This is a genomic window from Hymenobacter norwichensis DSM 15439 (assembly GCF_000420705.1).
Taxonomy (GTDB): Bacteria; Bacteroidota; Bacteroidia; order Cytophagales; family Hymenobacteraceae; genus Hymenobacter; species Hymenobacter norwichensis.
In genome coordinates this window covers 24,109-81,779 of sequence record NZ_ATVL01000014.1, presented here as the reverse complement: position 1 = coordinate 81,779, position 57,671 = coordinate 24,109, and the positions used below count along the sequence as shown (strand labels likewise).

Genomic DNA, 57,671 nt, shown 5'->3' with positions numbered 1-57,671 from the left:
TGGAACCAGCGCATGTTTTTGCTGCACGGCGACGCCAAGTACGTGGACGTGCTGGAGCGCACCTTGTACAACGGCTTGCTAGCGGGGGTGTCGCTGAGCGGCGACCATTTTTTCTACCCCAACCCGCTGGCTTCCATGGGCCAGCACCAGCGGGGGTCGTGGTTTGCCTGCGCCTGTTGCATTTCCAACATGACGCGTTTCATGGCGTCGGTGCCAGGCTACGTGTACGCTCAGAACGCCGACAACCTGTACGTGAACCTGTTCATGACCAGCACCAGCGACGTGCAGCTGCCGTCCGGCAAGGTCAGTATCGAGCAGAAAACCAACTACCCCTGGGACGGCCAGCTCGACCTCGCCGTGAACCCCGTGAAACGGCAGGAATTTACGCTCCGAATCCGCATTCCGGGGTGGGCCCAGCAGCAAGCCAGCCCCGGCGGGCTCTACCAGTTCGTGGATGCCACGCCGCAGCCCATTCCACTGAGCATCAATGGCAAGCCGGTGCAGTATACCCTCGACCACGGCTACGCGGTGCTGAAACGGCGCTGGCAGAAAGGCGACCAGGTGACGCTAACCCTGCCCATGGCCACCGAGAAAGTAGTGGCCACCACCCAAGTGAAAGACGACCTGGGCAAGTTTGCCTTCCAGCGCGGCCCGCTCGTGTACTGCCTCGAAGGCCCCGACAATGCCAACGGCCTCGTGCAAAACATCACCGTCGACCAGAAAGCGCCGGTGGATGTGGTGTACCAAGATGGCCTACTCAACGGCATCGACGTGCTAACGACCAATGGCGTAAGCACCCGCCGGCAGCTTAACTCCAACCAGCTCCTGACCACGCCGCAGGCTGTGAAAGCCATTCCATACTACGCCTGGGCCAACCGGGGCCCCAGCGACATGATGGTGTGGGTGCCCTACGAAGCCTCGGCCTCAAAGCCCCAGCCCGCCCCCACGGTGGCCTCGCGCAGCACTCCTAGCTCGTCGCTGAAAAGCGCCAAGACCCTCAAGGCCCTCGCCGACCAGTACGACCCCCTCGACTCGAAAGACGCCAACTACCCTTATCTGCACTGGTGGCCTAAAAAGAACACCACCGAGTTTGTGCAGTACGACTTCGCCGAGCCGGCCACCGTATCGGAATCCAAGGTGTACTGGTTTGATGATGGCCCCTGGGGCGGCTGCCGCATTCCGGCCAGCTACAAGGTGTATTACCAGAAAGATGGCCAGTGGCTGCCCGTGAAAAACACCACGCCCTACACCATCGCCAAAGACCAGTACAACACCGTGACGTTTGAGCCGGTCCGCACCACCGCCCTCAAGCTGGAAGTACAGCTCCCCGTCGACAACGCCACCGGCATTCACGAATGGATGGTGAAGTAGCAAACCCAGTGGTTCGCCTGCTACTAGCTGGTTGGTTACTGCTGTTTGCCTCCCAAGCCTAGTTGCCCGGTCCTTTTCTTTCATCCCGCCCCTACTTTCTTCGGCATGACTCTCTTCTCCACACGCACTTGGTTACTATCGGTCCTGTTAGGTGCTGCAGTTAGCCCCATGGCTCAGGCTCAAACCTACCTGCCCACCCCCAAGGATGCGCGCATGAAAGTGCAGCCGCAGGTGCCGGTGAAGGCATATGCCTTCAACTTGGCTCAGGTGAAGCTGCTCGACAGCCCTTTCAAAGTAGCCGAGCAAGTAGATGCCAAGTACCTGCTCAAAATTGAGCCCGATCGGTTGCTGGCCGATTTCCGGGAGCACAGTGGCTTGCAGTCCAAGGGCAAACGCTACGGTGGCTGGGAATCAACGGGGCTGGCGGGGCACACGCTGGGGCACTACTTGTCGGCGTGCGCGCTGGCGTATGCCTCAACGGGCAATGCCGAGTTCAAGCAGCGGGTCGATTACATGGTGGCGCAACTGGAAGAATGCCAGAAGGCCCGCAGAACCGGCTACGTGGGTGCCATTCCGAAGGAAGACCAGTTGTGGGCGGAAGTAGCCAGCGGCAACATTCGTTCGCGCGGCTTCGATTTGAACGGGGCCTGGTCGCCGTGGTACACGGTGCACAAAATCATGGCCGGTTTGCTCGACGCCTACTTGTACACGGGCAACAAAACGGCCCTCACTGTCAACCAAGGCATTGCTGACTGGACGGGTAACACCATCAAGGGCCTCGATGACGCTATGATGCAGGACATGATGGTGTGCGAGTACGGCGGCATGGCTGAAACCCTGGCCAACACCTACGCCCTGAGCGGCGACAAGAAGTACCTCGACCTATCGTACCGTTTTTACGACAAGAAGATTCTCGACCCGCTGGCTGCTCGCACCGATATTTTACCCGGCAAGCACTCCAACACCCAGATTCCGAAGGCCATTGCCAGCGCCCGTCGCTACGAGCTGACCGGCGACAAAAAGGACGCCGCCATTGCCCAGTTTTTCTGGCAAACCGTGACTGAAAACCACTCCTACGCCACCGGCGGTAACAGCAACTACGAGTACCTGGGCGAGCCGCGCAAGCTCAACGACAAGCTCAGCGAAAACACCACCGAGACCTGCAACACCTACAACATGCTGAAGCTCACGCAGCATCTGTTTGCCCAGCAGCCCTCGGCCAAGTTGATGGACTACTACGAGAAAGGGCTCTACAACCACATCCTCGCCTCACAGCACCATGAAACCGGCATGACCACCTACTTCGTGCCGCTACGCATGGGGGGCCGCAAAACCTACAGCGACGAGTTCAACACCTTCACTTGCTGCGTGGGCTCGGGAATGGAAAACCACGTGAAGTACGCCGAGAACATCTACTTCCAGGGCGCGGATGGCAGCTTGTACGTCAACCTCTTCATCCCCTCGGAGCTAGCGTGGCAGGAAAAAGGCCTGACGCTGCGCCAGGAAAGCCAGCTGCCCGCCACCGACCAAGTAACGTTCACGGTGACGGCCGCCAAGCCCCGCGCCTTCAAGCTGCGCCTGCGCCAGCCCAAGTGGACCAAGAACCCGCAAGTGCGCGTGAACGGCAAACTAGAGCCGGTGACACCCGACGCGGAAGGCTACCTCGTGCTCGACCGCAAGTGGAAAAACAAGGACCGGGTGGAACTGACGTTGCCCGCCGACTTCTACACCGAAGCCCTGCCCGACAACCCCGACCGCCGCGCGGTGTTCTACGGTCCCACGTTGCTAGCTGGCGTACTCGGCAGCACCGAACCCGAGCCCGTCACCGGCGTACCCGTGCTGGTGACAACAAACAACAACGCCAACGACTGGGTGAAACCGGTGGATGCCAAGCAGCTGCGCTTCCAAACCACCGGCCTCGGCGTGCCGAACGACGTGCCGCTGATTCCCTTCAACCAAACCGGCAACGAGTACTACACCGTGTACTGGGACGTATTTACGCCCGAAAAGTGGGCCAGCCAGCAACGCGTGTACGAGGCGGCTCGCAAAAAGCAGCAGGAGCTGGAAGCCCAAACCGTGGATGTATTGCGCCTGGGTGAAATGCAGCCCGAGCGCGACCACAGCTTCACCATCACCGAGAAGGCTGAAACCGGCGAGGAGCACGGCCGCAAGTGGCGCATGGTGAACGAGGGCGGCAACATGACCTTCACCCTGAAAGTGGCCCCCACCAAAGCCAACACCCTGCTGCTCACCTACTGGGGTATGGACAACCGGGGCCGCGTATTCGATGTGTTAGTCGATGGCGAGAAGGTGGCCACCGAAGACCTCAACAAGTACAAGGAAAGCCGCTTCTACGACATTTCGTATCCCATTCCGCCCGCGCTAACCAAGGGCAAGCAGCAAGTGAAAGTGACCTTCCAAGCCAAGCCCAACAACAGCGCCGGCCCAGTCTACGGCATCCGCAACGTGCAACAGTAAGTACTCTACTGTCATTTGATAGTGCATTGATTTTCTACCTCAACAGCTACTTCAGCATAACACCTGAACTGTCCAGCTTAATTGAACAGTTCTACGTTGATGTATCTTAACGAATAGACTAGAAATTCACGGATTTCAGTCCTCCTTGCTTTCCCTATTAACTCTACGACAAGCGCTGTGAAGACCAAGGCTAAGAAGTAGGGCCAGAAAGAAATGGGCGGTCATCTTTTGGGCCCTAACTTTCTAGTTCACTACAAAAAGGCGCATTTATTAACGCCCCTGAAACGTGCATTATATTGTTACAGAAAGTTTTCATCAACTACTGATACTCATACAAATCACCGTTTCGTGCATATTGTAAAGTCGATGATGCGCGCCAATCTTCTGCAAGCGTGCATCAATGGAAAATTCCCTTTGGGGAAGCTCCCGCCAACTAACCAACTTCTTGGATATGCTGCATATTAAAGCATTCAACTAACTCAATAGGTCAGCTAAGTTGAATGATCCATCCCACTTCAAGACGCATAAAGAAGATGCCGATGATGGGAGCAGTGTATTTACTCCAGCCTGTACTTTTTCATGGCAATCACGACATGGCGAATGGTCATAGAAAAGCACTTTACCACTGGGCATAGAGGATGATATCGATTACACTTTCCCGAACTAAGCACTCAGGGGTTTACTCTTTTTTGTTGGGAAAGTATAAGGCATCCATAGCTACTAACAAGCGCAGCAGGTGGCAATAGGACACGCGGACCAACAGAATCATGTCGCGAAGCTGAAAAGAAGCATTTTTAGGTAATCTAATTTTTGCTGACGCTTCTGCTCAATTATAAGTAAATTACTAGTAATTAGGTAGTTATTAACTACGGAAGATCCATAGTACACCACGTGACGTCGCACCTCATTGACGGGTTTGTATTCCCATTCCTTAAAGGCTCGTAGCCACTGGTAGGCCTCCAAGTGGAGTAACTCGGCCGGAATCTGATCGATTACGAGAGAGAAGTATACAGCGTGGGTCCTGAGACTTTTGGGCAGGTAGATCAGCTTATGGCCTTGCCTCTCGACGGCATACTGGAAAAACCCCTGACTACGGCCAAGCGCCAAGAGGTGCTCGACAAGCATTTTTCAAGATAGCGCACGGGAGAGCCATAGAATCAAAAGTTTAGTGGTGGGCACGGCCTGCCACGTTCTCCAGATACTTCTGCCCATTGCCGGTGTTAAGCAGCAATACTTGCTCGTCGGCGCGCAACCATCCGGTGGCCAATAGGTGGCGGGCGGCCATCCAAACAGCGGCTCCTTCCGGCGCCACGAACAAGCCCTCACGCCGACCCAGTTCGCGCATCCCCGTTAGCATCTCTTCTTCCTGGATGCTGACAACGGTGCCGTTCGACTCATGCAGCACTTGCAGCATTAGGGCCTCCCCGAGCGGATGCGGTACGGCCAAACCATTCGCAAGCGTAGGCCGCCCCTGGTAGCCCTGACACGATGCTTGGCGTCCTTCATACGTTTCAACTAGCGGGCAGCAGTTTGCGGCTTGCACGGCAACCATGCGGGGTAAGGGCACCTCGGGAGCCAGCCAGCCAATCTTTTTCATTTCCTGAAAGGCCTTCCAAATGCCAATCAGACCAGTGCCTCCACCAGCGGGATAGAGCAGTACCTCGGGCAGACGCCACTCGAGCTGCTCGGCAATTTCATAGCCCATCGTTTTCTTGCCTTCCAGCCTGTAGGGTTCCTTTAAGGTAGAGATGTCGAGTAAAGCACCCTGGGCGTTGAGCTGTCGTACCCATGCGCCACAATCACTGATCAGGCCATCGACCAGCTCGACGTCGGCACCGTACCAATAGCATTCTTCCCGGAAAGCTGCAGGCGTGTGGCGGGGCATGACGACTGTGGCCGAAAGGCCCGCCCGGGCACAATAGGCAGCTAGCGCTACGCCCGCGTTGCCCGCTGTTGGAATGATACAGCCCTTTACACCTAGCTCTAGGGCCTTGGATACAGCCATGCTGAGCCCGCGCGCCTTAAATGAACCCGTAGGATTCTGCCCTTCGTCTTTCAGTAGCAGTGAAGCGAAACCATACTGCGCCGCCAGATGCGGTAGGGTCAGCAATGGGGTAAGGCCCTCCCCCAGGCTGGCCCGATGTGCTTGGTTTAGCAGCGGCAACAGCGCTGCGTAGCGCCACATCGAATGCTCCTGCTGGTTGATAATCTCCTTGCTTACCGGCTCCGTCAGGTCATAATCCGCCACGAGTGGCGCCTGACAGCAGCGGGAGGTATGCTGTAGCACAAAAGCCGAATCGGGAGTGCCACAGTGCGAGCAGTGCAAACTCTGCAAAAATGAGACAGGTAACGTACTAATGGGTTTCATGTCCCAAAGGTGGCCGTTCTCTCAGTATTCAGATGCCGATAAGGCATGGCATTTTGGAACAGCCTATGCCAGTTTGGAATAGTAACGCCGCGTAAACTGCAAAAAGTCGCGGTAAGGGGCATTGTTTTCTGTGCCCTTGCGCTGCACGAAGTTGAATTCTCGTTTCAGAGATAAGCCGTTGATTGAAATCTCTACCAGTTCACCGGAGGCCAATTCTTTTAGTACGGCTTGCCGGGGCAGGAACGCAAGGCAGGTATCGACGCGCACGAAATTTTTGAGTGCCTCTGTGCCCCCCAACCGTACCCGCACTGGCAACTCGGACAGCTTGATATGCTGCTGAGCCAGTGCGGCTTCCAATACTGCCAGCGTACCCGAGCCAACTTCGCGCAAGGCAAGCGGCGTGCGGAGTAAGTCACGCACCGCTAGCATGTGCCCGGCTAGCGGATTGCCGGCTGCACATACAGCCACCACATCGTCGGTGAGAAGCGGCGTGTAGGTCACGTGGCTGACTTTATGGATGCCTTCAATAATGCCTAATTCAATTTCGTGGTCGAGTAAGGCCCGCAGGATGTTATCGGAGTTGCGGTTTTTAAGGCTAAGTTGCCGGTGAGGATGCTGCCGCAGATAGGCTGATATAACCGGTGGCAGCACGTAAAGCGAAATGGTAGTGCTGGCCCCAATAAGTAAATGCAGCGGCGGAGAGAAATCGGGGCTTAAGTCCGCTATTTCCTGCGACAACTCCTGCTGCAATTGCTTGGCTGCGAGCAGCTTTTGATAGAGTTTGTGCCCGGCCGGCGTGAGCTGCACGCTGCTGCCAAGCCGTTCAAACAAGCCGGTTCGGTAATGTGCTTCCAGCGCCTTCACTTGCTTGCTTACAGCAGACTGGCTAAGCGAAAGAGCCTGTCCCGCTTTTGTAAAGCTTAATAGCCGGGCAACTTCGAGAAACACCTCATGCGACTGGGAAAGCATGCTCCTGCTGTGTAATATGTGGCGCAAAACCAAGCTGATGATGCGTAGCTGTAAAGATAGGTGGCTATCTATTTGAATTTAGAGACCTTCACGGAGTAAGAACAGGCTTATGGGCGCGGTGGCAACAAGATATTCTTGGCAGCTACCAAAAGCGGCTCGTGGCTACTTTGTTGCCTTACGATGGCTGAGTGTGTTTACTCTATTCAGCTGTCATCAGCCACACCGAGACTGGGCTAATCTTACAAGTCGGCGCATTTGTAAGGAAAAGGCAGCCATTATACCTACTAATAAGCTACTTCGAGGAATGAAGAAGCCCAATTATTAGCCCCGCTCCTACGCTACAAGTGATTAATGCAACCTTTTGCTTGCCTGGCCAATCTACCTTCTATATCAGCTTTCATTTGTTCTTACGTATGCGTCTTACCTATACCCTTGCTCTCCTCTGCAGCTTACTGGCAGCCAAGGCCGGCCACGCCCAACAGGTGCGCGTCGGCGTCAAAGCCGGTCTGAACGCTAGCACTTATGCCGGAGCCAATCTACCCGATACCAAGTACCGGCTCGGCCCTGCCGCTGGGGTCCTGCTGCAAATACCCGTTGGCTCACATGTGGATCTGCAACCCGAACTACTTTACGAGCAGCGAGGAGCGCACATAACCTACATCCGTGAGCTGGGGAACGGAAACCCTCCCGTCATAACCTATACGCGCACCACCCGCAGCCGCTTGCATTACGCCAGCTTGCCCATACTCGTGCGTATACATCAAGGAAAATGGTTTGCGCTGGCTGGCCCGCAGCTCAGCTATCTACTGGCCGAAAAGCGCACCAACCAAGAGGACATCACCGTCGCTTACCCCACAATTGATTTCTTTCCTGTGGAAGCCACTCCGATGCCACGCAGCATAAAAGATTATCGCCAGGTAGAGCTCGGTTACGTGCTTGGAATAGGATACGAAATCACGCCTCGCTGGCGGGTAGAAGGTCGGTACACGGCAGGCGCGACCAAAGTGCGGCAGCCATCCGTGGAGTTGCACGACGCTGACTATGGACCTGAGCGGTTGGAAAAAGCTCGCAACAGCAGCTTGCAACTTCAAGTGAGTTATCTGCTGTCTTCGTTGTAGCAGGGCCCATCAGTTGCTTTGCGTATCTGCACTACCAATCTGTCGTTCCCTATATATGTATCAGGTGCTATCAGCCAACTGGTCTGCCACCCACAAACAGCGGCCAGCGCCGAAGTCCTGACCGCCGCCATCCTACGGATGTCCGAGCCAGAAGCTAATCACTGCTTGAATTGCTCCCCTGACGCGGCCTTACATAGTTCTAGCCAAAGTGCGAAGACGAAAAGGCCAGTACGTTTCGTCTTCGCACTTTGGCTAGCGAGTACGGGTGCTTGATTCACCCATGTCCTGAAACCCTGGCTGTTCAGACAAAGCTAACTGATTGACTTCCTGTGCGGTACGGTAAAGAGACCGTTCAGCTCTTGGCACAGTGTATTTCGGCTTGCTCAACCCCCTAAAACTAAAGCGCCCCGACCAACCGGCCGGGGCGCTTTAGTTCGGCTACAAGTTCGTTTTACTTGCTGACGAGCAGGCGCTGATTGGTGAGCGTGCCGTTGGTGATGAGCTGGCAGTTGTAGACGCCGTTGGCCAGCGGCTGCCCGTTCAGCGTCACGCGGTAGAGGCGGCCGGCGTCCACCTGTCCATCATAAAGCGTAGCCACCAACACGCCCAACGGGTTGTAGACTCTCACCTGCGCCAAGCCGGCCTGCGTGGGGCGGAACGACACGGTGGCCTGGTCGGTCACCGGGTTCGGATAGGCCTGTAGCTGGCTCTCGTTGCTCAGGCTAGCGCCGGCCGCGTTGCTGCGGCTGGCCACACTGCTCGAGCAGGTGGCATCGGCCAGGATGATGACGTTCACGGTCTGGGTGGCCACGTTGCCCGCGTTGTCGCGTACGGTCACGGTCACCGGGTTGGTCCCCACATTGGCGCAGGTGAAGGTGCTGGGGCTGATCGTTACTGCGGCCAGGCCACAGTTGTCGAAGCTGCCGTAGTCGATGTCGACGGGGTAGATGGTACGCGTGCCATTCTCCAACCGGGTCTGGAAGCCCGCCACGCGCAGGGTAGGGGCCGTGTTATCAACGATAAAGACGGTCACGGTTTCGCTCGCGGAATTGCCAGCGTTATCGGTGACGGTGAGCGTGACTTGGTTGGGGCCGATGTTAGCGCAGGTGAATGTGCGCGGGCTGATGGTCATGGAGGCAATGCCACTGCAATTGTCGAAGCTGCTCCAGTCCACGTCGGCCGCTTCAATCGTGCGCGTGCCGTTGCTCTCGATGGCCGTAATGAAGCCGGCCGCTCGTAGGGTTGGGGCCTGCTGATCCTGCACCGTCACCGTGAAGGTGCCCGTCGCCGTGCTGCAGCTGTTGGTAGCCGTCACCGTCACGGTGGTGGTACCCACAGGAAAGGCGTAGGGGAAGATGATGGGCGTACCATTGACGGTATAGCTCAGCGTAGGTGCGGGCGTACCGGTGGCCGAGGCCGCGAAGGTGCGCGTGGCGCTACACTGGCCGGCGTCGGCGGCCAGGGTTTGGTTGGCGGGTACGGTGAGCACCGGCGCCGTACAGGTCGTCGTCGTAGTAAAGGTGATGGCGCTGCCGTAGAACGTGCCTAAGCTGTTGACAACTAACGCCCGCACAGTGTAGGTAGTGCCGGGCAGCAGGGTCGACACAACGCTGGTAAAGGAGGCCGGAAGCGCGGCGGGAGCAGTGATGTTTCGGCCGTCGTTGCCCAAAAAGTTACTGGTACTAGGCGTACCGGTGCCTTGCACATAGACGTAGCCATAGCTGGTCGTGCCCGACAACAACCCACCGTCGCTGGTGAGCGTGGCCCCCAACGTGGCGCTGGTAGTCGTGATGTTGGCGGGCGCAAGCGTCACCACAGTCGGAGTGGTCAGCACCGCAAAAGCTAGCCCATTGCTTGTGCCACTGGGCGTGGTCACGGTCACGGGGCCGCTGGTGGCACCGGCTGGTACGGTAGCCGTGATGGTGGTGGCATTGACCACGGCAAAGGTGGTAGCGGCCGTGCCGTTGAAGCGCACGGCCGTGGCACCCGTCAGGTTGGCACCCGTCAGCGTAATGCTGGTGCCCACCGCGCCGCCTAGGGCGCTGAGGCTGGTGAGAGTCGGGCCCAGCGGCGGCGAGACGATTACCGTGAGCGTAAAGGTGGACTGAGCCGCTAGGGGCGTGCCGTTGTCGAGGGCCGTGAAGGTGATGGTGCGCGTGCCCACGTTGCAGGCCGCTCCGGTCACCGACAGATTCACGGTGGGGTTGGCCGTGTTGTTGCCGGTCACGGGAGCCGTTGTGTTGCAGAGGCCGCCTAGGTTCGACGTCACGTTCACCGTCTGGTTGGTTTCGGGACCCGAAAACTGCAAGCTGGCCGTAACGGTCTGGCCAAACGGCACCGTCAGGGTATTATTGGCCGGCAGGCCCGCCACGGCCGGGGGCACGTTGCCGCTGCCGCGCACCTGGTAGCCCAGGCACTGCTGGTCGAGGAAGTCGATGCCGCCGGGCGTGCCCACGGTAGGGACGTTGGGGGCCTGCGCCCCCGCCAAGTTGAAGCGGCCGGTCTGGATAAAGTCGACGTTGTTGCCCCGGTTGGCCCCGACCGTAGCCGGTGTCCCGCCTAGGCCGCTGGCGCCGCCCGAGGCATTGCCCGTGGTCCACTGCATATCGTCGTAGGCAAACGAGACGTCGTTGCCCGTAAACGTAGGCGCCGTATTGGCCCGAATCACCACCTGAAACGTATTCTTTTTGTCGATGGGGCCGCCGCCGTTGGGAGTGAAATAGGCAACTCGGTTCCAGGTCACGACCAGCCGGTCGGCATATAGCGCGTACGAGACCCGCCCGCTGGACGTGTTGCGGGTATCCACGTCGGCCCAGAAGGGGGCCACCATCGGCACGCCAATGGGAAACCCAGAGGCGTTGTACTCCCCGTAGGCCGCATCAAAAGTGATGTTGCCGTTGGTGTTGATGTAGGCTTGGTTGTAGAGCGTGCCAAAGAGCGAGAAGTTGAAGCCCAGGGCCACGGGGCCGAACGAGCCATCGTCGTTGCGCGGTAGCAACACGGCGTTGCCGGTGGCCGAGGAGTCCACGGCCTCAAAGCAAGCCGGTCGGGCGTGGGGGGTGGCTGGCGTCACGACCTGTCGCTGGCCTTGGCCGCTAGCGAGTTGCGGCCGCACGGCCTGTGCCTTGCGGGCGGCATAGCCAGGGTCGGTATCTTCAGGGTTAATCACGGTTTGCGCCGACGCCGAAGAGGCCAGCACGAAACTCAGGTAGAGAATGGTGCAGAGCCACGTGAATACGGGCTTGCTAATAGGGGTGCGGCAGGCTAGCCAGCGCCGCAGAGCAGAGTATGAGTGTTTCATGAGCAGGAAGAGGAAAAATAGAAGCGGTAGAATAGAGGCATGAAGCTACTTGGTTAAATCTTATATATAATATTATTTAAATATTATATATTATCCAACTTAAATACTGTGCTTTATGCGGGGCAGCTGATAAAAACGGCTGCACCGACATATGAGCACTGGGCTTCGCCTGCGGCAGTAGTAGCCGTCTCCCTGCTGAGTGGCCAGTTGGCGCGCAGAAGCCGCTTGTTAGGTCCTGCCCACCACTTGCTCCTAGTACTGTCGGCGTTGAAGGAAGACATGGGGCACTGTCTTACTACAGAGTGGTCGGTCAGTGCCGGCGCTCGTTTCACTCAGCGTCAACTGCTTCAGGCATTACTTATCGGCATAACAGCCAATAGCAACCCACGCTGCATGCTGGCTTACCTCTAAGCGCCATTAGGGCAATCTATGCTTCCTTGTTTATAAACGGCCTGCCGGAATGTGTTTCGTAAATGTTCAACCGGGAGCTCAGGCCAAGAACCCCTATTATGCTCAAGAGAGGTCACTGAGAGTAGGGCTAGCTAGGTGTCTTCGTGTAGCACGGCGGTCAAGCTAAATTGCTCCAGCGTCAGGGGCACCAACTCGTGCGAGAGGCTGGCGGATGGCCTCGCACAATTATCCCGTATCTGCGCGGTACCGTACCTACCTGGTTTCTTGATCCGTCGACGCCTTGCGTTGGCTCCAAGGTGGCGCTAGCGTACGGGCGGTTGGCGCTTCACCAAACACCTGCCGGAAGGTGGCTTAGTACGCAGGACTGCTGTTGAGGCGAGCTATTACTTTAGGAATAGGTAAATCCATTCCAGCGGGTTGGCCACCGGAATCAGCGCCTGCTCTTCCAGCGTTGCAGCCCCGCCATCCCAGAAGAAAGTGGTTTGCACGCGCACATTCATGGCCGAGGGCGTAGCGGGACGCCGGCACTTAGCACAGCCGTATCAGCAAAGGCAAACTGTTCCCGGTGGCAGTTGGCGCAGCTGATGCGCTGGTCGCCGGATAGGATCGAAGAATAGCTGCTGGCCTAGCGTAATGGCGGTGGCGGGTGGTGGGTCAGGGAAAGCAGCACTACCTAGCATCAAGGCTGTTCCCAGCAGTAGCAGCGCGTAGAACTGCTTCACGGTTTCACTACTTTGACCCGGCTCAGCGTGAGGCCATCGGACCGTTGGCGGCGGGCGCGACTCCGGTTCTTTTGGCTTTCACGACGATCCATTTAGCTTTCCTACTGCCAACAGAGCAAGCGCCGCTTCTGCTTTTAGTCGGGCGGCGCTTGCCTGTCTAGGACTGCCAGCGTTTTTACTGCATTCTTACTAAAGACACCCCCTCTACTTAGCAAGAAGCGTTGGCTGCGCTGGCCACTCGGAAGCCGATTTCCACTCTGCCGTTTTCCATAAGCAATTGCTTGAGCGCAACCGTGGTCTACTGCAAGTCAGCTCATCTTATGCGGTGTGTTTGGAGGTTGCCAGCACTTTCGACATCCAATTCCAATTGCGGGAAGCCCGCCGTGTATTTGATAGTAGCAGCGAGGATGTATAAGTCATCGGGCAGTTTCACGTGAGGCATCAAATGGGTACTTGCTGTGCCGCCAATTCTATCAACAGGTCCTATCTGCCAGCTTCGTCTCCAGTGCTAACGTGTTGCCCGCTATAATAGAATAGGGCTCTACAATAGCCACAACTCTTTTCTTTTGCTACTTCTTTAGCACCAGATAGCCAAACGCCGGCAACACCACCTGACTGCCAATGGTAATGGTACCGCCCTGTAAGGCATTGGTCCAGGTGGTGCCAGCCAGGGCGGCAGGCACGGTGTAGGTGGTAGCGGAGTTGCGGACGTTCACCAGCACAAAAGCTTGGTCGGTGCCGGCGGTTTTGGTGAAGGCGCACACGTTGGTTGTGCTGTAAGCCGTGGGCGTGCCAGCGCGTAGAGCGGGGCTGGCGGCGCGGGCCGCGAGCAGCTGTTTGTAGGCGAGGGTGATGGCCCGGTTGCCGTTCCAGTTCACTTTCACCGTGGTAAAGGGGAAAGTGATGGGCGTGGTCATGCCCACTTCCTGGCCGTTGTAAATCATGGGAATACCCCGGTAGCAAGACGCAATAACGAAGGCCGACATGGCGCCCGCATTGCCCCCGAACAAGCCTACGGGCGTGCCGTCGGAGCCATTTACGTCGTGGTTGGTGATGTAGCGCACCACTTGTTGGGTGCCCGTGGCGCCCACATACTCACTGGTGTTGAGGTTGTCGAACACGGTGGCGGGCTGGTTGTTGCGGTACACGTTGTAGATGCCGCCGTAGAAGTTGAAGCCGAAATTGTAGTCGAAGCCCGAGGCGAAATTGGTGCTGCGGGTGCCCTCGGCCATGAGCAGCAGCTTATGGGTCTTGATGTTGCGCAGGGTATCGTTGGCTTGCTTCCAGAAGTCGTTGGGCTGAAAGTCGGCGTAGTCGAACCGGAAGCCGTCCACGTTGGCCGTGTACACCCACGACTTCAGGGCCGAAATCATTTCCAGCCGCATGGGCGCGCTGTTGAAGTTGAGTTGGGCCACGTCGTTGTAGGTGGTGCCGTTATTGGAGGGCGACATGATATTCCCGGCTGCGTTTTTCTGGTACCAATCGGAGTGAGCAGTAATCCAGGGGTGGTCGAAGCTGGTGTGGTTGGCCACCCAGTCGAGCAGCACAGTCAGGCCGCGGGCGTGGGCAGCATCCACTAAGGTTCGCAAATCGGTGAGAGTACCAAATTCCGGGTTCACCGCCCGGTAATCCTTCACGGCATACGGCGAATTCACCGATTTGCTGTCGGTGCCAATGGGGTAAATGGGCATCAGATACAGCACGTTCACGCCAATGGCCTTAATGGAATCAAGCCGGGCCGTGACGCCCGCAAAGTTGCCGGCTTGGCTGAAGGCGCGCATGTTCACCTGGTACATCACGGCATTCTCGCGGTTGGGCACCCCTGCGAAGGGCGCGCCGTACTGCGGCGGGGTGACCGTGGTGGGGTTGGGCGGCGTGGGCGTGGGCGGCTGGGGTACGTCGGGCTTGCAGCTACCTACCAGACTAACGGTGAGCAGGAGAACAGTGCTTATTTGGAACAGGTTGCTACGAACAGACATGGTGGGAAGGAATAATGGGCGTGAAATTCAGCGTTGGAATTAAGCGCTACTACTTGATGGGTTTGAAGCTCACCGCTGCCCCGCCGCCGGGCGCCAGCTGCAAACTCAGCGACGACCGGCTGGTAACTACCTGCCGGGAAATGCGATAAGCCGCGGGGTTTTTCTGCCAGTCGGCGCCTTTGTCATCGGCGTAGATGATGGCTTCGTAGCGCTGGCCGGGCGTCAGGAAATCCAGCTTCACGGGCTGTTTCCGGGCTTGCTCGTCGGTGATGCTGCCCAGGTACCACTCATCCTTGCCCTTGGCTTTGCGCACGGTGGTGAGGTAGTCGCCGGGCTCGGCGGCCAAGATGCGGGTGTCGTCCCAGTCCACGGGCACGTCTTCAATGAACTGAAAGGCGTCGAGGTGCTCGTTGTAATTTTCGGGCAGGTCGGCGGCCATTTGCAGCGGCGAGTACAGCGTCACGTACAAGGCCAATTGCTTAGCCAGGGTGCTGTGCATCTGGCGTTTGGGTTCCGCCGCGGCGTAGCCTTGCAGCTTGAAGATGCCAGGCGTGTAGTCCATCGGGCCGCCCATGTAGCGGGTGAAAGGCAGGATGGTTTCGTGCTCGGGGGCACTGCCGTCGGCAAAGGCGTTGAACTCGTTGCCCCGCGCCGACTCGCAGGCCAGCCAGTTAGGGTAGGTGCGGTGCAAGCCGGTGGGGCGCACGGCCTCGTGCATGTCCACCATGATGTGGTGGTCGGCGGTATTTTGGGCGGTGCGCACGTAGTGGTTCACCATCCACTGGCCGTCGTGGTGCTCCCCGCGCGGGATGATGCGGCCCACGTAGCCGGTTTTCACGGCGGTGTAGCCGTGCTCGTTCATGAAGCGGTAGGCGGCATCCTGGCGGCGCTCGTAGTTGGTGGCCGAGCCCGAGGTTTCGTGGTGCATAATGATGTTGACGCCCTTGCCGGCGGCGTAGCGCTGCAACTCCTGCACGTCGAAATCGGGGTAGGGCGTCACGAAGTCGAACACGTCTTCCTTCCAGTTGCCCACCCAGTCTTCCCAGCCCACGTTCCAGCCTTCCACCAACACGCCGGGGATGTGGTGCGCGGCGGCAAAGTCGATGTAGCGCTTCACGTTGGCGGTGGTGGCGCCGTGGCGGCCGTTGGGCTTGAGCTTGCGCCAATCGGTGCCGGCCAGCTTGATGTTGCTGCTGTCGGAGTAGTTCCAGGACGCGCGGCCTACTTGCATTTCCCACCACACGCCTACAAATTTCTGGGGCTTAATCCAGCTGGTATCGGGGAGCTTGCTGGGCTCGTTCAGGTTCAGAATCAGCTTGCTGGCTAGCACGTCGGGCGCTTTGTCACTCACCACAATGGTGCGCCAAGGCGTGTGCTCGGGCGCTTGCAGGTAGGCTTTGGCGCCCGAGCCGGTGCCGTCGGGCACGAGCTGACTGCTTAAACTGAAACGTTTGGTGTCCACGTTCAGCATCATGGCCGGGTAGTTCACCAGCGCCGCCTCGTGGATGTTGACATACAAGCCGTTATCCGACTTGAGCATGAGCGGCGTTTGGATGCGGTTGGCGGGGGCCTTCAGCTCGATGGCCTTAATGGGCGTGGTGTTCACCTCGCTCACCCGGCTGGTGGTGTAAGCGTACTCGTTGGAGTCGTAGTCGCCAGGAATCCAGAACGCCTTGTGGTTGGCGGGCAGGTTGAACTCGGTGTGCTCGTCTTGCACCGTGAAGTATTGCAGGCCGGTCTGGCGCGGAAACTCGTAGCGGAAACCTACCCCATCGGCAAACACCCGAAATACCACGTCGAGCTGGCGGCCGTTGGCGGCGGGTTGGCGCAGGTGCACCGTGAGCTGCTGGTAGTGATTACGGATGTTTTTCACCTCGCCCCACACCGGCTGCCAGGTTTCATCCACGTCCTTGGTTTCGCTGCCGGTGAGTACTAGTGGGCCCTCGAAGCCCTTGCCATCAGCAAAGCTCAGCCCCAGGCGAGAAGGCTTAATAACCGTCTTCGGCCCGAAGGAAACGGCGTACGTGGGGTGGCCATCAGCGCCCACCGCAAACGTCAAACTAACTTTATTGAGGCGCGCCGTTAGGGGAGCAGTGGCTTGGGCTTCAACCTGGTAGGCAGATAGCAGCAGGAGCCCCGCCAGCAAAAGTTTTCTCATGAAGGTGTGTATCAAACGTAGCCTTGGCTCTGGAAGCAGCGCCGCAGGCTATTACTTTAAAATCAGGTAGTGGTAGGGCTGTCACGTGTGAGCTTTTGGCGGGGTGGCGGCCTGTACTGCACACCGTATTCGGTACCTGGTAGCTTGTGAGGGTACTTGCTCTTTGCCGTCGGTTTGAGTGAAAGCGCGGCGTGGCAGAAACAAGAGGTTTAGGACTTAATGCCTGGCATCACTCAACAAGCTGGCACCTACATACCGCTTGGGGTCCCCACCCTGAGTGCCAGACACTAAGTCCCGAACCAAATAGGTGTTCTCGCCGGTTGTGCGGCGCTTTAATAGCCCGTGTTTTGCACTAGCGTGGGGTTGGCTACGATGTCGGTGGAAGGCAGCGGATAGAGGTTGAACTTGGCATCTACGCTTTGGCCATTACGGATCCGGCCTTTCCAGGGCCACAGGTAGCTGGCGCTAGTGAACTGCCCAAAACGCACCAAATCAGTGCGGCGCGAGGCTTCCCAGTAAAGCTCCCGAGCCCGCTCGTCGAGGAGGAAGTTGGGTGCGGACAGCTGGGCGGCGGTAATGCGGCCCGCGGTGCTACCGCCGGTATTGCCGTAAGCCCGGTCGCGCAGGGCATTCACATAAGCCAAGGCTTGCGCTTGGTCGCCGCCCGTGCCGCCGCGCAATACGGCCTCAGCGTACATCAAATACACGTCGCCCAGCCGAAACAGCGGAAAGTCGGTGTCTGCGAAGATTTGCTGCGGATCTACACCATTGGCCCCGGTAGAGGTCTTGTTTTTCCATTTGGTCACGCCGTAACCATCCGAAAAAATCGTTAGGTCGTTGATTTCCAGGTTTTGGCCCGGCGTGAAGAACATGGCCCGGCGGTCGGCGCCATTGGCCGGAGCGGGGAATAACAGGGGCAGATTCTTGCGGGTGCGGTTGCCGGCCCAGCCGCTGTTGATGCCAAAGTCACTGGTTTGCATCTGGCCGCCTACGGCAGCGTGTATTAGGTAGGTGGTGCCCCCGTACACCTGCGAAACCAGCCCGTCGGAGGTAATCGGGAAGATGATTTCTGAGGCTGCCGTTACGTTGTTGTCGGCCAGAAACAGCAGCCGATACTCCGGGGCTAAGCGGTAGCCGCCACCGAGTATTTTGTTGCAGTACGTGAGGCAGTCGGTGTAGCGCTCCGTGCCGGTGTACACCTGGGCATTCAGGTAGAGCTTGGCCAGCAGCGTCCAGCAGGCACCCTGGTCGGCGCGGCCGTAGGGTCCCTGGCGGGCCGCAGTCAGCTCTGGCTCAATGGCTTTCAGCTCCGACTCGAGGTAGGCAAACAGGTCGGCGCGGTTGATTTGCTTGGGCAGGTTCTTACTTGGCGCGTCGGCTTCGGTCACGAAGGGCACGTTGCCGTACAGGTCGATGGCATGGAAGTAGGCCAGGGCGCGCAGAAAGCGAGCCTCGGCGCGGTACAGGCGGGCTTTGTCGGCATCGGCGCCCGAAATGCCGCGGCCACTGAGCTTGTCGTCGGAGGTTTCCCGGATGAACTCGTTGCACGCGGCTACCTCGTAGAAAATGCGGGTGTAGCTGTTGTTGATCAGGTCGTTGCTTGACGTCCAGCTGATGGTGTTCAGCTCTTGGAGCGGGCCGCTGTTCCAAGCCACGGCGGCTTCGTCGGTGGGCAACTCCTGCAAGTACCAGTAAGCTCGCAGGTACGAAGTTTCGCCTTCGTCCTTGCCCTGCCCGGCAAATACATCGGGGCTACCCGAGTTGCCCGACAGGTTGAAACCGGCGTACAGTTTGGCCAGCACCTGAATGTGGTTGGCCGGGTCGCGGTACACCGACTCGGTGTTGAGGTCGTAAAACGGCTCCCGGTCGAGGTCCTTGGTGCAGGCCGTGAGGCCCCCGGTGAGCAAGGAAGCGGCAAAAGCAAAGGCGAGGCCGCTGCGGCGCAGGTATGGGTGGAATTTCATGGAAAAGAAGCGTAGCAGCGGTTAAAAATTCAGGTTGGCGCCCAACGTAACGGTGCGGGGCAGCGGGTAGAAGTTGGTGTCGATGCCGGTGGCGCGCTCCGGGTCGAGGCCGGAGTAGCCGGTGAGCAGCAGCAGGTTCTGGCCGGCCAGCGTCACGTTCAGGTTGGTGCCTTCCTTGAGCAGGTTGCCGAAGCTGTAGCCCAACGTCACGTTCTGGAGGCGTACAAACGAGGCATCTTCCAGGTAGATGTCGCTGAATGTTTGCCCGGTTTTGAAGCCAGTATTATAAATGGCTGGCACCACGTTGGCCGAGTAGTTGAGGCCGGTATTCAGCCCGTAGTAGTTGCTCTGGCCGCCGGCAATACCGTTGTACACGTACCCCCCGATGTTGGAGCGGAGCGTGAAGGCCAGGCTGGCTTTGCCATAGCTCAGGTTGGAGCTGAACCCTAGAATGGCCTTGGGCGCCGGCGACTTGCCGTACACCTTGTCCCGCTCGTTGATAACGCCGTCGTTGTTTTGGTCCACGTACTGCGTCACGGTAGGGCTGGCTGTGGGGCCTTCCAGCGGTTTGCCGTTCTCGTACTTCTGCTCGTATAAGAAGAAGGTGTTGGGCGCGTGGCCCACGGCATTCACTTGCACAAACTGGAAGTTGCCGATGCCGCCCGTAGGCGTGCCCAGGTAGGTGGGGTCCACCACCTGCGAGAGTTTGGTGATTTCGCCGCGGTTCTTGGTGGCATTGAAGTTCACCGACCAGTTCAGCTTCTCGCCTTGCAGCACGTTGTAATTCAAGGCCAGCTCCACGCCACGGTTTTCCAAGCTGCCGATGTTAGTGAGCAGCGTGTTGGAAAGGTTGGTGCCCGCCGGAATTGGAATAACGGCCAGCAAATCAGAGGTTTTGCGTAGGTACACGTCCAAGGAGCCAGTCAGGCGGTTCTCGAAGAAGCCGAAATCCAGGCCTGCATCATACGTGGTGGTTTGCTCCCATTGCAGGTTCTGGTCGTAGGCGGCGGGCCGCAGGGTATACACGGTATCCTGGCCGAAAATCTGCCGCACCGACGGCGCCCCGATGCTGTACTTGGCCAGGTAGGGGTAGTCGCCGGCCACGTTGGTGATGTCCTGCTGGCCCGTAATGCCGTAGCTCACCCGTAGCTTCAAATCCGATACGGTTTTCGACTCCGCTAGAAACGCCTCCTGGTTGACTCGCCACGCTACCGAAGCCGCCGGGAAGTAGCCCCAGCGGTTTTCCGGGCTGAAGTGCGAGGAGCCATCAGCCCGCAGCGTACCCGTAAACAGGTACCGGTCCTTGTAGTTGTAGTTCACCCGCCCGTAGTAGGAAAGCAGCGTGTACTGCGTCTTGAACGGGTTTTGAGCGGGGTCGAGCGGTGACACCCGGTCGCCGTTGGCTTTGTAGCCGAAGCGGAATGGCGTGTAGGTGTAGAAGTCCTGGTACGAGTAACCGGCCAGGGCTTCTATCCGGTGGTCGCCGAGCACCTTGCTGTAGTTGAGGTAGGTTTCCAGCAGCTTATTGTCCTTGGCCTGCCGGTACGAGTTGTTCAGGCCCTGCGTGGAAAAGGCAACCGACGACGCGGCCGGAACAAAGACGGTGCCGCCGCTGCGCGCCACGTCGTAGCCCACGTTCAGGTTGGCGTGCAAATCGGGCAGGAAGTGCAGCTTGTAGTCCAGTTGCACGTTGCCGATGCTGCGCAGCACGGTGCTTCGGTCACGCTTGTCGTTGAGCAACGCCAACGGGTTGCGCCCGGTCAGCGGATTCGGAATGGCCCCGTCGCGCCACTCGAAGTAGCCATTAAAACCGTCGGGGCCGGTGCTGTAGATGGGCTGCGTGGGGTTGAAGCGGATGGCACCGCCAATGGCGCCCTGGTCGGCGAAGCGGTAGTCGGCCCAGGTACCTTTCACGTTCACATCCACCCGTAAGTGGTTGTCGAATAGCCGGGGCGAGAGGCCGATGGAAGCCGAGTTGCGCTTCAGGTTGCCGGTCTTGAGAGTGCCGTCCTGGTTGAGGTAGCCCACCGACAGGCGGTACGGCACGTGCTTGGCGCTGCCGGTCAGGCTGATGTTATTGTCGGTGGTCCAGGCAGTTTGGTAGATGGCGTCCTGCCAGTCGGTGTTGGAGGTGCCCAGATACGCAGTATTGGTGGGCGCAATGGTGCCGGCCGCCACGGCTTGGTTGAGCAGATTGCGGTAAGCGTCGCCGCTGAGCACGTCCACTTTGCCGTAGTTGGTGGCCCGCGATACTTGGGAACTGACGTTCACGCGCATCTTCTCGCCGTCCACGCCCTTCTTGGTGGTGATGAGAATTACGCCGTTGGCCGCCCGCGAACCATAAATGGCCGTGGCGGAGGCGTCTTTCAGCACCGTAAACGTTTCAATATCCGCCGGATTCACCAACGACAGCGGATTGCCAGCCCCGTTAATGCCTTGGTTGTCAACGGGTACACCATCAATTACGATGAGCGGGTCGTTGCTGGCGTTCAGCGAGGAGCCGCCCCGAATGCGAATTACGCTGGCCTCGCCGGGCGCCCCGCCGCTGGTAGTTATCTGCACCCCGGCCACCTTGCCCTGCACCAATTGCTCGGGCGAGGTAACCTGTCCTTTCACAAAGTCCTTGGTAGTTACGGTGGTTACCGAACCAGTTAGGTCTTGGCGGCGGGTGGTGCCGTAGCCGACTACCACGGCTTCATTGAGCAGCGTAGTGTTGTCGTTGAGCGTGGTAACGGCCACCGAAGTGGCTTGTCCGTCTTGTGCCGTAACCGTCACGCGGCTTGAAACCAGGCCTACCGACGAAAACACCAGCGTGTGTGGCCCCGCCGGCACATTGGCAATGGTATAAGCGCCGTTGGCATCGGTGGAAGCGCCGAGCGTGGTACCTTCCACAATAACGGTAACGCCGGGAATACCCTCGCCCTTGGCATCCACTACTCGCCCGGTCAGGGTACCACCCGCCAGCATTTCGGTGCGGCTGGCCCACAGATTAGGAGTCGTAGCATGGTTGGGGCCAGTAGCAGCTAAGAGCAGATGCAGACCGTTGCTGGGAGCAGCCAAAGCGGTGCTCATCGCCAGGCCGCCCAGCACCGAAGTCAGCACGGATTTTCGCAAAAGCTGGGGCGTAATAGAGAGAGGTAGCGTGTGCAGCATGAGGGAATTTTAGGTGAGTAACAGTGCATCTTGTAAGCCCAACCCACGTTCCCGATTAGCCAAGTAGCGGAGCACTTTGCAGTGCCTTGTAGGACCACCTTGCTAATGGCGGACCAGTCCTGACAATCGTTTGCAGCAGGGTTGGAAAGCAAAACTAGAGGCACTGCTATTCACCCAGAATTTGTCAAACCACAGTATGAAAAATATAAACCGTGTTAGGATCTATAATATTGATTTATAGATCCTTGTAAAACAAAAGTCCACCTGAAATATGGATTCGATATGGCCTTTATTGGAAGTTATATCGTGAAAATAGAGCCATTTATGCGGCCCATTTCTTCTTAAATCGAGTGTTGGCTGGCGGCCCATTACACCTGCCTGGCGGCCAACATGGGGTGGGCAAACCAGCCTTTTGTTTTGCCGCATGGCAAGCCCTGGCAGTGCTCGTGCGGCACGGCTAATAATGAAACTGAATTGAGTGGCCCCCTGGTTGCTACCCCCGAAGGGGTGCGTCAAGCACTGCCAACAGCACCTACAATAGCGCTGCCACTCACACCGCCTGAATGGCTTGGATGCGGGCCTCGAATTCGTCGTTGGGCAGGAAAGACCGGTTCTTCACCCGAGTCTTGTAGGTGTAAATCGTGTTGATGGAGTAGCCCAGCATTCGGCTGATTTGCTCACTGTCGTTGATGCCCAGCCGGATCAACGCGAAGATGCGTAGCTCGGTAGTAAGCAGGGAATCTTCCCCGAGTTTGATGCGCTCCTCTTCCCGAAATAAAGCGTTGAACTGCGCAATGAAATTGGGAAACAGCCGCAGAAAAATTGAGTCGAACCCTTTTAGCAGTTCGTTGCGCTCATTCTTGATGTTTACGCTGTCGATCAACTTCTGCACGCTGGCGTATTGCTTGCTGCTCAGCAGGTTATCGAGCCGCTTTTTGAGAGCCTCTATTTTGTCGATGTACTGCGAGTTGTTGTGGAAGTAAAACCCGATGTACTCCTCCTTGATCTTGTTGGCTTCGTTGAGGTCGTCGTTCAATTGCCGGAGTACGTCGTTGCGGGCCTGCAACTCCTGGTTGGCAGCAAAAATCAGCCGGTCGGCTTTGCGCACCTTCCGGAGCTGCTTAACGCTAATAACTGCAAAGCAGATGACCACGCCCGCCAGTAAGGTCATGATAATAGCGTACGTTTTCAGCGACTTACGCTGGTTCTCAATGATATTGATTTTCTGGCCTTCAATGACGGAAGAAACGTGGCTAATCTCGATTTGCCGCTGCCGGGCCTTGTAGAAGTTGGCTTCCTCCCGCGCTTCCTTGATAAAGGTGTAGGCATTTTTTAAGTCGCCCTGGCGGTAGCAATAGTCGGAGAGCTTGAAGATGGCCGTGGTTTCTTTGGTAGCCGTTTTCACGTCGGCAATGGCCGATACTAGCAGCAACTCGAATGCCTTTTCCGGCTGGTCAGCCAGTTCATACAAATATGCCGTAGTGCTGGCACTCACCGCCAATTGGTGCAGCGTGAGGTGCGGCAGCCGCTGCACTTGCTGATACAGCGCCGCTCCAGCAGCCTGGTTGCCCGTTTTCTGCGCCCGGAACCCTTGCACCGATAGGTAGTCGTAGGAGCCAGGCTGGCAGAACTGCAAGGTGGTATCGGCGTAGGCCAGCGCCTTGGCGTAGTAGGCCGGCCGATAGGTCTGGTCTTGGTTGAAGTCGCCTAAGTCACTGTAGGCACGGGCCATCAGAAAGTAAAAGCTTTGCTTGTCTTCCTTGCTGAGCTGGCTCGGGTTGATGCTGTCGAGCGTTTCAAAAGTTTCCTTGAACAAGCCCGAAGACAGCAGCACGAAGGATAGCTTGAGTTTGGCCACTTCCTTTTTCTCGGGCTGCTGCAATTGGTCGGCCAAACGAATTAGCTTCTGGCAATACACGAAAGCTGAATCATACTTGAAAGCCTTGTACTCCTCGTAAATGCGCAGCCCCAACGCGAATTTAGTGTCGTCGTTTACTTGGCGCGAGGCAAATTCGGTGGCGAGTAGGCGGATGCGGTTCCAGCGTTGTTCGTCGTAGGTCTTCTTTTGAGTGAGTGCCTGGTTGAGCTCCGTGAGCAAGCTGTCGGACTTATTCGTGCTGGCTATAGCTGGTGGCAAAGCCCCCAGCAGAAGCCCACAGAGAATCGAGAAGAATACTAGTAACCTCACTAAGTGGGAAGAATGAGAATGGAGCAGACCTGTTACCAAAAGTAGCAAATAGCTGAGTGCCCAACCCATCAGCAAATAATTCAGGCAGTGAATAAAAAAGAGAGAACTTTGCCGCCAAACGGATTAGCAGTAGTACTTTCCTGCGTTGGTTAAGCCGGCTAGGCTTTAACCAATCCGCTACGCTTGTTGCCCCAACCCAGCCCGACAGTTGGCGTAGGAGCAGAAAATGCATGGGCTACCAGCTACTATCCTTCGTTCTCTTTATTAAACTCGATGAATCCGGAATTTTCGCGTCTAGAACGGGCCATCCTATTAGCCAAAGGTCTGAGTGAAGAGCAATTAGCACAGCTAACCGAAATAGGCGTCGGTAGCCGGGCGGACTTTAGCCTCATCGGCAATGTGGTAACGCTGTTAGAACTGATGCCTGACCTCGACCCGGCGGTAGCCGTTCGGGTGCTGGAATGGGCGGTGCCTACCTCCGTTGCGGCCGCCGACACTAACGCAAACCCAGCCGTCCATGTCGCCCCTCCGCCTACTATCGTGGTGGAGTCGGCGGACGTGGTGCACTGCGCCAATTGCCACGCCAAACAACCCAAAGACTACACCCCCGGCGATTTGTGCATCAACTGCGGGCGGCAAGCCGAGCCCATCGAGCAATGCTTCTGGTGCGGGTCTAGTGGTCCGGGCAAGCGCTGCCGCAACTGTGGAGCCCAGTTCGTGCCCACCTCCCTCTTGCCCCTAGCTATGCTACTGCGCCGTGACGGCCTCTCGAAAGACGACATTCCGCGCCGCATTGCTGAAGCCAGCGACGAGGAGAAAGAGCAACTCTGGGGCCGTGTGCGCCGCGCCCGGATGTAGGTAAATGGCACGCGTTTAAAGGGCAGCTTATGCGCAGTACTCGCCCAGCTGAGTTACTCACTCAGATGCAAAGCCTCGACTTTGCGGCCATGCGCATAGCCTTCTGTTTTTCCTTATTCTGTAGCTTTTCCACTCTTCACCTATGCGTGTAAGCTGTGAAGTCTGCCAGCAGGTGCAGCCGCCCTACTGGCAGCCCGGCGATTTGTGTGTTACCTGCGGTAGCGCTGTTCGGCGCGAGCACCGTTGCTACTGGTGCACCCACCTAACGCCAGCAGGCAACTTCTGCCGTCACTGTGGTGCCACGCAAGTGCCCGATGAGCAGTACGGCGCCGGCCGCTGGCTCAAGCACTTGGGCTCCGACCAGTTCACTATCCCCGAGCGACTGCAAGCTTTCGACTCCGCTCAAATTGAACACTTCACTCGCCTTTATCAGCGCCACGCCGCCGTAGCCGACCGCCACATCGACGACTTGGCCCTAGCTGAAAGCTTTACCCGGCACCGGGGCTGGGCCCGCTCGCTGGAATCCAGCCTGCTGCCCCTGCTGCCCCTGCCTGACGCCGAACTGGCTGCTCTCACCCTCCCGCCCCGGCGGGGAGGTAGCGACGCCGAGCAGCTAACCGAAATCCGTGAGGTCTCGCCTTACCAGCTCACTCGGATCCTGGCCGCCTTAGCCCGCTTACGACTCTGGCAAACCCAAGGGGAACTCACCCGTGCCGACGTGGCGCCTGACCTAGAGCTGCTGCTCAGCAGCGTGCCACCCGAGGGCGAGTTGGGTATTGAGTTTGCTTTGACACTTAGTCACTGGCGCCTGAGCACACCGCCCGGGGGCTTGAGTTTGCAACAGCTTACTGCCGCCGGGCTAGCCGTGGCCGCGCAGGGGGCGTTTGCCCTGGAAGCAGTGGTCAACCAGGGTCTGTTTGAGGTGCTGAGAGGGAGGCCCCAGCCAATACCTCTGGCTGCGCTGGCTTCGGAAGACCCTGATTTGGCGTTTGCCGCGGCACTGGCAGCCCCAGCACCTGAGCCGCTACTAGCGGCCTTGCGCGTGCCGGCCCGGCAGTACGCGGCGGCCCTGCTTCTTACGCGCATGCAGCTAGAATTCAATGCCTTGCCTATATTGGAAGCCCTCAACGAAGACGAAATCGGCCAAATTCTGCCCTACATTCGTTGGCAGGAGCGGCCGCGCCCCGATTTACGGCCTTTCCTCTATCGGCTTGCTACCGGCAAACCAGTGCAGCCACTCATCACCTACGCCCGTGAGCTGCTATTGCTTGATTTGCAGCCTGGCGATGCGTTGCCGTTACTACGCGCTAATCCCTGGCCCGATTTTATCAACAAGCTGCTTGTCAGCCCCTTGCTCGACCCCAATGACCGACTGGCCGTGTGCCAAGAATTAGTGGCGCGGGGCGACTTTAGCACTTCGCGCATTTCGGGCCTCACCGCTCTTATCCAAGCCGATGTACTGCCCATCGACTTCGTTCCGACTACCTTTGCCACCCAAACGGCTACCTCGCGGCAGGGCTTACAGGCGCTGGCAACCTGGCAACTGAACCGACACACTGTGCAGACGCTGGGTCCACTAGTAAGTTTCCTGCGTCAGTTGCAATGGCAGCCTAACCACCCCGATGCCTACTGGGCCCATTCACTGCTCGCTACTTGGTACGCCGGTAGTTCCGACGGCCACCGGCCTGAACTGAACTTTCCTACGGCCGTTGCCACCTTATATTTCACCTCCTACCAAGCATTTATCGAGGAGATGGTGTTTATTTTGGAGCATCCGGAGGCACTACGACACCTGACCAGCAGCTATACCTTCCATTCTCCCTTGCGAGCCGTGCGTCAGATTACGGACCCCGTCTTGGTAAATGAGCCGCTGGCTCAACTGCCGCCTACCCTGCGTTTGCGCCTGCAAGCTGGCTTGGTTTCTTTAGTTAATGATCAAGGCGACTTCTCCGCCGTACAGGGTGCTCTGCACCTGCTCAATTTGATGCGGCGCCACGCCCCCTGGCACGCAACCATCCTGCACGACTTCACCCAATTAAGCGGCAGTTATTACAGTGACGAGGTGCAGCGCTTACTAGCCCAGGAATGAGCTTTATAGTAAAGTAAAGAATAGTAAAAAGCCATTTCTACCTCGCAGAAAAGGCTTTCTCAAGGAGAAAGAAAGCGACCGAGTCGAAGGTTTTTCCTGTTCGTTTAACAACACGATGGTGATTACAACGCGGCAAAGTCTATTAAACAGGGCCATACAACGGTACCGGCGCGGATAGGGAAAGTAGTAGTGTTATCCGTAACCAATCAGGATGCTAGCCGCGTGACGAGCATGACCTGCGTTGTTGCCAACGACACGCCCAATAATAATTCTGTCAACTCTGCTTGGGTAGCTACCGCACCAGTGTGGATGCTTGCCCTGCACAGTAACCTATTTGTCTACTGTGCAGATTGCAAGCACCAAGCTCTCGCGTAGATTTAAAGAACAATCTGCTCCTGCTTACTTCGCCCAATGCCACAGTTGTACTTTGAAAACGCCGTGGGACGTATCTACGCGCACCCCGACGCCTACGCCCTGATCCACTTCTACCCCGGTCCCCGCAGCTTACTCGACTTCCAAGAATTTCTCTCGCACACCGGGCTGCTGCTCCAGCGCCGCCGCTGGCACAAAACGCTCAGTGATCAGCGCCAGCTCACCCCTTACACCAAAGACGAGCAGGCCCTACTACTCGACTACTGGCAGGCCCGCCACTTCACCCACGGGCGCACCATCAGCGCCATATTATTCGCGCCCATTGATACCACACATTGCGCCTTCATCCAGGTGTGGGAAGAATCCCGGGGCTCGGTTCTGTACCGCCTCTTCGACGACGAACCCACGGCCGCCGCTTGGCTGCTAGTTCAGTCCTAGCCGGATTTCTGGGTTGGCTATGTCACATTTAATGGCGGTTTGTATATCCCACAGGTACGGTAACGTGGAGAAGGACTCGGCGGCGTCCTGCATTCTACTCAAATGATGATACAATCCAGTAATAGTACTAGTCGCAAAAGCAGGAGCATTGTCCTTTCTCTTGGTGGCGGTACCACCGACCTTTGATGGCATAAACGCCATCAATTGCCCTCCGCTCACCACCACACTGACTTGCCCCATGGAACTGACCGCCCTCGCCCTATTTCTAACTGCTACCCCTCAAGCTCTCCAGGTACTGCCTGCTTTCCCTGCCAGCAACGGCAGCCTTGTGTTCCAGCCTGAAGAGCAGCCCACCCTGCACCAGGAACAACCCGTACGCATCGGCACACAAGGTTCGCAGCCTTACCGGTTACCCCTTGCAGCTTAATCCTCATTCGACCTTTCTTCCACGGAGCCCCTGCTATGAGGGGCTTTTTTTATGCATAATAGGTGCCTATGCGGGGTTAATGGCCGTCCATCTGCTTACTCCTCTTGCAACGTAGCTGGCTGGGCCACCAACCAATCAATAGCATCAGCTTCCTGCTCCGCTTCGAAATAGTGGTAATGGATGCCAAACTGTTGGCGCACATATTGCCCAAACGAGGACACGGCTAGCTTCACGAACAAGTCGTAAGAAGCAAGCACAGCTCCATAGCCATAGTTAGTCTGGTGCATACAGCGGGGAAACCAGTCACTCACCAGCCACTTGCAGTCTTCCTCACTGTACGGCGCCACTTGTCGGTGGTCAATAAGCATACGGCCGCAGTGGGATCTTTCAAGCAACTGTAGCGCCTGATTGAGCAACTCCCGAACCTCTGTGCTAGACACCTTTTGATGCCATACCAGCCGTACATATCCCGCTGGCTCAAGCAGCAGATAGCCGGCAGTATTCGCAATCATAATTCATTCATTTTATTTGAAAGAGTGGACAGCACGTAACCGCCAAATTACAAGAACCCACTCACTCAGCCAACGCGCTGACACTACCGAAGCCAGTTTTCAGCTTCGGCCCTGGCCCAGGGCAGCTACACATCTGCCTTGCAGGGCCCGCCCCTATGCTATGCGTAGCGGGCTTGCAGACCCGGCTGGAGAATGGCACGCGCACCTTCTACCCCGTCGACATCGACTACGGCAGCTTCGACAACTGCGGCCTGGCCGCAGTAACGATCAGCCCTAGCAACGTGCTGGTTTAGCCCCCAACCCCCTGCCGAACCGAGGGGCTGAATTTTTCGAATAGCTGCTCCTGCAACGCTTCTGGAATACCAATTCCGTTGTCCTGCACCGTTAGCGGTGCCCAGCCTGCCCACTCCTATAACCCAACGGTAATCTGCCCGCCGGCCGGCGTGAATTTCAGGGCGTTGCTCACCAAGTTGTCCACCACCCGGCCGAAGATGTCGGCGTTTAGTTGCGCATGCACGGGCTGGGGTGGTAGGGACAGCAAGGGGGCAATGCCTTTGTCGTGAGCTACTAGCTGATGGGGTTCCAGCCGCTTTTCTATAAAGGTATTGAGATTGGCGGGTTGCTTGGGTAGGTGGCGGGCGTCGAGTGAGCCCAGGAACAGCACGTCTTTCAGCAGCTTGTCGGCTTCAGCACACGCCCAGCGGATTAGCATCATGTAGCGTGTGGCCTCTTCCGCATTGCGTTCCAGAGGTTCCACTACGGCGTCTAGTTGACGATCTAACAGATCGGTGAGCAACTGAATTGGGCAATGGGTGTCTTCAGATCATGCGTTACCAAGTGCATGATGGTTTCCTGTGCGTCGTAGAGGCGCTTCAACGACAGCTCCAGGATTTTTCGGTCGCTGATGTCCTCTAACTGCGTGTAGCCCAGTTCCTCGTCCTCATCCGGGAAGCGAATGGACGTCACCTGGCACCAGAAGGAGGATCCGTTGCAGCGCACCAGACAGGTTTCCAGCGTGAAGTGCAGCAGCTTGTGCGCCCAGAGCCGGTCCTGCAAAAAGATTTAGTCGGCCCGGTGGTCGGGGTGGGCAAACTCCAGGATTTTGTGGCCCACTAGATCCGCTTCACTCGGACAGCCTAGCATATTCACCACCGCGCGATTAACCTGTTGGATAGTCAGGTCCGGGGTAGTGATTTTCTGCCCTAGGGGAGAATTCTCAAATACCGTCCGGAACCGGGCCTGCCGCCGCTTGTCTTCATCGTTGCCAAGCGCAACGCCTCGGCTTTGAAGGCGTTGCGCTTGCGCCGTTTATTCAGCGTGGTCTTGCTCTTTTTTGCGAGCATGGCTCAGAAAATATACGTCCGGCTTCAGTATGCCTAACTTCGCCCCCTCACTTAACAGCACAACAGGTCGGTTGCTACGGGACTACTTTACTAATAAGCGCTGAAGAGGACCACCACCGTACAGCAGGTAAAGACCAGCAGGCAACCCGTGCAGGTCTAGTACAGCCTCGAGTCCGGCGGGGGCGGGGTAGCGGCGCACGGTACGTCCCAACGCATCGGTGAGGGTGAGGGCTTGGCGGGGGGCGCCGGCGGGCAAGCGTAGCGTGGCCGTGCCGTGGGCCGGGTTAGGGAAAAGCTGCGCGGCGGGCGCGAGGTTGGCGGCGGTAGTGGCCAGCGAGACGTTGGGGTCGTAGATGGCGAAGCGCGCCATCAGCTTGCTGCCATCACCAGTCGTTGTAAAATCGCCTCCGACGTATAGTTTTCCCATAGAGCCAGTAGCCAGAGCGTAGACCTGCCTGTTTACCCCGGTTCCTAACGGACTCCAAGCGGTACCGTCCCATTTGGCTACCTGGTTGACGGAAACTCCACCTGCTTGGCTCAAGTAGCTGCCCCCCACATATACATCGCCATTGCTGGCGGTTGCCAGCGCCACCACATTACTGTTTACCCCATTGGTCGGGCCCGTGCCCAGGCTATTCCAAGTGGTGCCATCCCACCGGGCCACCCTATTGGCCGCTATTCCGCCGGCTTGGGTGAAGGTGCCACCCACGTACACGTTGCCGTTGCCAGCCACCGCCAGCCCCAGTACGTTGCTGTTCAGGCCCGTGCCCAGGCTACTCCAAGCCGTGCCATTCCACTTGGCTATGGAACTGGCCGCGATGCCACCCGCCCGGGTAAAAGATCCGCCGACGTACACCTCACTGTTGCCGGCTACGGCCAAGGCAACGACGCCCACATCGACACCATTTGCCGCGCCGGTACCCAGGCTGCTCCAGGTGGTACCATTCCACCTGGCTACATTATTGGCAGTCACGCCGCCGGCCTGGGAAAAGGTGCCCCCCACGTATACATCGCCGTTGCTGGCGACTGCCAGCGCCCTGACAAAATTGTTCACGCCATTAGATGGGCCAGTGCCCAGACTACTCCAGGCGCTGCCGTTCCAGCGCGCGATGTAATTGGCCGGCAGCCCACCCGCTTGCGTAAAGCTGCCGCCGGCATATACATCACCGTTACTCCCTACGGCCAGCGCGACGACCTCGCCGTTCAGGCCATTGGCCGGGCCACTACCCAAGCTGCTCCAAGCACTACCGTTCCATTTGGCGATGTAATTGGCCGCGGCTCCGCCAGCTTGGGTGAAGAATCCACCCACATATATATCACCATTAGCGGCCACGGCCAGGGCATCAATTTGACGGTTCAGACCGTTGCTTAGCACAGCGCTGCCCAAGCTGCTCCAGGCGGTACCATTCCATTTGGTCAGGAAGCTGGTGGCCGCACCACCCGCCTGGGTGAAGTCCCCGGCGAGGTATACATCGCCATTGCTTCCCAGTTGCAGGGCAAACACCTCGCCGTTGGCTCCGTTGGTGGCACCGGTGCCCAGCGTGTTCCAACTGGTACCGTTCCACCGGGCTACGCGGTTGGCAGCAACCCCACCCGCCTGTGAGAAGCTGCCGCCAACGTATACATCGCCGTTGCTGGCTACGTCTAAGGACAGGACGCCGCCGTTCACGCCATTGGCCGTGCCGGTACCCAGGCTGCTCCAGGCATTGCCGTTCCATTTGGCCACATTGCTGGCCGCGGCGCCGCCGGCCTGGGAGAATACCCCTCCGGCATACACTTCACCATTGCTGGCTACTACCAGTAGCCTCACGTCCCCATTCACGCCGCCGTTCAGGGTGCTCCAAGCGGTGCCGTTCCATTTGGCCACGTTGTTGACCGTCATCGAACCGGCAATGCGTGGGTAGCCGCCCACGTATACATCGCCGTTGCTGGCCACGGCCAAGGCCAGCACGCCTGTATCTACTCCATTGGAAGCACCCGTTCCCAGGGTGCTCCACCCACTGCCGTTCCAGCGGGCTACATGCCCGGCAGATAGCCCACCGGCCTGGGTGAAATCGCCCCCGACCAATACATCGCCATTTCCGGCGATGGCCAATGCCGAAACGCTGCCATTCACGCCATTGGCGGCACCGGTGCCCAAACTGCTCCAGGTGGTACCATTCCATTTGGCCACGTTGTTCGCCGCGCTGCCATCAGCCTGGATAAAGTCGCCCCCTGCGTACACGTCTCCATTGGGAGCAACGGCTAACACCAGCACCGTGCCCTCCGCGCCACCATTTGCCATGCCCGTGCCCAGACTGCTCCAAGCCGTACCATTCCATTTGGCTACATAAGCGGCCTTTATTCCGCCTACCGACGTAAAGGCGCCACCAACGTAAATATCATTACCTGACTGCACAATGGTTTTTATAGCGGTATCGGCCCCGTTGAACAGGCTGAATCCGCTTTGCCACCGCTCATCCCCCGCCCCCGTGGTACCGGCCGGCTGAAATACCGGGCGCCCATCCGGTGCGGTCCCCATCCTAAACTGCCGGGCATCAAAGGAGCCGTTGGTGCCGGGCCGTAGGGTGCCGTCGGAGTTCAGCGCGTCGGCCAGCGGACGGCCAGCAGCAGGCGGCGTAAGCGCGGCGGCTGGACCAGCCCATCCCAGTATTAGTAGCAACAACAGCAGGGCGTAGCGTATGGGAATTTTCATGCGTCGAACGATAGGTGAGAAGAAAGTGGAAGATAGCGGATTATGGCTCCGGACCCTACAATAGACCACCAATAGCCATTCAACATTCACAACAGCTTTGGCCTTGATTAACAGATTGGTACAAAAGGTAAAACGACGAGTTAGCAATCGTCCTCAACTTGCCCCCGAATACTGCCCATACCTCAACTGAGCCAGTATTTCCCTGATTTTCCCTCTAAGTCGAACTCGTCCTAACGAGTAAGCGATACCCATCTTTTCAGCAAGTCATTCCCTCGTCTAGCCTGGGTCAACCTGTTAGGCATTAGCCCTGCTGTAGGCAGCATCGCTGAACGTACCGAACAGGTCAACAAGGTGGGGCCAGCACGATGCCTAAGAGGTTCCACTTTCTGGCCCCCATTTCTGCCTGCACAACCGCCACCGATTGGTGGGGTCCAACAAGGCGCACCTTCCTGGCCTCCGCCGAAGCAGCGCTAGCTGGCAATCGTGCATCAGCTGAGTGGTCGTCCGTTTGGCCTTTGTACCAACCCTTTGCCGAGGCTGCGTCTTGCGTAGCCCCGCCTACCATAGAGGGTAAGCCACGACAGTAGTGCCGTAATGTGCTGCGCCTGGCTTAAGGGTATGGCCAAGACCCAAAAGCAACGGCAGATGCCAGCATAACCCCTACAAGTACCCGTCTCCCAGCTTAAAGGGCAGGGCCGAAGTGCGGTTGGCCAAGCTGGCTTAGGATGCAGGAAACGAGCAGTAGCCTGGCGTGAAAGTGGCTTTTTGCTAGGCCTAACGGCTAGTTAGGTTCTGTTTCAACCAAATCGGCAGGTGCGGCATGGTTAGCAGTTCGGCCAGCTGGGCGGGCTCCAGGACCGTAGTGCGCGAGAGAATAAGCTGCGACAAGTATTGAATGGTGATAGTAGTAGGCGCCTGTTCGAGCAGCACCAGCGCGTCGCCGGCCTGCACGGTGCCGGGCTCCACAACGCGGAAATAGATGCCGGGCCGATTCAGGCGGGCAAAGCGGGCGGCCATACCCCCGTCGTCGAACCGGACATTGAGCTTGTAGCAGGGCTGACGGGGCTGTACCGCCCGCAGCCGCGCCGTGCCCAGGCCATACACATCGCCGACCCGCACCTCGGTTTCGAGCAGCCCTTCCGTGGTGAGATTCTCGCCAAACAAGCCCGGCGACCAGTCGGTCCACTCGGGCAGCAGGGCGCGCCAGGCGTCGTAGTGCGCCCCATCGTAGGCGTACACGGCTTTGTCGGGGCCGCCGTGAACGGTCAGGTCCGCTTGCTGGTCGCCGGCCAAGTTCACGCCGGCCAGCGCCACCGGCCCGGCCACGGGCTGCTTGAAGATGGCCGTGGTAATAGTGCGTCCGTTCCACTCAACAGTGCGCGGCCGGCCGACATTTACGGATAGAAGTTGCATGGGCGAAGTAAAGTTAAAACGGGGTCCGCATTTACCGCAACCGGCGCTCGTCTTCCCGAATGGGCGCGTCGTTGATGCTGGCGTAGCGGCGCTGCATGAGGCCATCGTCGGTAAATTCCCACATTTCATTGCCATAGGCCCGAAACCACTGCCCGGCAGCGTCGTAGTATTCATACTCGAAGCGCACGGCAATACGGTTGTCGGTAAAGGCCCACAACTCTTTTTTAAGCCGGTAGTCCAACTCCCGCTCCCATTTGCGCGTCAGAAAGTCCCGCACCGCCGCGCGGCCGGTGAGGAACTCCGCGCGGTTGCGCCACTCCGTATCGGGGCCGTAGGCCAAGCTGACTCGTTCGGGGTTGCGGCTATTCCAGGCATCTTCGGCGGCCTGTACTTTACGGGCCGCTGTTTCGGCCGTGAAGGGAGGGAAGGGCGGGCGCGCTTCGGCCGCGTGCTCGGGCTGGGCCAGCACGGCCTCCCACATCGTGTCACCGCATTCTTCATGCACAAATGGCTGCTCGTCGGCTGGTGACGGGATAGGGTTAGTTGATTCCATGGGTTGAGGTAGTAGCTAAGAAGTTGTTAGTTGAACTTGGGTAAGCAGGAGCGGGCACCATTCGGGGCGTGAGGAGTGGCGGCCTACAGCACCCGCGCCAGAAAATCGTGGATAAGGTCGCCGATTTCAGTTGCGTGGGTTTCAAGGGCGAAATGGCCGGTGTCGAGCAGATGTACCTCCGCGGCGGGGTTATCGCGCCGGTAGGCGTGCGCCCCGGCGGGCAGGAAGAACGGGTCGTGTTGGCCCCACACGGCCAGGGTCGGCGGACGGTGGGTGCGGAAATACTCCTGGAAGCGCGAGTACAGCACCACGTTGCGTTGGTAGTCGCCGAAGAGGTCAAGCTGCACTTCGTCCTGGCCCGGGCGCGCGAGCAAGGCGCTGTCCAGGGCCGGGGCTTCGGGCGCCAGCAGGGCGGGGTCGGTTACGCCGTAGGTGTACTGGTCGCGGGTGGCCTCGGGGGTTAGGAGCACGCGCAGGCTTTCGCGGTTTTGAGCGGTGGGCTCCTGCCAGTAGCGTTGAATCGGGTTCCAGCCCTCGCTCAGGCCCTCTTCGTAGGCGTTGCCGTTCTGGCTGATGAGGGCCGTGATGCGCTCGGGATGGGCCAGCGCCAGCCGCAAACCCACCGGGGCGCCGTAATCGAACACGTACAAGGCGTAGCGAGTGAGCCCCACGGCTTCGGTAAAGGCCCTCATAACTTCGGCCAGGTGGTCGAACGTATAGGCGAATTTTTCCCGCGCCGGGGCACTGGAAAAGCCAAAGCCCGGCAGGTCAGGCGCCACCACGCGGTAGCGGTCGGCGAGCAGCGGCAGCAAGTCCCGGAACATGTGCGAGGACGAAGGGAAGCCGTGTAGCAATAAAATGGCTGGGTGGGCTGGGTCGCCGGCCGCGCGATAAAAGATGTCGAGGCCATCGACGGCGACAGTCTCATACCGCACTGTAGGGCGCGTAGAGGGGGAAGTTTCCATGGGTTTCAAGGAATAGGAATGTGATGCCCGCGAACCAAACCACCACGGGCTTGAGCACAACGCTAGCAGATAGGAGCAATTCTCCCGATTTTGTTCTGGTTTAGTGCCTGCTCATTGTGGCCGTTTGCGGAACAGTCTTGCAGGAAGACCGTTCCGCTCTGGCTTAAGCCGGGAGCGGAACTGGCAGATTAACTGAATTTGGACAGACCGGTCTGTTTTAAAAGGGTAAAAAAATTACAGGAGTCGTTCGACTAGGCGCCGAGCGGTAGCTACGGGCGTGAGGTCACCGCGAATTTGACTGCTTATCAAGGCCCCTTCGAATAGCAGGGTTATTTCTTCCGCTAGGCTTTCATCAGCTAGCAATTCAGCAAACACCCGGCCCATCCGGGCTTTGTGCGCCTGAATAAAGGTTCGGATGGCCTGCTCCTCGGGCGCCAGCTGCACTACAGCATTCTGAAAATTGCAACCGCGAAAATTCACGGCGACCAAGAACTCCTTCAGCATGTCAAACACGGCCAGCACTTTTGCTTTCGGGGAGTGGCCTTGCGCCACCGCCTCGCTCACCTGTTGAAACCACTGCTGGCTTACTTGCTGGAGATAGGCGTGGAGAATATCGTCCTTGGTGCGAAAATGCTGGTACAGACTGGCTTTGGCTACGCCCGCCTCGGCGATGAGCTGGTTGATGCCCGTGAGGGGGTAGCCCTGCTGGTAGAAAAGCCGGGCAGCCGTATCCAGGATGCGCTGGCGAACAGTGGGAGCGTCTTGCGTTTTCACTGGGCAAATATACGCGGATAGAATAAAAACAGACAAGTCTGTTCGCAACTTTAATTTCTGTTTAATAGGTCATTATTAAACAACTAGGGCAAAACCTCCGGCTTAAGTAAATGACTGCCTGATTCTTATAATTAGCATCCCACTTGACAATATGTTATCAAGTTGTGGTCAAAAGATATTTTTGTGGAAATGGAAGCTCATAACGACCATTCCGATAGTAGGCCACTACAACGAAGAGGAATACCAAAAAATACTAGGCAAACTAGTCGTCTTGGCATCAAAGTCATCTGTGTATCTGAACAATGTCCTTATAGTGGGATAAAGCGGAGCGGTCTACGATAACTTCTTCGCTCATTCCTCCTTAGCATGAAACAACCGCTACAGTTGACTCATCCATGCCTTTCACTGGTGAGAGGACTAGCACGCCATAGAAAGCACGTTAAGCCGTATCTGTTCCAGGCAACGCGCTGATCCGCCGCGTTCGTTGGGGGACAGTACACGGGCAGTGTGTTCATACATCCACCGACTCCTATTTCAGCGGTCCATACCCGGTGGTACGTAGATAGGCACAGAGCGCCACAGTCCTGTATGTTAGTTGCTTGAGTTGCCCTCGCTAGCCCTCTTTGTCATGAATGTCTTTTGCGTGCGTTTAGGCTTGTCCGTTCCCCTGATTCAGGCCCCCATGGCGGGCGTCTCAACCCCGGCCCTAGCCGTAGCCGTGTCGGAGGCCGGAGCCTTAGGTTCTTTCGCCGCCGCGACCCTGACTCAGCCCGCCGCCCTGGCTCAGCAACTAGCGGCGCTGGCCGCGGCGACCGACCGACCCATCAACGTCAACTTGTTCTGTCATGCGCCCAGCCCGGCCGACCCGGCCCACGACGCGCAATGGCTCACCTACTTGACGCCCTTTTTCACCAGCCTGCACAGTACCCCGCCCCCGCAATTACAGGAAGTCTACCCGAGCTTTCGCGCTAATGAGGCGCTGCTGGACGTGCTGGTGCAGGCCCGGCCCCAGGTGATCAGCTTCCACTTTGGTCTGCCCACCACGGCGCAGCTGACGGCCCTACGCACAACCGGAGCCGTGCTGCTAGCCTGTGTCACGACCCTGGCCGAGGCACAAGCCGCGGAAGCGGCTGGAGTCGATATGCTCGTGGCGCAAGGCGTGGAAGCAGGCGGGCACCGGGGTACGTTCGACCCCACAGTGGAGCCCAACATCGCCACGCTGGACTTGACGCGGCAGCTGGTGCCGCAAACGCGCCTGCCGGTCATTGCGGCTGGGGGCCTTATGGACGGGGCCGATCTAGCAGCCGCGCTGCGGGCCGGCGCCGTGGCCGGACAACTTGGCACGGCCTTCGCGGCTTGCCCTGAATCGGCTGCTTCCCCCGCCTACCGGGCGGCCCTATTGCACCAGCCCCCATTGCCTACCGCGCTAACCACCGTCATTTCCGGCCGCCCGGCGCGGGGGCTGGTGAACCGTTTTATGCAGGAGGTCGACCAGCCGGGCCGCCCGCCGGTGGCGACGTACTCGCGGGCCTATCTGGCCGGCAAGGCCCTGGTGGCGGCAGCTCAGCAGGCGGGCGAACCGGGATTTGCTGTGCAATGGGCCGGCACGGGCGTCGGCCGGGCGCGGGCCTTGCCGGCCGCCGAGCTAGTCCGCACTCTAGCCGCCGAGTTACAGCAGGCGCTGGCGTAATCGGGTAGGGCGAGGGCTGCTAAGGGAGTTACCGACCGCACTGGGTTAGGAAGGCAGGACCAAAGAGACAACCGCTGTTTCTTTTCTGGCCTTACTTCTTAGCCCCGGTTTTTAGTGCTCTTATCGCGAAACGGTAGGTGAGGAAAAGGGCCTTAAACCGATGACTAAATGAACGACCTACATCTCCAAATCTGTCCGTTTTCACTAGACCAACTCTTCTTACACCGTCCATAGGTTCAGGCTCAGACAGCCACAGGCGCCCAGCCAGCCAGCCCAGTGCGCCATAGGTGAGCAGCAAGTACCAGGCTACGGCCAGACGCCGAAACTGCTTGAAGTATCGCACCGTGAGCCCCACCCCGTCCACGAACAGCAGCGGCTCCAGCGCCGCGCCCAAGACTACCAACAGGCCCGAATAGCCGTCCGTCGAGAGGTGGTCGAGGTAGTTGATCAGGGCCCATACGGCAACCTCAAGGCAGCCCGCGCCAACAGCGGCAACAGACGAGGGAGCACCTGTACCCGCGGAATCTTCCGGCGCAGTACCTGCACCACACTCACCAGCGCGGCCAGGCTGCTGGTGAGAATCAGCACCTGCGACCCGGCCAGCAGGGCTAGGGGCAGCCACAACTATAATCCGGCGGCCAGCGCGTAATCCCCAGCGGGTAACCTCGCCTCGATCAGTACCCGCTGGCCTTCTTTATCTTGGGTGAGTACTAGCGTGGCCGTGTGTGCCCCAAGCGGCGGAACGTGAGCGGGCCGGTGGGCAGCAGCGTGTCAACCGAGCCGAGCAGGGACTTGTTCACCAACATGTTGCCTACCTGGCACAGGTGCGTGCCCCCCCAGCAAGTAGTCGGCAAGGCCTGTAATCTCGTAGCGCGGGGCCGCACTCCGGCAATGGCCCAGATACGGCGCCACGGCGGCGGCATCGACCGGCACGCGGGGCAACGGCACGGGCGCGAGGAGCGACTGCAGCAGAAAAGCTTGCACTAACTGCTCTAGTTTCAGAACGCGCTGTTCGCCATTGTTGGAGAAGGCGTAGCCCACGCCCAACGCGTGGTTGTAGCCGAAGGCACTGACGAACCCGCCTATGCCGCCGCTGTGGCCTCGGAACAGCGCCTTACCTTGAAACCCGAGGGGAAAGTTTGCCAGCCCGTAGCCGGTGCGTAGGCCGGCCCGCTCGGAGAGGGGCAAATGCGCTGTTTCCAACTCGTGCAGGCTGGCGGGCTGCAGCAGGACGCGGCCATCGGCAGTATGTCCTTCGTGCAGAAAAAACTGTACCTACTGCGTCATGTTCGCCGCCGAGGCGCTCAGCGAGCCGGCCGCACCCGGATAGATGGGCAGCAGGGTCACGGCTTGGGAGTGCCCGTCGCGGTAGCCGTAGCCCTGCGCCATGCCGGGTCCCGGGGTGATGTGCAGCGCCGGGGTAGCATCGGGCATGGCCAGCGGGCGCAACAAGTGTTCAGTCAAGTACTGCTCGTAGGGCTGGCTACTGAATTTTTCCAGCAGGTACCCCGCTACTTGGTAGCCGGGGTTGGCATAGCTCATCCGCTCGCCGGGCCGCCAGCGGCAGTGCAGTTCACGACGGAAGATGGCTAGCGCCGCCTGCCCGCGCGGGTCGGTAGGGGGCGGGTTATAGAGGTGGTTGAGGGCCATATCGTCGAAGCCGGCCGTGTGCTCGAGCAGGTGGACTACGCGCACGGGGTCGGTGGCTTCCCACGGATTGTCGATCGGAACTTCGGGGGCAATTTTGTGTACCTCGTCGCTCAGGTGCAGCTTGCCCTGCTCGATGAGCTGCAGCAGGCCGGCGGCCACGAACGTTTTGGTGACCGAGCCGATGCGAAAGCGCGTGTGGGCCGTCACGAGCCGCCGGGCAGCAACATCGGCCAGCCCCAGCCCGCCTTCGAACAGCACCGAGTCGTGGCGGACCAGCGTAAGCAGTAGCCCGGGAATGTGCTCGCGGGCCACCACGACCCGTAGCGAATCTTGGAGTTGCGCGAGTGAGTGGATGGGCGGGACACCCAGCTGGGCACTAGCTGAGGCTATCAGGCCAGTCAGCAGCCAGGCCAGATCGTGAGGAGCAGCTTCTTCAAGAAGGAGGGAAGGAGACAAACGATGGCCCAACAGGCACAACGGGTAGACACGCCAGAAATTAAAAAAATAGCACCAATTAATATCCAAGTAATTCAACAAAAGTGACCTGTTTTTCCAGCTGCGGCCCACTATTTCCGCTTAGCGCTTCACTGTACTTCAAATCATCCGTTGTTACGCTACCGTTGCGCTGTTTCCTTGCTAAAGTAGCTACCCGCATAGAAGTTATCCCGCGATAAAATTCTTGAATGCAAGGGGGTACCGCCACGTTCCTTTCCTCCCCGTCATAGCTTCCTTGGACACCTTGCAGTTGGTGGTTTGTAAGATGCGAATTGAGAAAAGCACCTCGTAACGTTTAAGGAACGTTACGAGGTGCTTGCCTGGCGCACTTTTCGTCCGCACAGGAGCTTCGTTTGCGCATTCCCGGCAGAAGAACAACGTATTTGCTGCCTGGACGCCGAACCAGTTCAAGCAAACCACTACTGGTGTCGATCTAACGATCTATTTGCTTTGGGAAGAAACCCATAATTGGTGGAGCCTTGAGTTTGTTGGCTCTGCTACAGGCATGAGCACGTATTTCGAGACTGATAGCAATACGGTCGCCTCGAACTACTTAGGCTCGCTGCCTGCGGGTCAGCATAATCTTTATTACGACGCTATTTACGGACCTACTGCCCTGTTTGATGTGGATGCCGGGTGTAATCATGGTTCCAAATACCTCAACGGTAATTATGGCTCCATCTTCGGCTTTACCATCAGTGACGATTACAACGTCATTGAAATCGAAAAAATCCAAGCAAGCAGTTCATGTAGCATTATGAACGTTGCCAACGCGTATGCGTGAGTTGACCTGAAGGATCCGAGCTATGAAACAACAAAGCCCCCCTCGACCACTCGGGTGAGGCTTTTGCTTTCGCCTATTAGCCAATAGCGTCGTGGCCAGATTGTTTTATTGACTATTAGTTAACATAGAATAACTATAAACATTAAACTTGCCTTATATATTTACATCGCTGTATAAGTGCGACTAGAAAGGGTAGTGGGATGAGTCAAGATGAGTTGCAGTCTATTGTCGTGTTTGTTCTGCCCTGGGCCGGCTTGCCTATTGGGGCGCTCATCACCCTTCTTCGCCAACACTACCAAGGTCGGAGGTGCCGCCAACGCTTACTCGAGAAACGTCTTGTAGCTGTTTCTCCTCCCAACTACTCTATGTGGGCACCTTGCCCGGAGGCCTGGTACAATGAGCAGTTCACGTTACCCTTGGCTCAACGGTCGGTGAACTGGTAACGGCTCAATTCATTGAGCGAGAAGTTAATGAAGTTGACCGACTCCTATTTCTTACCCACCGGATCAGCTACCCAGTGTCGGAAGCCAAGCAGTATGTTTACGCAGCAGGGAAGAGGGGCAAGGCTTTGTGATATAGAGAACCCGTTTGGTTAGCCAAACGGGTTCTGTCTTTTTCAGCTGTATAAGAATAGGGTCACCCTCCAGACAGCCATTTAGCACGGGCACCTAGCTTTTTCGTACTTATACAAGCCGACGCCTACTGGTCTACCCATGAGAAACTATTTCACTATGCTCTGTTCGCTTATGCTACATAGCGAATCAAAGATTGACAAGTATGAGCGAACGTCCTGTGTTGAACCCCTGCCTTTTTATATCATAGCACATCCTTCGACGAGCCCGAACCCTGTAGTGGCCGCGTAGCCCAGTCGTGGATAGGAATACTACTCGCTATATAGACTAGTGTCCCAAAAGTCTCATTCCCACTTTTGAGACTTCTTCTGTTTTCGCAGCAGAAAGCAGATTTGCTTTCTGCTGCCAAGTCCAACAGGGAAAGAATCCGCTTAATAAGCGCAACTTGCTCGCCCAGGAGAAGCGAGTCGTGATGAGAGGCATTTCTACTCTCGCCTAACACCCTTGTAAACACGGTAAATGAGATGCTTTTCGGGTCTTTTTTAGGTAACGTGTGGTAGCTTTGTCCAAAGCTATTTGCTATGCCGACGACCGGTCATTCCGTCTATTTTGAAAACGCCATTGGGCGCATCACCGAGGACCCGAACGAATATGCCTTCGTCCAGTACTACCCGGTTCCCCGGCAGCTCATTGAGCTGCGGGCCCTGCTCACGCACTTAGGCCAGTTGCTGCTACGGCGGGGGTGGCACCGTGTTTTAGTGGACATGCACCTGATTCCCCCGCTGTCGGAGGCCGAAAAGACCTTGCTCACGCAGGACTGGTATGGCGGCAGCATTGCACGTCCCGCACAGTTGTGCACCGCCTTCTGGATGGCAAAGGATGTGATTGCCCGACTCTCCGTTCACGAAATGCAAGCTGAGGCGCGCAAACAGCAGAATCAGTCGAACGCGTTTGCCAGCTTGGACGAGGCCCGCGCTTATTTGCTTGCCTGTTAGCGATGGCGCTGTGCCGGCTCGGGCCGGTAGGATCAGACATAGATAGAAGCCTTAACTATTCTGTAGGCAACGGACAAGGTAAAGGAGTAGGTTGCGGACGAGCTTGCTGCTTGACTGTAAAAACATGCCCGTTCACTGCAAAAAACCGGCAACTCAGCAATAAGTCCGGCAGCCGGCTCAGCCTTGCCCTATCCTTGTATTGTCAACGGGGCAGCAAGGCCACCCAAGCAAGACGAATCACTCGCTTGACGCTTTACTCCAACTACTCCAACTACTTCAATCTTCAACTCCGCTTCAGTTACGCGCTTACTACCATGGCTTACTCTACCAACACCCCCGCCGGTCAAACCGTACAAGAAATCATTGATTCGCTGCCGGGCCTGATGGCCGTAGCCGTAGTTGACATCCAATCGGGCATGGCCCTGGCCTCGCACAGCACTACCCCCGGCCTCAACCCCGAAACGGCGGCTGCCTACAACACGGAAGTGGTCAAGCAGAAGCAAAAGGCCATGTCGGCCCTGAAGCTGCAAGGCGAAAAGATTGATGATATCCTCATCACCCTCACCAACCAGATTCACCTCATCAACCTGACCGACGACGGCAAGAAGTTCATCTACTTGGCAGTGAACTCGCGCAACACCAACCTGGCGATTGCCCGCGACGTGTGCCGCCAAAGCGCTGAACTGCTCAAATAATCAGCATTTATCAGGCGTATTCATAGAAAGAGCTGTCCCCTAGTGGGGCAGCTCTTTCCTTTTTTCGACCACAGGGCAGACAGCACACGTCTCATTCCCAAAAGTGAGACTACTGCTTTTTAAAGCTCACTCTCCACTCAAGTACAGAATCCGGTTTTGGATTCTGCTATACCACCCTCACTCGGTTGTCTCATGTGTTTCAATTCTTACGAATGAGATGCCTCCTATTTAAGCAAGTGACCAATTTAAGCAAGTGACCAACTTCTCGAAAGCGTATAGCCACTTGGTATACTCTCGGAAAGGTGTCGCACCTATCTCATTACCACTTTCCTACGGGCCTTGTTTTATCACGGAAAAGCGGCTCGAAATTCCCGCGGCGACAAGTTGGTTTTGGCCTTGAAGAGCTTGCTGAACGAGGGCACATGCTCGAAGCCAAGTTCGTAGGCAATTTCGCTTACGGTTCGAGAGGTAGTCGATAATTTTTCCTTGGCTTTTACAATCAACTGAGCATGAATATGCTGCTGTGTGTTTTGCCCCGTCACCACGCGCAACAGGTTACTCAGATACTTGGGCGAGAGGTGTAGGCAGTCGGCCACGTAGTGCACCGTGGGCACGCCTCTTTCCGGTAACTCCGGACTGTTGAAATACGTGTGCAGCAGGGTTTCCAAGCGGGTGAGCACCTCATGGTTAGCCTTTTCGCGGGTAAGGAATTGCCGGTGGTAGAACCGATCGGCGTAGTGGAGTAGGCTGTCCAGATGCGACACAATAATCGGCTTGCTGAACCGGTCGATGGTGGACATATATTCCTGTTGCATCGCGAAGAGCAGGGTCAGCATAGTGGCTTCTTCCCTCGCTGACAGGAATAGAGACTCTTTGAGCGAATACTCCCAAAAATCGTACTGCCGAATGGTGGTGGCCAGCGGCGTATTCCACAGAAAATCAGGGTGAATATAGACCACCCAGCCGGATTTTTGCACTTCCTCGGCCGCGTCGGCTACGGCCATGCTAAACACTTGGTGAGGCGCCATAAATGAAAGTACCCCCTCGTTGAAGTCGAACGGCTGCTGCCCGTAGTGGACATGCACGTTGCGCATGCGCTTAATGGAAATAGAGTAAAAGTCAAAGACCATACTCGTCGGCTGCTGTCCGTAGCGGTGCGGCACGGTGCTCACGTCCACCACGCTCAGCAGCGGATGTTGAGGTGGAGGCAATTGCACAAAGTCGTGGAACTCGCTGATCATGGAAAAACGCCTCATGCCAAGTCGTCGTCAGCGTGTACTTGCAAGATCAGTTTGCCCCGTACATGCCAGGTCTGACTTTCGCGGTGGGCGTCGGCTACCTGCGCCAACGGAAACACTTGGCTGATGAAAACTTTCACTTGCCCTGCGTCGATAAGCTGCGCAATTTCCTGAAGCCACGCCTGGCGGGGCTGATTAGCGGAGAGCACACCCGTGACGTGCTGCTGGGCCAAAGCTGCCTGCACCGCCTCGTCGAAGGGAAAATCGGTGTTGACGCTAACGAATATGCCGCCCGCTTTCAGTGCCGTCAGGGCTTTCACGCGGGCCACGTTGTCGCGTACCGGTGAGGCCTCCAGCACCACGTCGACATCGCGCACCATTTCTTCTACTTGCGGGCTCCGGTAGTCCAGTACTTCGTCGGCCCCCAATTGTCGTAGGTAATCCAGATTGCCAGCCGACGCAGTGCCAATGACATACGCGCCCTTGGCCTTGGCAAATTGCACGGCGAAGCTGCCTACGCCGCCCGACGCGCCTTGAATCAGGACGCGCTGGCCTAGCTGCAGCCGACCGTGCTCGAAGAGGGCGGTCCAGGCCGTGAGTCCAGCTAGCGGCACGCCGGCCGCCTCCAAGAAGCTGAGGCTTGCGGGCTTGTGGGCAAACTGGCTGGCTTTGGCGGCGCAATACTCGGCGTAACTGCCGTCGCCAGGAAAGTTGGGTTCGCCGTAGACGGCATCGCCTATCTCAAACCCGGTGACGGCGCTGCCCATGGCCACGACCACCCCGGCGGCATCCCAGCCCAAGGTCATCGGCAGGCGCAGGTAGGCCCGCAAGGCATCGTTGCCCCCTTCGCGCACTACCCAATCGACCGGGTTGACGCCGCTGGCAACCACCTGGATGAGCAGTTCATCGGCGGCTGGCTCCGGCCGGGCGACGTCTTCTAGGCGCAACACCTCGGGGCCCCCAAAGGCATGGATTCTGACTGCTTTCATACAGAGCTGTGTTTTGATTGCTGAACAGCACAAAGGTTGATCCCGACTGACGCAGAAAGTTTAACCAAAATGCCCTTTATGTTAGCCGAAAGGACACAGTGTAATATCTCTTGCTATGCATTGGAACTCATAAGCAAGAAGAGATGCTTGTGTTGCTTTTTTCTTCTCTTCTGCCCCTGATTTATGGTCCGTAAAATTCACAGACAATGCGCATCGACTTGAACACCTTAGCATGAGGTGTGAGGTGGTCCGATTATGCTGGACAGTTTAGGGTGCTAAGTGGCAGGAGCTGTTGATGAGCGTGATACGCCGCCTGGTAGTCGATGCTAGCAGGCAGTCGCTCGTGATTGCAGCAGTCAAAATAGTCGGCCACGCTGCGTTGCGCATCGGTCAGGTCGGCAAAAACGGGCCGTTCGCGCCGTTCGAGTACCTCCGTTTCCAAGCGCGACCAGAGGCTTTCGGCTATGAGGCTGGAAACTAAGAGCGCCAACGAATAACAAGCCCTACTGCTGTGCTCCTACAGAGAAAGTAAGGCGCTGCTGGTTGGTAATTCGCTAGCTTGAGTGCCTAGAAGACAACGCTGCAGAGTACGCCGTATTCGATGTGCAATTCGTAGAAGTACACAACGAAGCACAGGTGCTGGTGCATGCCGGCCTGAGCCAGCAGAAGGCAACTACCAAGCAACGACTGGAACAGGCGCTAACCGAAATCTACAAGCAGTATCAGGGCACCGCCGGCTTTCGACGATTCGGGCGGGCTACGGTGGTCAATGCCTACCTCTTTACGTCCGAAGAACTGGGTAGAAAAGGCCCCTCCGCTCCTATTGGTTGGCTTTGGAAAGGTCCTAAGGATGCTGAATCCAACATGAGCATTGACGAGGTGATGCTGGCAGACGACGTACGGGCGTGGGACGCCTAGGAATGGAGGAAGGATACGGCCGGGTTTCACCAACTGAACCGCTCGTTTTTCGATTGAGGACTTGCGTTATGCAGCTTCCACAAACGGGTTAGCAAGATCGAGCGGAAATGCCAGCAGCAAGCAGATATGCACTACTCAGGCTTCGGGGTAGAGCATGCGCTTTATGTGGCGGAATTACTAGCCGCTGCCACGAACGAAGTAAAAGCCGTGCATAATCTTGACGATGACCTGTTGTATCAAGTACAGGGGTTTGCCCGCGTGCATTGCAGTCCGTAGATGCTACACCAGAAAGCTTTAGTCAACCCAGCGAAGTCCGGCTATTTGTCGGGCTTCCTCTTTGCTAGGGGGATCTTAAAGGCTTATAGGCCATATGAAAAACACGAAAGCAATGCCCTACTGCACGCTATGCTTCGGTCAACTACGCTGCATTACCGTCCTTCTATGATTAATCACAATCTGCTGTATACCACATGTTTATGCGATATGCTGGTGTTGGTGAGTGGCCTATCTTGGCCTCCCTGATTATTTCCTCAACCAACCCCATTTTTATGAGCACGCTTCAATTTAACATGGCCAAGTTAGGCCAGCAACTTACCGGCTGGGACAAGAAAAACGGTACCGCGGCCGAGTACACCAGTGCCGATAGTAACTACCGCACGTACAAACCCACTGTTTCTCCCACCCCTACCGGCGGCCTATTTATCTCCACCAAACTGGATCATATCCGGGGCATGGCCGCTGATGATCATGCCCAGGTGGAAATGGAGTTCGCCGCCAACGGCGTGATTATTTCCTCGCGCGTCGTGATGGCCATTCAGGGCCGGACCAGCCTAGATACGGGACTGATTGCCGGGGCCGCTGGCGCGGGAGGTACCGCCATCGGAGGCCCCGCCGTTGGCGCCGCCGCCACGGCCATTGCCGAGTTATCGGCCAAGATCCTCAACAGCCTCTCCACGTTCATTTCCAAGCTGAGCGAGACAGGGGGCCGCGCCAACTTTCCGGCCGTGGTGCGGATGAACATGAACTGTATTTATGCTTCGCTGATCATGCCGACGCAGTTTGCCGTGGGTGGTGACATTGGCAGTAAGTGGGCCGCGCTTGGTGGAGCCTCCTCCTTCCTGGGGCAACCGCTTACCAATGAACTAACTACTCCCGACGGCATAGGCCGTTACAACCATTTTCAGGGCGGTTCCATCTACTGGACGCCACAGATAGGGGCACACGAAATACATGGCTCAATACGGGATAAGTGGGCCTCCTTAGGGTGGGAACGTTCCTTCCTGGGCTATCCATTGACCGATGAAATGACTACTCCCGATGGCAAAGGGCGCTACACCCATTTCCAAGGAGGTTCGATTTATTGGACGCCGCAACTGGGGGCGCATGAAATACACGGGGCCATCCGGGATAAATGGGCCTCACTAGGGTGGGAACGTTCCACTTTAGGCTACCCGGCCTCCGATGAGGAAACCCAGCCCGGCGGCCGAGTGAGCCGTTTTGAGCGGGGACGAATTGCCTGGACGGCCGCCGGTGGTGCCGTAGTCAAGTAAGTTAGCGCACTACGCAACTCGCTTCCCCGTGGTGGTTTTACCAGTGGACACTACTTACGGTTGATAAGATTATCAATCGTAAGTAGTGCCCACATTTAGAGATGCTGTACCACCCAAGAAAGGGTGTCCGTTGGAAAGGACACCTTTTCTTGGGTGGTACTAATTTTTGCTGGATGGCGGCGGAGTAAAAGTATGTTCTCGTCCGTTTATGGAAAACGACCTCTGGCAGCGGCCTAGCGCGCCTCCCGCAACGCTGGGCTTTTGGAGTAGTATTTCGTGCTGATCTTGTAGGTCATAAGCACCAGTGCCAGCAGCGCTGCCAGCACCACGAGGATACGCTTTAGGTCGGTGTCCATACTGCGAAACCAAATGGTGGCCACGAAGCAGATACCAAGAAAGTAGCCAATCCAGAGTAAGGGCGGGAACATGGTTTGGAGTGAGAGGGGCTTTAGGCTATCTGCTATACTAACTGAATCTTAACAACAGTCTGCATTGCAGTAAACTCTTTACGTAGGGTGTCGAGCATGAGGTTGGAGGTGTTGCGCTCCAACTTGTAAATATGTTCCCTCTTTTCCACTAACGGCCTTTCTGCAGAGCAATGGTGCAACCTTCGGGGTCGGACCAGTCTCCTGCGGAAGAACCTTTTCGTTTTCTGTTTATGCGTCGCATTTTTTATTACTCCTTCCTCGGCAGCCTCGTCCTAGCTAGTGCCACCGCTTGCACCAAAGAGAAGGCAGAACCGCAAGCTGCCTCGTTCTTCCACGTAACCCAGGATGGAACGGTCTGGGAGGAAAAAGGCACGGCTATCTACGACAAGTCCTTGGCTTCCTTTTCCGTGTTGAGCAGTAAAGCCGCTGAGGCCGGCCAAACTCAGACGTTGTACCTGGGCTTTGTAGTGCCGAACCTACGAACACCCGTCGCGGCGAGTCCGATCAGTCTAGCGTGGCGGCAACTGGTGGGTGAAGATAGCGAGACGAATCAGTACAGTAATGTCACGGTTCCCACGGCCTCAACGCTGCAGATCACGCGCTTGGATACGGTACAAAAAGTAATTGAGGGGCGGTTCGACGCGACTCTTATCCGCAATGGGCGCTATAGCCAACAAGCAGAGGCGATGCAGCTGAGCGAGGGATCCTTTCGGATTAGCTACCAAGATGCCCCCATTCGGCCGCAGTAGCAATGCCCCAACCAACTAGCTCAGAACTTGTGTGCACGGGTAACGCGCAACACAACAAAGCCCGGTCATTGGCCGGGCTTCTTTCTTCTACCAACGTTTGATAAATTTATCAGACGTTGACGACTCAACTGTGAGAAGGCTATTGAAGCAAAAAGTCCCGGTACTTAGATAAGTGCCGGGACTTTTGCTGTTGGCCGATTAAGCGCTTACTTGCTGACGAGCAGGCGCTGGTTGGTAACTTTACCATTGGTGATGAGCTGGCAGTTGTACACGCCACTGGCCAGCGGTTGGCCGTTCAGCGTCACATTGTAGAGGCGGTTGCCTTCTACCTGCCCATCATAGAGCGTGGCTACCATTACCCCAAGCTGGTTGTAGATCTTCACCTGCGCCGTGCCGGCCTGCGTCGGGCGAAAGGAGACCGTGGCTTGGTCGGTTACCGGGTTCGGATACGCCTGTAGTAGGTTCTCGTTACTGAAGCTGGCACCTGTTGGGCCGTTGCCGCTCTGGCTAGCCAGATTACTGGTACAGGTGGCGTCGGCTACCACCACCGGCGCCGTATTATCCACCACCACTACCGTGACCGTTTCGTTGGCCGAGTTGCCGGCGTTGTCAGTTACCGTTAGCGTCACTTGATTCGGACCCACGTTGGTGCAGGTAAAGGTGCTGGGTTTGATACGCAGTGAAGCAATGCCACTACACGCATCGGTGCTGCCATAGTCCACGTCGGCCGCTTCAATCGTGCGTGTACCGTCGCTGTTCAACGCCACCAAGAAGCCCGCGGCCCGCACCACGGGCGGCGTGGTGTCCAGGGTGCTGGTCGAGACGGTCACTTGCTGGCTGGCGGTGTTCTGAGCGGCATCCGTGACCAAGACCGTGTGTACCGGCTTACAGGCCGCTGAGGTCTTTACTCGTGGCGCTAAAGCCGTTAGGGCCACTCCAGCGGTAGCGGTAGGGCGCTACGCCGCCGCTGACCGTTAAATCGATAGTGCCGCCGGTGCCACATCCGGCATTCGTCACGGTCGTGGTCAGGGTAAGAGGCGTGTCGCTGGATTGGGTGTATTTAACCGTCAGGTAGTCGGTGGTCGTGTTGTTAAGCAGAGAAGATCCGGTGACATAGACATTGCCCGTAGCGTCCAGGGCAATACCTGCGGGCGTATCCTCACTTCGGCTGCTGGACCCATCGTAGTAGGCTTCCTATTCCGGCTGGCCACTGCTGGTATACTTCACGGTGGCATAATTGGTGGTATTTGAATTGTCAATCGTCGTGCCTATCACGTACACGTTGCCCGCCCCATCCACGGCCACCTCCACGGCTTCGTTTACCGGGAAGTTAGGGCCATTATAAGTGGCCGTCCATTCCCGACTGACCGACGCGGTAATGCGGGCCGCAGAGTGGGGAGTCGGGGAGTTCAACTGCCCTGCCGAAGTGAGCCGCACGGGGCCTTTGGGCAATAGATTGGGGCGGCCGACCTGCGGGGCGCTGACGGGCAGCGGACTGCCTAACCGAGCCACGGCAGTGAAGGCTAAGGTCCAACAGCTTGCCAGTAGCAATAAACGGGTAAAGGATGATACCATAAAAGAGAAGGTAGGAGTAATGATTTTTTTAGAAATACTTGCCTTATTCTGAGAATAAAGAAGCAACTATTCCTAGTCATATCCAGCTCAACCGTAGCGTTTTTCAGCGTGTAACTGCAGCAATTCTATTAGGTCAACCAAATTTATTGCCTGCGTACAGGAGCGATACTACTCTAGTGATACCACTGGAATGAGCCGTATAGCCAGTCTTGTTCGGGCTCCTTATTCACGACAGAGCCCAGGTATTGACCGGGCCTCTGGCTTCCCTATGATGGATCGTTTGTGGGGGTGTCTGAGTGTTCGCACGTTGCCAACGCACTTGCTTTCGCGGCATAGCTCACAACGTGGGGAGCATGCGTATACATATGCGCGACGGCCGCTGCTTGACCAGCCGCGCGGGCAGCGGCCACGGCGGCCGGCTGACTAGCGGTGCGGGCGGCCGCATGGGCCGCGAAGGCCGCTTGCCGACACGCCATCATGCTGGCCTGCCCCTGTACCCACTCGCGCAACGTAGCCAGCGCGAGGCGAGGCCGCGCATCATCAGGATGCATCTGCTCAAAGAAAGGCAACACTCGTTCGGCACAGGCGGCAGCTTCGAGCGCCAGCGCGTGGTGCTCCGGCAAGAGCGGGTTGACAAAGGGTTGTTTGGGAAGGGTACTCATGTACTTGTCAACTATGCCAGCGTGGGAAATGCTGTTTTACCGGGAGGAAAGCGTAATCGAAGTGTCCCTTCGAGGTACTTGCACGGTAGTCTCCCGCCAACGTGGGCGTCAGCAAAATGACGACCGACGACCGACGAGTTACGCCTTGAAACGCTCACTTGGCTGCATGTAGTACGCGTGCCCGTGGAACTGGTCCTGTTCGGGCTGTTTTTGTACAAGGTCGTTCGGACCTGATGACCTTTGAAGGCCGCAACTGGGATACCCTGTCGGGCCTGAGTGCACCACTGGTCTATTATGCCGTCTTCCGCTGGAAGAAACTAGGCCGCACTGCCTTACTCGGGTGGAATATTCCCTGCTTGGGCTTATTGAGGTGGTCTAACTATACCGCACAGAAACAGGACGTATATTTCCTGAGTCATGAGCGCAAAAAGCAGCAAGTCCACGCCGGATAGACGGCGCAAATACGATGACGCCTTCAAGGCGGAAGCCCTACGCCTAGCCTCGGAAAGCCGGAGCACGCAGGCCGCCGCCCAGCAATTGGGCATTAGCCCCAAGCTGCTTTACCGCTGGCAGCAGGCCCAACTCGTGGCCGAAGTGGGCAGCGTGGAAGTGGCCCGCGACCCGGAAGTGCGCCAGCTGCGCGCCCAGCTCAAGCGGGCCGAGCAAGAGCTGGACATTTTAAAAAAAGCCTTGGTCATCTTTGGCCAGCCGACCCGGTGAGTACTTACCAGTACATCGCCCAGCGCGCTACCCAGGTGCCCGTGCGCCAGCTCTGTCAGGTGCTGCACGTAGGGCCGAGCGCCTACTATGCGTGGCAAAGGCGACGGCGACCGATGCCCGAGCCAGGTTGGCAAGTGGCGGTGCGCAAGCAGTTTGCGTGGCACTCCGCTCGGTACGGTACCCGCCGCTTGCGGGCCGACCTGCACGCCCTGGGGCACCCAGTGGGCCGCTGGCGCATCCGGCGCACGCTGGCCGCGGCGGGCCTGCGGGCCCAGCAGCCCCGCTCGTTTGTACCGCGCACGACCACCTCCGACCCGAACAGGCGGGCGGCCCCGAATCGTTTATTGGGCCAGCCGGTTCCTACGGCACCCAACCAGGTGTGGGTCGGCGATATCACGTATTTGCCCAAACAGGGCGGTGGTTGGCTGTATCTAGCCACCTGGCTCGACCGCTACTCACGCAAAGTCGTGGGCTGGGACGTGCGCGAGTCCATGCCGGAAGATTTGGTCATTGAGGCGTTGCGTCGGGCCCTGGCCGTGCGCCAGCCAGCGCCCGGGCTCATCGTCCATTCCGACCAGGGCAGCCAGTACTCGGCAACCAACTTCAAGGCCTTAGTGACTCGCTACGGAGCCGTACAGAGCATGAGCCGCCGCGGCAACTGCTATGATAATGCGCATGCTGAATCGTTTTGGAGTCGCTTAAAAACCGAATTACTCGCTGGCGGCAGCTTCCGCAACTTAAGCGAAGCGCGCCTGGAAATCAGTCACTATATCGCCTATTACAACGCGGAACGGCGGCATTCCGCCCTCGGCTACCTCGCCCCCAACCACTTCGAAACCCATTTTCAAACTGCGTCCCACCTCTGTGCGGCGTAGCTAGACCACCTCACTTTTCAGGTTGCGCTATGGATCCACATTCATTTCTTCCCGTTGTCGGCATTGACGTAAGCAAAGCCACGCTGGCCGTCTGTTTTCAGGTTGATCAGCAGCTCAAGCACTTGGAAGTGAGCAACAGCAAAGCCGGCTTTCAGCAACTGGTCAAGGCCTGCGGCAAGTACTGCCGGTTTGTGATGGAAGCTACGGGCACCTATAACCTGGCCGTGGCCTATTATCTGCACGAACAGGGTGGCCAAGTCGCCGTGCTCAACCCGCTCGTTATCAAACGCTTTATCCAGATGCACTTGAGCAAAGGCAAAAGTGACCGCAAGGATGCGCAGTGGCTGCTGCGCTATGGTCAGCAACAAGCGGTCAAGGTTTGGCAGCCCGAGGAGTCCCTATTGGTGGAGTGCCGGCAACTCGAGCAGGTCACCGAACAGCTACTCAAGCAGAAAACGATGGTTAGTAACTCATTGGAAGCCTTACAACGACAGCCGGTCATTAGCAAGGCAGCGCTGAAACGGCTGCAGCAACTCCAGAAGGCGCTCACCCAACAAGTAGAAGCGGTGGAAGCCGAATTACTAGCCTTGCTCGAACAGCGCTTTAGCGCCGAGATACTCCTGCTGTGCTCGATTCCGGGCATCGGACGCAAAACGGCGGGCATGCTCTTGCTCTTTGCGGGCGGTTTTACCCGCCTCGACAACTACCGTCAACTGATTGCCATGGCGGGCTTGTCCCCGCGCGAGCACACCTCGGGCACCAGTGTCCGCGGTAAGGTGCGGATTACCAAGATGGGCGGGGCCTTAATTCGCTCTAAGTTGTTCATGTGCAGCTTCGCCGCCAAGAAAAAGAACGCTGCGTGCCAAGCCTTATTTGATCGGCTCGTGACTAAGGGCAAGAACAAAAAGCTGGCGCTGATTGCCGTCTGCAACAAGCTGCTCAAGCAGGCTTTCGCTATCGTCAAATCGGGCGTACCCTATCAAGAAGATTTTACCTCAAAACTTGTCCTCAACTCTTGACTTTCAACACAGTTCGTGTTAAGCAACTTTCCCGCAAATAGTGCCAGTCAGCCGCCTATTTCTCGCTTCTATCTACCTAGAGTGCTCGGCATTTAGCACTATAACAGTCGCTCTATACCTCTCCCCCTTAATTGCTTTACAATGTGGTTAGCCTAAATAAATGGTGCCTTTTGCTCGCGCTACTGCCGGCATGTACTTCTACCGCTACGCAGCAGGAACAAGACGCAGAGCGGGCAGTACTGGCCTATATGCAGCAGTACGCAAAAGGGAACGGCACCCACTACGAGCCCGGTTCATTTGAAACGAATTCCTTTCCCTGCGGCAAAACTGGTCAATACCGGTGTCATCAGATTCGACATACCTATACTGTCACAGTAGAAAAAGGAGAGATTATGCAAGAAAAGCGCAGCTTCTATGTAGACTCTGCCGGGACAGTTCGCCTCGACTAGGTGCTCGTAGTAATGTCCGAGAAGTTATTTTTATGTCAAGTAGAATGCTCCTCTCCCTCCCCCCTTCTCGGGGCCCTGCCACCTGAAGCGGCTCCGGTCGCACCGCCTCGGCCAGCAGCCACTACAAAGCCAGACAACTGCTTTTTCGCCCGGCGTCTTTGTCAACGGCTCCTGTCTACACGATGTCGCGCTCGGCCTCCCGCCGCAACACGGGCCCCTGGCTTGCGGGCTCTTGGTGCCTGTCGGCCGTGAACCCCCGGGCCGACAGGGCTACTCGCCTAGTGGTACTTGGAGGCTAGCTTGCTGCCTAACCTCCGTGCTTACAGCCGCCGAGCCAGCGTTAGACTATGGGTGCGCAGCGTGCTAACACCTTCTATGCCATTTTGAATCGTAGACTTCACGCCTACCTGCCAACGCTGTTGGCTACCCAGACCCGCTTCGACACTCAGGGAGCCGAGGTAGCCAGCGTGTACTCCGTCCTGAGAAGCTAGCTTATAATCGGTGACTTGGCCGCTCACGCCGCTCACATAATCGAAGCTATTGCGCTTATAGTAGCCGGCAAAGCCCCCTGCTCCCAAGGCAAAGCGCACGCGCTTCTCACTACCGAACGGGTAGAAGAGTACCTCCTGTTCTACATAAGCGGCTTTGTAATTCTGTTGGGGAAGCTGTTTTTCAAAATCGCTCGTCGGTTTGCCTATTACGCCCACTAGGCGCCCGGCTAAGCCTAAGCGGCGAGACAGCAGCGGGGCATACTCCACGGAGAGGCGAGCACAGCGATAGTATTTATAAATATCATAGCTCGCGCCTAAGCCGAGACGGAGGTAGGCAACCTGAAAAGGACGTATCGCGACCGACGAGGCGGCCGCTGTCTGGGGGACCACTTGCGTAGCGGATGTCTGTGCCCATGTAGTATGGCTCGGGGCGAACAGAAAAAGGGAAAGAGCTGAGTAGAGGGCACGGTTCATAAGGCAAAAGGAAGATAGTATTAAGTATAAGTGAAAGAGTACCAGCATTGCAAATGCGTTGCAACAGTAGCTGACAAAATTGCCACCCACTCTTCTTACCAGCAATAGCACTGTTTCTTTTCCCCGAAAGCATACCCGTTAAAGACGTCAGTTGCCCAACGTATGGGTGTTCAAAATAGAGCCCTATGTCGAATGGTTTCGGTACCTGCGTCAACGCCCCGAAAACGCGGTTTTTCGGAGGTGTTTTTCATTAGGTAATCCGAACACGGTTCGTGTTAATCAGCTATTCCGTGTTAGCAACTGACGTGCTGACTGCCTAATTTCACTTTTCCTTTATACCAGACGGGTATTAATGGGCGTGTGTACAACGAACGATCCAGCGTTTATCCGATGAGAATCCAGGCCCTTGCTCATGTTGACAATCACGCGCTGCCTTGCACTGGCGAAGTGACCATCCGTTACCTCAATGAACAGCAAGCCTATGTGCAGTGGGAGTTGTGCCACGGCAACACCGTACTAGCTGCGAAGTCTGCGCCCTATTTTTGGCAGGGCAATCTGGAAAAGCTCCTCGATCAAGTCCTGGAAAAAATCACAAAGCACAGAATAAACCGGGTACATATCTTCACGGAGGTGACCTACAGCCACGAATAACCTACTGGCTTCTGTATAGCACGCTCTTGTGCACAGCAGCGCTTAACGGGATCTGACCCGTCGTTCGGGAAGACCGTATTTCGGGTTCGATTGGCAGGTAGTGCGCCAGCGTCTATGTCCTTATTACCCCATATGCTCACCGTCAAAGACTTTCCCACCATTCCGATGGGGTGGACCTTAACCTATGACGAGCGCTCCAATGGTGTCTATCAGGTACGCTTGACTTCTGAGCGCGGGCCACAGGTAGAAACTACGGGAGCGGCCGATCTAGAGCAGCTAGTGCTAGAGTGTATTAAAGACGCCAAGGCAATCGACGAGCAACTACAGCAGAAGTACGGCTGATCAACTGAAGCTACTGAACATAAAAGGAGTGGCTGTTGCAAAAGTCTGGAAGGTAGCAAAAAGCCCTACGTAAGCAGCCCCTTTCTGGCCACTGAACAGTTAACTAATAGCTTTCGCTGGGGCCGACCTGAATGGGCATCGACTTTTGCAACAGCCACAACTACTTATACGACAGAAATCGACACGTCTTATTTCACTTTACTGACCACAGCATAAGGTGCTGGTGTATACCCTTTTGACTCACCTAGCGTTAGCTACTTCAGATTTACTTTACTCTAGAAACTGATATGCCCTCATTCCCCTTTAGGCCTGTTTGTCCTTGGTTGAATCGAATCCTCTCGACGCTCGGCTGGACCCTGAGTTTAAGTTTGCTCAGCCATCCCGGGTGGGGGCAAGCGCCCCTTCTTGGCCCGAGTAGCTCGCCTTTTCGACTCCTACCTAATTATGAACCGGTGTATGCCTATGCGGAACGAATGCCCTTCTACCAAGACGGGGGGAGCGAGGTGCTGTTGGCGTTGATCCAACAGCACCACATCACGCGTCCTGCTGGGGTCAAGCAGCTATTTCTCTCATTTACCGTGGATAGACAGGGGAAGCCGACGCAACCGACCCTACGTACGGCCCCGAGTATTGGAAGCATACCCCCGAGTACGTACCAGGAGGTGACGCGCTTGTTTAATCGGATGCAAGATTTTGTACCGGCTCAACACCAGGGATACCTAGTTAGCGTCTCCCTGACGGTTCCTCTTCTGCCGGTAGAGGGTACCGCTAAAGTGGTAAGATAGGGTCGCTTCTTAGGCACCATGGATTGAGTTGTGAATGGTAATATTTACTTAACTAAAGCTGATGGAAGTCATTTAATGTTCCTGGAAAAATTGATTGACATAATTTGACTTCTCGGACAAACCTCGGGTTGGCTGCTGCGTCCAGCGTGGTACTTTTCAGCTACAAGGCTCCAATTAGGGTATTTTGTGAATTCGTCTCGCCGCTAAGTGCCTAGAAAACGAACTGAACAGTTAACTAATAGCTTTCGCTGGGGCC

48 protein-coding genes and 4 pseudogenes (1 of these 52 running past the window's edge) are annotated in these 57,671 nt (G+C 57.2%); 19 read left to right on the top strand and 33 right to left on the bottom strand.

Annotated features, from left to right (window positions below; all coding sequences use genetic code 11):
* Both G536_RS0125175 and G536_RS0125170 read left to right on the top strand, forming a co-directional pair.
* On the top strand, positions 1-1,371 hold the 3' portion of the coding sequence (locus G536_RS0125175) for a glycoside hydrolase family 127 protein (protein ID WP_022826384.1). 1,038 nt of this gene lie to the left of the window's left edge; 1,371 of the gene's 2,409 nt are visible here — the last part of the coding sequence; its start codon lies off the left edge, out of view; its stop codon occupies positions 1,369-1,371.
* A 168-nt stretch (positions 1,372-1,539) separates the two neighbouring features.
* Positions 1,540-3,849, top strand: a complete 2,310-nt coding sequence (locus G536_RS0125170; RefSeq protein ID WP_022826383.1) for a glycoside hydrolase family 127 protein — start codon at positions 1,540-1,542, stop codon at positions 3,847-3,849.
* 1,165 nt (positions 3,850-5,014) lie between these two features.
* Here G536_RS0125170 and G536_RS0125155 read toward each other — a convergent pair.
* Both G536_RS0125155 and G536_RS0125150 read right to left on the bottom strand, forming a co-directional pair.
* Positions 5,015-6,217: a threonine synthase gene (locus G536_RS0125155; RefSeq protein WP_026880575.1), complete on the bottom strand. Its 1,203-nt coding sequence runs from the start codon at positions 6,215-6,217 to the stop codon at positions 5,015-5,017.
* Positions 6,218-6,280: 63 nt separating this feature from the next.
* Entirely contained in the window at positions 6,281-7,186 is a 906-nt protein-coding gene (locus tag G536_RS0125150) for a LysR family transcriptional regulator (protein WP_022826379.1), read from the bottom strand.
* A gap of 413 nt (positions 7,187-7,599) precedes the next feature.
* Here G536_RS0125150 and G536_RS0125145 point away from each other — a divergent pair, with 413 nt between their 5' ends.
* On the top strand, positions 7,600-8,304 hold the full coding sequence (locus tag G536_RS0125145) for a porin family protein (protein ID WP_022826378.1): 705 nt from the start codon (positions 7,600-7,602) through the stop codon (positions 8,302-8,304).
* Between the two features lie 451 nt (positions 8,305-8,755).
* Here G536_RS0125145 and G536_RS31250 read toward each other — a convergent pair whose 3' ends face one another.
* From G536_RS31250 to G536_RS0125110, 8 genes and pseudogenes are all read right to left on the bottom strand, one after another.
* The gene (locus tag G536_RS31250; protein ID WP_022826377.1) at positions 8,756-11,605 is read right to left on the bottom strand and encodes a nidogen-like domain-containing protein; all 2,850 of its coding nucleotides are present in this window, start codon (positions 11,603-11,605) and stop codon (positions 8,756-8,758) included.
* A 794-nt stretch (positions 11,606-12,399) separates the two neighbouring features.
* Positions 12,400-12,519: pseudogene (locus G536_RS32935) on the bottom strand (cytochrome c peroxidase); the annotation flags it as partial.
* Positions 12,513-12,623: a cytochrome c peroxidase gene (locus G536_RS33140; protein ID WP_084708899.1), complete on the bottom strand. Its 111-nt coding sequence runs from the start codon at positions 12,621-12,623 to the stop codon at positions 12,513-12,515. The pseudogene G536_RS32935 and the gene G536_RS33140, both read right to left, overlap by 7 nt.
* Before the next feature lie 684 nt (positions 12,624-13,307).
* Positions 13,308-14,717: an alpha-amylase family glycosyl hydrolase gene (locus G536_RS0125130; protein ID WP_022826375.1), complete on the bottom strand. Its 1,410-nt coding sequence runs from the start codon at positions 14,715-14,717 to the stop codon at positions 13,308-13,310.
* Between the two features lie 49 nt (positions 14,718-14,766).
* Positions 14,767-16,875, bottom strand: a complete 2,109-nt coding sequence (locus tag G536_RS0125125; RefSeq protein WP_022826374.1) for a glycoside hydrolase family 97 protein — start codon at positions 16,873-16,875, stop codon at positions 14,767-14,769.
* A 332-nt stretch (positions 16,876-17,207) separates the two neighbouring features.
* Entirely contained in the window at positions 17,208-18,839 is a 1,632-nt protein-coding gene (locus G536_RS0125120; RefSeq protein ID WP_022826373.1) for a RagB/SusD family nutrient uptake outer membrane protein, read from the bottom strand.
* A 21-nt stretch (positions 18,840-18,860) separates the two neighbouring features.
* On the bottom strand, positions 18,861-21,992 hold the full coding sequence (locus G536_RS29860; RefSeq protein ID WP_022826372.1) for a SusC/RagA family TonB-linked outer membrane protein: 3,132 nt from the start codon (positions 21,990-21,992) through the stop codon (positions 18,861-18,863).
* 550 nt (positions 21,993-22,542) lie between these two features.
* On the bottom strand, positions 22,543-24,129 hold the full coding sequence (locus tag G536_RS0125110; RefSeq protein ID WP_022826371.1) for a DUF6377 domain-containing protein: 1,587 nt from the start codon (positions 24,127-24,129) through the stop codon (positions 22,543-22,545).
* A gap of 324 nt (positions 24,130-24,453) precedes the next feature.
* Here G536_RS0125110 and G536_RS0125105 point away from each other — a divergent pair, with 324 nt between their 5' ends.
* From G536_RS0125105 to G536_RS0125095, 3 genes are all read left to right on the top strand, one after another.
* The gene (locus G536_RS0125105) at positions 24,454-25,038 is read left to right on the top strand and encodes a hypothetical protein (RefSeq protein WP_022826370.1); all 585 of its coding nucleotides are present in this window, start codon (positions 24,454-24,456) and stop codon (positions 25,036-25,038) included.
* 142 nt (positions 25,039-25,180) lie between these two features.
* Entirely contained in the window at positions 25,181-27,127 is a 1,947-nt protein-coding gene (locus tag G536_RS0125100) for a zinc ribbon domain-containing protein (protein WP_022826369.1), read from the top strand.
* A 411-nt stretch (positions 27,128-27,538) separates the two neighbouring features.
* A complete protein-coding gene (locus tag G536_RS0125095) occupies positions 27,539-27,937 on the top strand; it encodes a hypothetical protein (protein ID WP_022826368.1) in 399 nt (132 codons plus the stop codon).
* Between the two features lie 522 nt (positions 27,938-28,459).
* Here G536_RS0125095 and G536_RS0125080 read toward each other — a convergent pair.
* Positions 28,460-28,876: an STAS/SEC14 domain-containing protein gene (locus tag G536_RS0125080; RefSeq protein ID WP_071837834.1), complete on the bottom strand. Its 417-nt coding sequence runs from the start codon at positions 28,874-28,876 to the stop codon at positions 28,460-28,462.
* 155 nt (positions 28,877-29,031) lie between these two features.
* Between G536_RS0125080 and G536_RS32425 the strand changes: the two genes are divergently transcribed.
* A complete protein-coding gene (locus G536_RS32425; RefSeq protein WP_022826364.1) occupies positions 29,032-29,169 on the top strand; it encodes a hypothetical protein in 138 nt (45 codons plus the stop codon).
* Here the strand turns inward: G536_RS32425 and G536_RS33135 are convergent.
* From G536_RS33135 to G536_RS0125035, 9 genes and pseudogenes are all read right to left on the bottom strand, one after another.
* A pseudogene (locus G536_RS33135) lies at positions 29,166-29,261 on the bottom strand (hypothetical protein); the annotation flags it as partial. The gene G536_RS32425 and the pseudogene G536_RS33135 sit on opposite strands and share 4 nt — an antisense overlap.
* A gap of 24 nt (positions 29,262-29,285) precedes the next feature.
* Positions 29,286-29,672 (bottom strand): sensor histidine kinase family protein, encoded by a 387-nt coding sequence (locus G536_RS0125070; RefSeq protein WP_169515169.1) that lies wholly within the window; start codon positions 29,670-29,672, stop codon positions 29,286-29,288.
* Positions 29,654-29,932 carry a diguanylate cyclase family protein gene (locus G536_RS0125065; protein ID WP_022826362.1) on the bottom strand — a complete coding sequence of 93 codons (279 nt, stop codon included), beginning with the start codon at positions 29,930-29,932 and terminating at the stop codon, positions 29,654-29,656. The genes G536_RS0125070 and G536_RS0125065 overlap by 19 nt, the downstream gene beginning before the upstream one ends.
* A gap of 6 nt (positions 29,933-29,938) precedes the next feature.
* Positions 29,939-30,112 (bottom strand): annotated as a pseudogene (locus G536_RS33130) (PAS domain-containing protein); the annotation flags it as partial.
* 189 nt (positions 30,113-30,301) lie between these two features.
* On the bottom strand, positions 30,302-32,914 hold the full coding sequence (locus G536_RS0125060) for a hypothetical protein (protein WP_022826361.1): 2,613 nt from the start codon (positions 32,912-32,914) through the stop codon (positions 30,302-30,304).
* Between the two features lie 774 nt (positions 32,915-33,688).
* Positions 33,689-34,327, bottom strand: a complete 639-nt coding sequence (locus G536_RS0125050) for an MOSC domain-containing protein (protein ID WP_022826359.1) — start codon at positions 34,325-34,327, stop codon at positions 33,689-33,691.
* Positions 34,328-34,358: 31 nt separating this feature from the next.
* Positions 34,359-34,880: a nuclear transport factor 2 family protein gene (locus G536_RS0125045; protein ID WP_425402145.1), complete on the bottom strand. Its 522-nt coding sequence runs from the start codon at positions 34,878-34,880 to the stop codon at positions 34,359-34,361.
* Positions 34,881-34,963: 83 nt separating this feature from the next.
* Positions 34,964-35,845, bottom strand: a complete 882-nt coding sequence (locus G536_RS0125040; protein WP_022826357.1) for an alpha/beta fold hydrolase — start codon at positions 35,843-35,845, stop codon at positions 34,964-34,966.
* 234 nt (positions 35,846-36,079) lie between these two features.
* A complete protein-coding gene (locus G536_RS0125035) occupies positions 36,080-36,619 on the bottom strand; it encodes a TetR/AcrR family transcriptional regulator (protein ID WP_022826356.1) in 540 nt (179 codons plus the stop codon).
* Between the two features lie 655 nt (positions 36,620-37,274).
* Here G536_RS0125035 and G536_RS0125030 point away from each other — a divergent pair.
* Positions 37,275-38,309, top strand: a complete 1,035-nt coding sequence (locus G536_RS0125030; protein ID WP_211223360.1) for an NAD(P)H-dependent flavin oxidoreductase — start codon at positions 37,275-37,277, stop codon at positions 38,307-38,309.
* A gap of 91 nt (positions 38,310-38,400) precedes the next feature.
* On the opposite strand, the gene G536_RS32410 is transcribed toward G536_RS0125030, so the two are convergent.
* The 3 genes from G536_RS32410 to G536_RS0125010 all read right to left on the bottom strand — a co-directional run bounded on the left by G536_RS32410 (position 38,401) and on the right by G536_RS0125010 (position 40,415).
* Positions 38,401-38,931 carry a hypothetical protein gene (locus G536_RS32410; protein WP_033370832.1) on the bottom strand — a complete coding sequence of 177 codons (531 nt, stop codon included), beginning with the start codon at positions 38,929-38,931 and terminating at the stop codon, positions 38,401-38,403.
* 149 nt (positions 38,932-39,080) lie between these two features.
* Complete coding sequence (locus tag G536_RS0125015; protein WP_169515168.1) at positions 39,081-39,497, bottom strand: hypothetical protein; 417 nt, start codon at positions 39,495-39,497, stop codon at positions 39,081-39,083.
* Between the two features lie 87 nt (positions 39,498-39,584).
* Positions 39,585-40,415 carry a serine hydrolase domain-containing protein gene (locus tag G536_RS0125010; RefSeq protein ID WP_169515167.1) on the bottom strand — a complete coding sequence of 277 codons (831 nt, stop codon included), beginning with the start codon at positions 40,413-40,415 and terminating at the stop codon, positions 39,585-39,587.
* Positions 40,416-40,770: 355 nt separating this feature from the next.
* Between G536_RS0125010 and G536_RS32405 the strand changes: the two genes are divergently transcribed.
* The 3 genes from G536_RS32405 to G536_RS0124995 all read left to right on the top strand — a co-directional run bounded on the left by G536_RS32405 (position 40,771) and on the right by G536_RS0124995 (position 43,500).
* Positions 40,771-41,238 carry a hypothetical protein gene (locus G536_RS32405; RefSeq protein ID WP_026880568.1) on the top strand — a complete coding sequence of 156 codons (468 nt, stop codon included), beginning with the start codon at positions 40,771-40,773 and terminating at the stop codon, positions 41,236-41,238.
* Positions 41,239-42,391: 1,153 nt separating this feature from the next.
* The gene (locus G536_RS0125000; protein ID WP_022826348.1) at positions 42,392-42,805 is read left to right on the top strand and encodes a hypothetical protein; all 414 of its coding nucleotides are present in this window, start codon (positions 42,392-42,394) and stop codon (positions 42,803-42,805) included.
* A 314-nt stretch (positions 42,806-43,119) separates the two neighbouring features.
* Complete coding sequence (locus tag G536_RS0124995) at positions 43,120-43,500, top strand: hypothetical protein (protein WP_026880567.1); 381 nt, start codon at positions 43,120-43,122, stop codon at positions 43,498-43,500.
* Positions 43,501-43,847: 347 nt separating this feature from the next.
* Here the strand turns inward: G536_RS0124995 and G536_RS0124990 are convergent, their stop codons facing one another.
* From G536_RS0124990 to G536_RS32400, 3 genes are all read right to left on the bottom strand, one after another.
* Positions 43,848-44,756, bottom strand: coding sequence for a helix-turn-helix domain-containing protein (locus G536_RS0124990; protein WP_026880566.1), 909 nt, complete (start codon positions 44,754-44,756; stop codon positions 43,848-43,850).
* Positions 44,753-45,727 (bottom strand): NADP-dependent oxidoreductase, encoded by a 975-nt coding sequence (locus G536_RS0124985; protein ID WP_022826345.1) that lies wholly within the window; start codon positions 45,725-45,727, stop codon positions 44,753-44,755. The genes G536_RS0124990 and G536_RS0124985 overlap by 4 nt, the downstream gene beginning before the upstream one ends.
* A gap of 253 nt (positions 45,728-45,980) precedes the next feature.
* A complete protein-coding gene (locus tag G536_RS32400; RefSeq protein WP_157530948.1) occupies positions 45,981-46,217 on the bottom strand; it encodes a hypothetical protein in 237 nt (78 codons plus the stop codon).
* Positions 46,218-46,330: 113 nt separating this feature from the next.
* On the opposite strand from G536_RS32400, the gene G536_RS0124975 reads away from it, so the two are divergent.
* Together G536_RS0124975 and G536_RS31905 are read left to right on the top strand one after the other, a co-directional pair.
* On the top strand, positions 46,331-46,645 hold the full coding sequence (locus G536_RS0124975) for a hypothetical protein (RefSeq protein ID WP_022826343.1): 315 nt from the start codon (positions 46,331-46,333) through the stop codon (positions 46,643-46,645).
* Positions 46,646-47,193: 548 nt separating this feature from the next.
* Positions 47,194-48,195: an LGFP repeat-containing protein gene (locus G536_RS31905; RefSeq protein WP_211223359.1), complete on the top strand. Its 1,002-nt coding sequence runs from the start codon at positions 47,194-47,196 to the stop codon at positions 48,193-48,195.
* A 233-nt stretch (positions 48,196-48,428) separates the two neighbouring features.
* On the opposite strand, the gene G536_RS0124965 is transcribed toward G536_RS31905, so the two are convergent.
* Positions 48,429-48,623, bottom strand: coding sequence for a hypothetical protein (locus G536_RS0124965; protein ID WP_022826341.1), 195 nt, complete (start codon positions 48,621-48,623; stop codon positions 48,429-48,431).
* A 230-nt stretch (positions 48,624-48,853) separates the two neighbouring features.
* On the opposite strand from G536_RS0124965, the gene G536_RS0124960 reads away from it, so the two are divergent.
* Complete coding sequence (locus G536_RS0124960; protein ID WP_157530947.1) at positions 48,854-49,372, top strand: hypothetical protein; 519 nt, start codon at positions 48,854-48,856, stop codon at positions 49,370-49,372.
* A gap of 206 nt (positions 49,373-49,578) precedes the next feature.
* Here G536_RS0124960 and G536_RS0124955 read toward each other — a convergent pair whose 3' ends face one another.
* The 5 genes and pseudogenes from G536_RS0124955 to G536_RS29830 all read right to left on the bottom strand — a co-directional run bounded on the left by G536_RS0124955 (position 49,579) and on the right by G536_RS29830 (position 51,609).
* Positions 49,579-50,241, bottom strand: coding sequence for a T9SS type A sorting domain-containing protein (locus G536_RS0124955; protein ID WP_022826339.1), 663 nt, complete (start codon positions 50,239-50,241; stop codon positions 49,579-49,581).
* Positions 50,242-50,257: 16 nt separating this feature from the next.
* Positions 50,258-50,389: a SprB repeat-containing protein gene (locus tag G536_RS32835; protein WP_245575889.1), complete on the bottom strand. Its 132-nt coding sequence runs from the start codon at positions 50,387-50,389 to the stop codon at positions 50,258-50,260.
* Positions 50,390-50,476: 87 nt separating this feature from the next.
* Positions 50,477-50,533, bottom strand: a pseudogene (locus tag G536_RS33125) (SBBP repeat-containing protein); the annotation flags it as partial.
* A 33-nt stretch (positions 50,534-50,566) separates the two neighbouring features.
* On the bottom strand, positions 50,567-50,947 hold the full coding sequence (locus G536_RS29835; protein ID WP_157530946.1) for a hypothetical protein: 381 nt from the start codon (positions 50,945-50,947) through the stop codon (positions 50,567-50,569).
* A gap of 266 nt (positions 50,948-51,213) precedes the next feature.
* Positions 51,214-51,609: a putative immunity protein gene (locus G536_RS29830; RefSeq protein ID WP_022826336.1), complete on the bottom strand. Its 396-nt coding sequence runs from the start codon at positions 51,607-51,609 to the stop codon at positions 51,214-51,216.
* A 417-nt stretch (positions 51,610-52,026) separates the two neighbouring features.
* On the opposite strand from G536_RS29830, the gene G536_RS0124935 reads away from it, so the two are divergent.
* From G536_RS0124935 to G536_RS0124925, 3 genes are read left to right on the top strand one after another with little or no spacing between them, the layout of a single operon-like run.
* Positions 52,027-52,329 carry a transposase gene (locus G536_RS0124935; RefSeq protein WP_026880557.1) on the top strand — a complete coding sequence of 101 codons (303 nt, stop codon included), beginning with the start codon at positions 52,027-52,029 and terminating at the stop codon, positions 52,327-52,329.
* On the top strand, positions 52,326-53,204 hold the full coding sequence (locus tag G536_RS0124930) for an IS3 family transposase (RefSeq protein ID WP_071837818.1): 879 nt from the start codon (positions 52,326-52,328) through the stop codon (positions 53,202-53,204). Before G536_RS0124935 ends, G536_RS0124930 begins: the two co-directional genes overlap by 4 nt.
* 29 nt (positions 53,205-53,233) lie before the next feature.
* A complete protein-coding gene (locus tag G536_RS0124925) occupies positions 53,234-54,223 on the top strand; it encodes an IS110 family RNA-guided transposase (protein ID WP_022826335.1) in 990 nt (329 codons plus the stop codon).
* A gap of 769 nt (positions 54,224-54,992) precedes the next feature.
* On the opposite strand, the gene G536_RS0124920 is transcribed toward G536_RS0124925, so the two are convergent.
* Positions 54,993-55,430 (bottom strand): hypothetical protein, encoded by a 438-nt coding sequence (locus G536_RS0124920; RefSeq protein WP_022826334.1) that lies wholly within the window; start codon positions 55,428-55,430, stop codon positions 54,993-54,995.
* A gap of 597 nt (positions 55,431-56,027) precedes the next feature.
* Here G536_RS0124920 and G536_RS0124915 point away from each other — a divergent pair.
* Positions 56,028-56,288, top strand: a complete 261-nt coding sequence (locus tag G536_RS0124915; protein WP_022826333.1) for a hypothetical protein — start codon at positions 56,028-56,030, stop codon at positions 56,286-56,288.
* Positions 56,289-56,420: 132 nt separating this feature from the next.
* Positions 56,421-56,630, top strand: coding sequence for a hypothetical protein (locus G536_RS0124910; protein ID WP_022826332.1), 210 nt, complete (start codon positions 56,421-56,423; stop codon positions 56,628-56,630).
* The last annotated feature ends 1,041 nt before the right edge of the window (positions 56,631-57,671 follow it).

Bases quoted from the DNA above. Each gene is read 5' to 3' on its own strand.
- G536_RS0125170 (WP_022826383.1), top strand. From the start codon at position 1,540: ATGGCTCAGGCTCAAACCTACCTGCCCACCCCCAAGGATGCGCGCATG.
- G536_RS0125155 (WP_026880575.1), bottom strand. From the start codon at position 6,217: ATGAAACCCATTAGTACGTTACCTGTCTCATTTTTGCAGAGTTTGCAC.
- G536_RS0125150 (WP_022826379.1), bottom strand. From the start codon at position 7,186: ATGCTTTCCCAGTCGCATGAGGTGTTTCTCGAAGTTGCCCGGCTATTA.
- G536_RS0125145 (WP_022826378.1), top strand. From the start codon at position 7,600: ATGCGTCTTACCTATACCCTTGCTCTCCTCTGCAGCTTACTGGCAGCC.
- G536_RS31250 (WP_022826377.1), bottom strand. From the start codon at position 11,605: ATGAAACACTCATACTCTGCTCTGCGGCGCTGGCTAGCCTGCCGCACC.
- G536_RS0125130 (WP_022826375.1), bottom strand. From the start codon at position 14,717: ATGTCTGTTCGTAGCAACCTGTTCCAAATAAGCACTGTTCTCCTGCTC.
- G536_RS0125125 (WP_022826374.1), bottom strand. From the start codon at position 16,875: ATGAGAAAACTTTTGCTGGCGGGGCTCCTGCTGCTATCTGCCTACCAG.
- G536_RS0125120 (WP_022826373.1), bottom strand. From the start codon at position 18,839: ATGAAATTCCACCCATACCTGCGCCGCAGCGGCCTCGCCTTTGCTTTT.
- G536_RS29860 (WP_022826372.1), bottom strand. From the start codon at position 21,992: ATGCTGCACACGCTACCTCTCTCTATTACGCCCCAGCTTTTGCGAAAA.
- G536_RS0125105 (WP_022826370.1), top strand. From the start codon at position 24,454: ATGAATCCGGAATTTTCGCGTCTAGAACGGGCCATCCTATTAGCCAAA.
- G536_RS0125100 (WP_022826369.1), top strand. From the start codon at position 25,181: ATGCGTGTAAGCTGTGAAGTCTGCCAGCAGGTGCAGCCGCCCTACTGG.
- G536_RS0125095 (WP_022826368.1), top strand. From the start codon at position 27,539: ATGCCACAGTTGTACTTTGAAAACGCCGTGGGACGTATCTACGCGCAC.
- G536_RS0125080 (WP_071837834.1), bottom strand. From the start codon at position 28,876: ATGATTGCGAATACTGCCGGCTATCTGCTGCTTGAGCCAGCGGGATAT.
- G536_RS32425 (WP_022826364.1), top strand. From the start codon at position 29,032: ATGCTATGCGTAGCGGGCTTGCAGACCCGGCTGGAGAATGGCACGCGC.
- G536_RS0125060 (WP_022826361.1), bottom strand. From the start codon at position 32,914: ATGAAAATTCCCATACGCTACGCCCTGCTGTTGTTGCTACTAATACTG.
- G536_RS0125050 (WP_022826359.1), bottom strand. From the start codon at position 34,327: ATGCAACTTCTATCCGTAAATGTCGGCCGGCCGCGCACTGTTGAGTGG.
- G536_RS0125045 (WP_425402145.1), bottom strand. From the start codon at position 34,880: ATGGAATCAACTAACCCTATCCCGTCACCAGCCGACGAGCAGCCATTT.
- G536_RS0125040 (WP_022826357.1), bottom strand. From the start codon at position 35,845: ATGGAAACTTCCCCCTCTACGCGCCCTACAGTGCGGTATGAGACTGTC.
- G536_RS0125000 (WP_022826348.1), top strand. From the start codon at position 42,392: ATGCCGACGACCGGTCATTCCGTCTATTTTGAAAACGCCATTGGGCGC.
- G536_RS0124995 (WP_026880567.1), top strand. From the start codon at position 43,120: ATGGCTTACTCTACCAACACCCCCGCCGGTCAAACCGTACAAGAAATC.
- G536_RS0124990 (WP_026880566.1), bottom strand. From the start codon at position 44,756: ATGAGGCGTTTTTCCATGATCAGCGAGTTCCACGACTTTGTGCAATTG.
- G536_RS0124985 (WP_022826345.1), bottom strand. From the start codon at position 45,727: ATGAAAGCAGTCAGAATCCATGCCTTTGGGGGCCCCGAGGTGTTGCGC.
- G536_RS31905 (WP_211223359.1), top strand. From the start codon at position 47,194: ATGAGCACGCTTCAATTTAACATGGCCAAGTTAGGCCAGCAACTTACC.
- G536_RS0124965 (WP_022826341.1), bottom strand. From the start codon at position 48,623: ATGTTCCCGCCCTTACTCTGGATTGGCTACTTTCTTGGTATCTGCTTC.
- G536_RS0124960 (WP_157530947.1), top strand. From the start codon at position 48,854: ATGCGTCGCATTTTTTATTACTCCTTCCTCGGCAGCCTCGTCCTAGCT.
- G536_RS29835 (WP_157530946.1), bottom strand. From the start codon at position 50,947: ATGGTATCATCCTTTACCCGTTTATTGCTACTGGCAAGCTGTTGGACC.
- G536_RS29830 (WP_022826336.1), bottom strand. From the start codon at position 51,609: ATGAGTACCCTTCCCAAACAACCCTTTGTCAACCCGCTCTTGCCGGAG.
- G536_RS0124935 (WP_026880557.1), top strand. From the start codon at position 52,027: ATGAGCGCAAAAAGCAGCAAGTCCACGCCGGATAGACGGCGCAAATAC.
- G536_RS0124925 (WP_022826335.1), top strand. From the start codon at position 53,234: ATGGATCCACATTCATTTCTTCCCGTTGTCGGCATTGACGTAAGCAAA.
- G536_RS0124915 (WP_022826333.1), top strand. From the start codon at position 56,028: ATGAGAATCCAGGCCCTTGCTCATGTTGACAATCACGCGCTGCCTTGC.
- G536_RS0124910 (WP_022826332.1), top strand. From the start codon at position 56,421: ATGCTCACCGTCAAAGACTTTCCCACCATTCCGATGGGGTGGACCTTA.